The organism is Gluconobacter sp. OJA (genome assembly GCF_039638325.1).
Classification (GTDB): Bacteria; Pseudomonadota; Alphaproteobacteria; order Acetobacterales; family Acetobacteraceae; genus Gluconobacter; species Gluconobacter cerinus.
This window is the reverse complement of the sequence record NZ_JBDIWI010000003.1, coordinates 1-56,585: the sequence shown is the minus strand read 5'-3', so window position 1 is coordinate 56,585 and position 56,585 is coordinate 1. Positions and strand designations below refer to the sequence as shown.

General features: G+C 54.6%; 55 protein-coding genes and 2 pseudogenes (1 of these 57 running past the window's edge). 21 read left to right on the top strand and 36 right to left on the bottom strand.

All coding sequences use genetic code 11. From position 1 onward, the window contains the following. On the bottom strand, positions 1–202 hold the 5' portion of the coding sequence (locus ABDK75_RS14260; RefSeq protein ID WP_346006230.1) for a hypothetical protein. 62 nt of this gene lie to the left of the window's left edge; 202 of the gene's 264 nt are visible here — the first part of the coding sequence; the start codon lies at positions 200–202; its stop codon lies beyond the left edge, outside the window. Between the two features lie 362 nt (positions 203–564). On the opposite strand from ABDK75_RS14260, the gene ABDK75_RS14255 reads away from it, so the two are divergent. Then, a complete protein-coding gene (locus ABDK75_RS14255; RefSeq protein ID WP_346006229.1) occupies positions 565–1,077 on the top strand; it encodes a MucR family transcriptional regulator in 513 nt (170 codons plus the stop codon). A gap of 2 nt (positions 1,078–1,079) precedes the next feature. Here ABDK75_RS14255 and ABDK75_RS14250 read toward each other — a convergent pair whose 3' ends face one another. Both ABDK75_RS14250 and ABDK75_RS14245 read right to left on the bottom strand, forming a co-directional pair. After that, a complete protein-coding gene (locus tag ABDK75_RS14250) occupies positions 1,080–2,051 on the bottom strand; it encodes a phosphoadenosine phosphosulfate reductase family protein (protein WP_346006228.1) in 972 nt (323 codons plus the stop codon). Continuing rightward, the gene (locus ABDK75_RS14245) at positions 2,048–2,425 is read right to left on the bottom strand and encodes a hypothetical protein (RefSeq protein WP_346006227.1); all 378 of its coding nucleotides are present in this window, start codon (positions 2,423–2,425) and stop codon (positions 2,048–2,050) included. The genes ABDK75_RS14250 and ABDK75_RS14245 overlap by 4 nt, the downstream gene beginning before the upstream one ends. A 342-nt stretch (positions 2,426–2,767) precedes the next feature. Here ABDK75_RS14245 and repA point away from each other — a divergent pair, with 342 nt between their 5' ends. Next, positions 2,768–3,982 (top strand): plasmid partitioning protein RepA, encoded by a 1,215-nt coding sequence (gene repA, locus ABDK75_RS14240; RefSeq protein WP_153431516.1) that lies wholly within the window; start codon positions 2,768–2,770, stop codon positions 3,980–3,982. A 143-nt stretch (positions 3,983–4,125) separates the two neighbouring features. Continuing rightward, complete coding sequence (gene repB / locus ABDK75_RS14235) at positions 4,126–5,181, top strand: plasmid partitioning protein RepB (protein WP_211578692.1); 1,056 nt, start codon at positions 4,126–4,128, stop codon at positions 5,179–5,181. Here repB and ABDK75_RS14230 read toward each other — a convergent pair. Together ABDK75_RS14230 and ABDK75_RS14225 are read right to left on the bottom strand one after the other, a co-directional pair. Next, positions 5,178–6,203 (bottom strand): replication protein RepA, encoded by a 1,026-nt coding sequence (locus ABDK75_RS14230; RefSeq protein WP_211578694.1) that lies wholly within the window; start codon positions 6,201–6,203, stop codon positions 5,178–5,180. The genes repB and ABDK75_RS14230 overlap by 4 nt on opposite strands. 485 nt (positions 6,204–6,688) lie before the next feature. Beyond that, positions 6,689–8,137, bottom strand: a complete 1,449-nt coding sequence (locus ABDK75_RS14225) for a site-specific integrase (RefSeq protein ID WP_346006226.1) — start codon at positions 8,135–8,137, stop codon at positions 6,689–6,691. Between the two features lie 113 nt (positions 8,138–8,250). Here ABDK75_RS14225 and ABDK75_RS14220 point away from each other — a divergent pair, with 113 nt between their 5' ends. Then, a complete protein-coding gene (locus ABDK75_RS14220; RefSeq protein ID WP_346006225.1) occupies positions 8,251–8,697 on the top strand; it encodes a hypothetical protein in 447 nt (148 codons plus the stop codon). 41 nt (positions 8,698–8,738) lie between these two features. On the opposite strand, the gene ABDK75_RS14215 is transcribed toward ABDK75_RS14220, so the two are convergent. Then, positions 8,739–8,948 carry a hypothetical protein gene (locus ABDK75_RS14215; RefSeq protein WP_346006224.1) on the bottom strand — a complete coding sequence of 70 codons (210 nt, stop codon included), beginning with the start codon at positions 8,946–8,948 and terminating at the stop codon, positions 8,739–8,741. Between the two features lie 301 nt (positions 8,949–9,249). Between ABDK75_RS14215 and ABDK75_RS14210 the strand changes: the two genes are divergently transcribed. The 4 genes from ABDK75_RS14210 (at position 9,250) to ABDK75_RS14195 (ending at position 12,094) form a co-directional block, all read left to right on the top strand. After that, positions 9,250–10,173, top strand: coding sequence for a hypothetical protein (locus ABDK75_RS14210; protein WP_346006223.1), 924 nt, complete (start codon positions 9,250–9,252; stop codon positions 10,171–10,173). Positions 10,174–10,611: 438 nt separating this feature from the next. Beyond that, on the top strand, positions 10,612–10,953 hold the full coding sequence (locus ABDK75_RS14205; RefSeq protein WP_346006222.1) for a type II toxin-antitoxin system RelE/ParE family toxin: 342 nt from the start codon (positions 10,612–10,614) through the stop codon (positions 10,951–10,953). Then, positions 10,950–11,246 carry a DNA-binding transcriptional regulator gene (locus tag ABDK75_RS14200; protein WP_206035321.1) on the top strand — a complete coding sequence of 99 codons (297 nt, stop codon included), beginning with the start codon at positions 10,950–10,952 and terminating at the stop codon, positions 11,244–11,246. The genes ABDK75_RS14205 and ABDK75_RS14200 overlap by 4 nt, the downstream gene beginning before the upstream one ends. A 179-nt stretch (positions 11,247–11,425) precedes the next feature. Next, positions 11,426–12,094: a hypothetical protein gene (locus ABDK75_RS14195; RefSeq protein ID WP_346006221.1), complete on the top strand. Its 669-nt coding sequence runs from the start codon at positions 11,426–11,428 to the stop codon at positions 12,092–12,094. A gap of 169 nt (positions 12,095–12,263) precedes the next feature. Here the strand turns inward: ABDK75_RS14195 and ABDK75_RS14190 are convergent, their stop codons facing one another. The 7 genes from ABDK75_RS14190 to ABDK75_RS14160 all read right to left on the bottom strand — a co-directional run bounded on the left by ABDK75_RS14190 (position 12,264) and on the right by ABDK75_RS14160 (position 20,273). After that, the gene (locus ABDK75_RS14190) at positions 12,264–14,567 is read right to left on the bottom strand and encodes a DEAD/DEAH box helicase (RefSeq protein WP_346006220.1); all 2,304 of its coding nucleotides are present in this window, start codon (positions 14,565–14,567) and stop codon (positions 12,264–12,266) included. Continuing rightward, positions 14,564–15,964 (bottom strand): ATP-binding protein, encoded by a 1,401-nt coding sequence (locus ABDK75_RS14185; protein WP_346006219.1) that lies wholly within the window; start codon positions 15,962–15,964, stop codon positions 14,564–14,566. Before ABDK75_RS14185 ends, ABDK75_RS14190 begins: the two co-directional genes overlap by 4 nt. Further along, positions 15,961–18,045: a TerB N-terminal domain-containing protein gene (locus ABDK75_RS14180; RefSeq protein ID WP_346006218.1), complete on the bottom strand. Its 2,085-nt coding sequence runs from the start codon at positions 18,043–18,045 to the stop codon at positions 15,961–15,963. Before ABDK75_RS14180 ends, ABDK75_RS14185 begins: the two co-directional genes overlap by 4 nt. A 317-nt stretch (positions 18,046–18,362) precedes the next feature. Further along, the gene (locus ABDK75_RS14175) at positions 18,363–18,746 is read right to left on the bottom strand and encodes a type II toxin-antitoxin system VapC family toxin (protein WP_346006217.1); all 384 of its coding nucleotides are present in this window, start codon (positions 18,744–18,746) and stop codon (positions 18,363–18,365) included. Then, positions 18,743–19,081 (bottom strand): prevent-host-death protein, encoded by a 339-nt coding sequence (locus tag ABDK75_RS14170; RefSeq protein WP_346006216.1) that lies wholly within the window; start codon positions 19,079–19,081, stop codon positions 18,743–18,745. The genes ABDK75_RS14175 and ABDK75_RS14170 overlap by 4 nt, the downstream gene beginning before the upstream one ends. 8 nt (positions 19,082–19,089) lie before the next feature. After that, positions 19,090–19,728 (bottom strand): tyrosine-type recombinase/integrase, encoded by a 639-nt coding sequence (locus tag ABDK75_RS14165; RefSeq protein ID WP_346006215.1) that lies wholly within the window; start codon positions 19,726–19,728, stop codon positions 19,090–19,092. A gap of 311 nt (positions 19,729–20,039) precedes the next feature. Further along, on the bottom strand, positions 20,040–20,273 hold the full coding sequence (locus ABDK75_RS14160) for a hypothetical protein (RefSeq protein WP_346006214.1): 234 nt from the start codon (positions 20,271–20,273) through the stop codon (positions 20,040–20,042). 243 nt (positions 20,274–20,516) lie between these two features. Between ABDK75_RS14160 and ABDK75_RS14155 the strand changes: the two genes are divergently transcribed. Then, entirely contained in the window at positions 20,517–20,999 is a 483-nt protein-coding gene (locus ABDK75_RS14155) for an Hsp20 family protein (protein ID WP_194258034.1), read from the top strand. A 75-nt stretch (positions 21,000–21,074) separates the two neighbouring features. Further along, positions 21,075–21,416, top strand: a complete 342-nt coding sequence (locus ABDK75_RS14150) for a hypothetical protein (protein WP_346006213.1) — start codon at positions 21,075–21,077, stop codon at positions 21,414–21,416. A 49-nt stretch (positions 21,417–21,465) separates the two neighbouring features. Here the strand turns inward: ABDK75_RS14150 and ABDK75_RS14145 are convergent, their stop codons facing one another. The 8 genes from ABDK75_RS14145 to ABDK75_RS14110 all read right to left on the bottom strand — a co-directional run bounded on the left by ABDK75_RS14145 (position 21,466) and on the right by ABDK75_RS14110 (position 26,801). After that, positions 21,466–22,023 carry a phosphate-starvation-inducible PsiE family protein gene (locus ABDK75_RS14145; RefSeq protein WP_207855291.1) on the bottom strand — a complete coding sequence of 186 codons (558 nt, stop codon included), beginning with the start codon at positions 22,021–22,023 and terminating at the stop codon, positions 21,466–21,468. Positions 22,024–22,090: 67 nt separating this feature from the next. Then, positions 22,091–22,339 (bottom strand): hypothetical protein, encoded by a 249-nt coding sequence (locus tag ABDK75_RS14140; RefSeq protein ID WP_346006212.1) that lies wholly within the window; start codon positions 22,337–22,339, stop codon positions 22,091–22,093. 31 nt (positions 22,340–22,370) lie between these two features. Beyond that, positions 22,371–23,450 carry an ArsO family NAD(P)H-dependent flavin-containing monooxygenase gene (locus ABDK75_RS14135; protein ID WP_346006211.1) on the bottom strand — a complete coding sequence of 360 codons (1,080 nt, stop codon included), beginning with the start codon at positions 23,448–23,450 and terminating at the stop codon, positions 22,371–22,373. An 8-nt stretch (positions 23,451–23,458) separates the two neighbouring features. Next, on the bottom strand, positions 23,459–24,157 hold the full coding sequence (gene arsH, locus ABDK75_RS14130) for an arsenical resistance protein ArsH (RefSeq protein WP_346006210.1): 699 nt from the start codon (positions 24,155–24,157) through the stop codon (positions 23,459–23,461). Positions 24,158–24,179: 22 nt separating this feature from the next. Further along, positions 24,180–25,475, bottom strand: a complete 1,296-nt coding sequence (locus ABDK75_RS14125; protein ID WP_346006209.1) for an arsenic transporter — start codon at positions 25,473–25,475, stop codon at positions 24,180–24,182. Next, on the bottom strand, positions 25,475–25,897 hold the full coding sequence (gene arsC / locus ABDK75_RS14120; RefSeq protein ID WP_346006208.1) for an arsenate reductase (glutaredoxin): 423 nt from the start codon (positions 25,895–25,897) through the stop codon (positions 25,475–25,477). The genes ABDK75_RS14125 and arsC overlap by 1 nt, the downstream gene beginning before the upstream one ends. Next, positions 25,894–26,247, bottom strand: coding sequence for a metalloregulator ArsR/SmtB family transcription factor (locus ABDK75_RS14115; protein WP_346006207.1), 354 nt, complete (start codon positions 26,245–26,247; stop codon positions 25,894–25,896). Before ABDK75_RS14115 ends, arsC begins: the two co-directional genes overlap by 4 nt. Positions 26,248–26,399: 152 nt before the next feature. Then, positions 26,400–26,801: a helix-turn-helix domain-containing protein gene (locus ABDK75_RS14110; protein ID WP_346006206.1), complete on the bottom strand. Its 402-nt coding sequence runs from the start codon at positions 26,799–26,801 to the stop codon at positions 26,400–26,402. A gap of 100 nt (positions 26,802–26,901) precedes the next feature. Here ABDK75_RS14110 and ABDK75_RS14105 point away from each other — a divergent pair, with 100 nt between their 5' ends. From ABDK75_RS14105 to ABDK75_RS14085, 5 genes are all read left to right on the top strand, one after another. Next, positions 26,902–27,921: a zinc-binding alcohol dehydrogenase family protein gene (locus ABDK75_RS14105; protein ID WP_346006205.1), complete on the top strand. Its 1,020-nt coding sequence runs from the start codon at positions 26,902–26,904 to the stop codon at positions 27,919–27,921. A 12-nt stretch (positions 27,922–27,933) separates the two neighbouring features. Further along, on the top strand, positions 27,934–28,320 hold the full coding sequence (locus ABDK75_RS14100; RefSeq protein ID WP_346006204.1) for a nuclear transport factor 2 family protein: 387 nt from the start codon (positions 27,934–27,936) through the stop codon (positions 28,318–28,320). Further along, entirely contained in the window at positions 28,317–28,751 is a 435-nt protein-coding gene (locus ABDK75_RS14095) for a cupin domain-containing protein (protein ID WP_064273110.1), read from the top strand. Before ABDK75_RS14100 ends, ABDK75_RS14095 begins: the two co-directional genes overlap by 4 nt. Positions 28,752–28,764: 13 nt before the next feature. Next, positions 28,765–29,883, top strand: coding sequence for an L-dopachrome tautomerase-related protein (locus tag ABDK75_RS14090; RefSeq protein WP_346006203.1), 1,119 nt, complete (start codon positions 28,765–28,767; stop codon positions 29,881–29,883). Positions 29,884–30,049: 166 nt separating this feature from the next. Continuing rightward, complete coding sequence (locus ABDK75_RS14085) at positions 30,050–31,132, top strand: IS5 family transposase (RefSeq protein ID WP_346006202.1); 1,083 nt, start codon at positions 30,050–30,052, stop codon at positions 31,130–31,132. A 259-nt stretch (positions 31,133–31,391) separates the two neighbouring features. On the opposite strand, the gene ABDK75_RS14080 is transcribed toward ABDK75_RS14085, so the two are convergent. Genes ABDK75_RS14080 through ABDK75_RS14070 form a run of 3 tightly spaced genes read right to left on the bottom strand, consistent with a single transcriptional unit; the run spans position 31,392 to position 36,733 of the window. Then, entirely contained in the window at positions 31,392–32,789 is a 1,398-nt protein-coding gene (locus ABDK75_RS14080) for a HAMP domain-containing sensor histidine kinase (protein ID WP_346006201.1), read from the bottom strand. A 4-nt stretch (positions 32,790–32,793) separates the two neighbouring features. Then, entirely contained in the window at positions 32,794–33,495 is a 702-nt protein-coding gene (locus tag ABDK75_RS14075) for a response regulator transcription factor (RefSeq protein WP_228124472.1), read from the bottom strand. Between the two features lie 16 nt (positions 33,496–33,511). Further along, positions 33,512–36,733, bottom strand: a complete 3,222-nt coding sequence (locus tag ABDK75_RS14070) for an efflux RND transporter permease subunit (protein WP_346006200.1) — start codon at positions 36,731–36,733, stop codon at positions 33,512–33,514. Positions 36,734–37,051: 318 nt separating this feature from the next. On the opposite strand from ABDK75_RS14070, the gene ABDK75_RS14065 reads away from it, so the two are divergent. After that, entirely contained in the window at positions 37,052–38,062 is a 1,011-nt protein-coding gene (locus ABDK75_RS14065; RefSeq protein WP_062020752.1) for a sulfite exporter TauE/SafE family protein, read from the top strand. A 178-nt stretch (positions 38,063–38,240) separates the two neighbouring features. Here ABDK75_RS14065 and ABDK75_RS14060 read toward each other — a convergent pair. The 3 genes and pseudogenes from ABDK75_RS14060 to ABDK75_RS14050 form a co-directional block, all read right to left on the bottom strand. Continuing rightward, a pseudogene (locus tag ABDK75_RS14060) lies at positions 38,241–39,323 on the bottom strand (IS5 family transposase). A 32-nt stretch (positions 39,324–39,355) separates the two neighbouring features. After that, entirely contained in the window at positions 39,356–39,580 is a 225-nt protein-coding gene (locus ABDK75_RS14055) for a hypothetical protein (protein WP_169925651.1), read from the bottom strand. Between the two features lie 55 nt (positions 39,581–39,635). Further along, positions 39,636–40,331, bottom strand: a complete 696-nt coding sequence (locus ABDK75_RS14050) for a VIT family protein (RefSeq protein ID WP_062020882.1) — start codon at positions 40,329–40,331, stop codon at positions 39,636–39,638. A gap of 194 nt (positions 40,332–40,525) precedes the next feature. On the opposite strand from ABDK75_RS14050, the gene ABDK75_RS14045 reads away from it, so the two are divergent. The 3 genes from ABDK75_RS14045 (at position 40,526) to chrA (ending at position 42,901) form a co-directional block, all read left to right on the top strand. Next, positions 40,526–41,113, top strand: a complete 588-nt coding sequence (locus tag ABDK75_RS14045) for a cytochrome b (protein WP_062020879.1) — start codon at positions 40,526–40,528, stop codon at positions 41,111–41,113. A gap of 38 nt (positions 41,114–41,151) precedes the next feature. Next, the gene (locus tag ABDK75_RS14040) at positions 41,152–41,538 is read left to right on the top strand and encodes an RcnB family protein (protein ID WP_062020876.1); all 387 of its coding nucleotides are present in this window, start codon (positions 41,152–41,154) and stop codon (positions 41,536–41,538) included. A gap of 136 nt (positions 41,539–41,674) precedes the next feature. Continuing rightward, entirely contained in the window at positions 41,675–42,901 is a 1,227-nt protein-coding gene (gene chrA / locus ABDK75_RS14035) for a chromate efflux transporter (protein WP_062020873.1), read from the top strand. 126 nt (positions 42,902–43,027) lie between these two features. Here chrA and ABDK75_RS14030 read toward each other — a convergent pair whose 3' ends face one another. The 5 genes from ABDK75_RS14030 to ABDK75_RS14010 are packed head-to-tail and all read right to left on the bottom strand — an operon-like array spanning position 43,028 to position 50,495. Continuing rightward, positions 43,028–44,353, bottom strand: a complete 1,326-nt coding sequence (locus ABDK75_RS14030; protein WP_062020861.1) for a HAMP domain-containing sensor histidine kinase — start codon at positions 44,351–44,353, stop codon at positions 43,028–43,030. After that, positions 44,350–45,018, bottom strand: a complete 669-nt coding sequence (locus ABDK75_RS14025; RefSeq protein WP_062020857.1) for a response regulator transcription factor — start codon at positions 45,016–45,018, stop codon at positions 44,350–44,352. The genes ABDK75_RS14030 and ABDK75_RS14025 overlap by 4 nt, the downstream gene beginning before the upstream one ends. Further along, entirely contained in the window at positions 45,015–48,092 is a 3,078-nt protein-coding gene (locus ABDK75_RS14020) for an efflux RND transporter permease subunit (protein WP_062020854.1), read from the bottom strand. The genes ABDK75_RS14025 and ABDK75_RS14020 overlap by 4 nt, the downstream gene beginning before the upstream one ends. A gap of 7 nt (positions 48,093–48,099) precedes the next feature. After that, positions 48,100–49,296: an efflux RND transporter periplasmic adaptor subunit gene (locus ABDK75_RS14015; RefSeq protein WP_253783088.1), complete on the bottom strand. Its 1,197-nt coding sequence runs from the start codon at positions 49,294–49,296 to the stop codon at positions 48,100–48,102. After that, positions 49,293–50,495 (bottom strand): TolC family protein, encoded by a 1,203-nt coding sequence (locus ABDK75_RS14010; protein WP_346006199.1) that lies wholly within the window; start codon positions 50,493–50,495, stop codon positions 49,293–49,295. Before ABDK75_RS14010 ends, ABDK75_RS14015 begins: the two co-directional genes overlap by 4 nt. Positions 50,496–50,640: 145 nt before the next feature. Between ABDK75_RS14010 and ABDK75_RS14005 the strand changes: the two genes are divergently transcribed. Continuing rightward, entirely contained in the window at positions 50,641–50,829 is a 189-nt protein-coding gene (locus tag ABDK75_RS14005) for a hypothetical protein (protein WP_346006198.1), read from the top strand. A gap of 103 nt (positions 50,830–50,932) precedes the next feature. Here the strand turns inward: ABDK75_RS14005 and ABDK75_RS14000 are convergent, their stop codons facing one another. Continuing rightward, entirely contained in the window at positions 50,933–51,922 is a 990-nt protein-coding gene (locus ABDK75_RS14000) for an IS481 family transposase (protein ID WP_346006197.1), read from the bottom strand. Between the two features lie 102 nt (positions 51,923–52,024). Between ABDK75_RS14000 and ABDK75_RS13995 the strand changes: the two are divergent. Continuing rightward, positions 52,025–52,366, top strand: a pseudogene (locus ABDK75_RS13995) (transposase); the annotation flags it as partial. A gap of 222 nt (positions 52,367–52,588) precedes the next feature. Here the strand turns inward: ABDK75_RS13995 and ABDK75_RS13990 are convergent. The 3 genes from ABDK75_RS13990 to ABDK75_RS13980 all read right to left on the bottom strand — a co-directional run bounded on the left by ABDK75_RS13990 (position 52,589) and on the right by ABDK75_RS13980 (position 56,423). Then, positions 52,589–54,397 (bottom strand): FUSC family protein, encoded by a 1,809-nt coding sequence (locus ABDK75_RS13990; RefSeq protein ID WP_346006196.1) that lies wholly within the window; start codon positions 54,395–54,397, stop codon positions 52,589–52,591. A gap of 93 nt (positions 54,398–54,490) precedes the next feature. Continuing rightward, positions 54,491–55,387 (bottom strand): LysR family transcriptional regulator, encoded by an 897-nt coding sequence (locus ABDK75_RS13985; RefSeq protein ID WP_346006195.1) that lies wholly within the window; start codon positions 55,385–55,387, stop codon positions 54,491–54,493. A 76-nt stretch (positions 55,388–55,463) separates the two neighbouring features. Beyond that, positions 55,464–56,423, bottom strand: coding sequence for an IS110 family transposase (locus ABDK75_RS13980; RefSeq protein WP_346006194.1), 960 nt, complete (start codon positions 56,421–56,423; stop codon positions 55,464–55,466). Between the last annotated feature and the right edge of the window lie 162 nt (positions 56,424–56,585).

Below are 56,585 nucleotides of genomic sequence, written 5' to 3'. Positions count from 1 at the left end.
CCTCACGGTGATAAGGCGATCCCTGACGGGCCTGACGGGCGACCTGCCACCAGGCATTCTGGTCCGAGCAGGTCACGCCGCGCAGCTGGGTGTCGGCGTGCTCGGGGCCGCAGCCTTCGAGAATGGTCCAGCCCTCGCGATGGGCCTGAACCAGACTGAACGGCTGTGTGGGGGTTTGGCGTGTGAGGGCCATGACGGGCATCGTCTGCTGTCTCCTTTCTGACCCTTTCCGGCGAGCGCGGCGTCGTTCTGGGCGGCAAGGGCGACGCGTCAGCGTCGGGACCGCCCGGCCCGCAGCGGCCCGCGAGGACACGGACGGACCCACCCCTTGCGGCACAGGGCGATCCCGTGCTGCCTGCCCTTCTTTCCTTCCTTTTCTTTCTTCTTTTTCTTTTACGGTCCGCGTCTTCTGCGATGTGTGCTCTCACGATCAAAGAAACATGACCGTGTTTCGACGCGGCTCAGGGAACTGTTAATATCTGAGGCAGTAATAGTCGTAACGACTTGCAGTCATGACCTGAAGGAGCCATGTCCAGAGCTCTTCCAGAACCTTGAGGGACATTTATGACCGACCTGACCGAGACCACGGCACACCCTCATGCCGATCTTCTGCCACTCACCGCCGACATTGTGGCGGCCTATCTGTCGCAGAACGACCTGTCGGCAGAGCACCTGCCCGCACTGATCCGCAGCGTGCATGACGCCCTCGCGACGCCGTCCACGCCGGAGCCTGTCGCGGAAGAAGCCCCGACCCCCGCCGTGAACCCGAAGCGCTCCGTGTTTCCGGACTACATCATCTGCCTGGAAGACGGGAAAAAGCTGAAGATGCTCCGCCGTCATCTCAAAACGGCCTACAACATGACCCCGGAGGAGTACCGGGCCCGGTGGGGCCTGCCGAGCGAGTATCCCATGGTAGCACCCACCTATTCCGAGAAGCGCTCGTCCCTTGCCCGCGAGATTGGCCTGGGCTCTACGACCCGCGCCTCTTCACCGCAGGAGCCCTCCCCTGAGGAAGACACCCTTCCTCCGGTAAAGAAGCTTCCCGAGAAACGTCGCGGCCGTCCGGCTCGCGCCTGAGACTAGACCGGCCCTCCCCCGGTGCCGAAGGCTCCGGCCGGGAGGATCCAGTCCTCTGTCAGAACCGTCTGCAACGGACGGTCTGACAGGCAGGCGGCGACCAGGTCGGGCCGCGACCGGGCTTCCTGATAGACCGTCCCTTCGGACGACAGCTGTTCGAGCCCCCTGTCACGTTTGATCGTGCAGCCGAAGTCCTTTTCATATCTGACCAATCTCGCAAACCGGTTCGCATCCATCCATTTCAGGGTGGCGAACTGGTCTGCATTGCCGAAGATGCAGAAGGCGCAGGACAGGCGCGAAAATCCGGCCTGATAAGGATAGGCTGGCATGACGCGCCAGCGCCTGAGAATGTCCCAGACCTCCGCCTCGGACCAGGCGTGCACGGGCCTCCAGTGGTCGACATACCGACGACGACGCGTCCCGTTTCTCGTGTCGGTGCGGTGAGGCTCAAAAGCCGCATATCGAGCCCGTGCGGGACTCTCTTCAGCACGCTCGCCTGTGACCATGAGGGTACGTCGGTTCAGGAACCGCTCCTGTCCCCGCAAGGCACGATCGGCCACATCAACCTTGAGGCTCGCCGAACACCAGCGCACGGAAAGGCTGGCCGAGACCTGGGGAAAGCGCAGGCGGGTTCCGTTCTGGCCCAGCCCTCCGGCGACGACGCGCCCCTCCGGGGTCTCGAAGACCACGGGCGCGGTCGGCATATCGTGGCGCAGCATTTCGCGCTCGAAGCCGCCCTTGCGCCAGGAGCGGTAGAGCGGCAGGCTGAAATCCCGCGCCAGGGCTGCGACATACGGGCCTGTGGAGGGCCAGTCCATGAAGGACCGCCCTGCCCCATCCACCTCGTGATGCCAGAGCTCGATGCGGTCCACAGCAGCACCGGCTTCCAGCAGAGCGAGCAGACAGGCCGTGCCGTCCTTGCCTCCCGACACGGCGATAATGATGCGGTCATAGGATGCGAGATCCGGGCTCATGATGTCCACCGACTGACCGGGGCGCCTGTCCGCACCGAGCGGCACATTAGAGCGTGGGCGATCGGGCGTTCCCGCAGCAGCAGCGGCTTTTCGTGGCGACCGTCCCAGGTCAGGCCGTCGCACCGTTTGAGCAGCCCCATCTGGACGGCGGCTTCGTCGCGACAGGCGCACACGCGTTCATTGCCACCGGAGCTACGTCGGCAGGGTTCATCCGCAGGAGCGCCACAAGCCGCGCAGGCAATCGTCAGCGCTGGATCGCCCTCTTCCCAGTGCATGTTGCAGCGCCGACAGGTTGTGGGCTCCTGGGTATCCGTCCAGCGCATCGGAGGCCGGCCACGAGGTGTTGGGACATAGGGGAACTGGTAGCGTTGCATGATGCTCGATCCATCTCTGGTTCTTCAAACATCATCGCGACGGTCAGGCAGACGACCGGGGTGCAACAGTGCCGCGCAGCGGCAGGATCGGCGTCACCCGGACCCACGCACAGGCGGCGCAGCCGACGAGCATGGGGAGGACGGACGGCGACCCACCTGTTGCAGCACGGGCGGCTGACAGGCAGCGGCTCTCTCTTTTGGTCCTCCTTTTTCTATTCAGCAATTTCGCATCTCTTTAGTTGACAGCTGTCAACTGGCCTCGTTATATGCGGTCATATTACCTCCCGGCGCGCGATACCGCATCTGGCGCGACGTTCCGCACCCAAAAGAAAGCCGACGTGCATGTCCTCTCCAGCTAATATCAACCCAAACCTGGCCAGCGGCGTAGACGAATTACTCTCGCAGCAAGCACGAGCTCTCTCTGAGCGTCTGCAGGCGCACCGGCTCGAACTCTTTCCCCCCAATGCCTCAAAGACACTTCGGTCGTTCCAAATCGGGGAAGTCGCCAAACTGTTGGGCTTGGCGCCTGGATATTTGCGGAATTTAGCACTTGAGGGGAAGGGCCCCCTTCCTGCCATCGGCAACGGTGGTCGGCGTCACTACACAGCCGAGCAGATCTCCGACTTGCGTCGTTATCTCGATCAGAACTCACGCAGCCAGAAGCGATATGTTCCTTGCCGTAGCGGGAGCGAGGGCCTGCAGGTTATCTCGGTTGTTAACTTCAAAGGTGGAAGCGGAAAGACCACATCCGCAGCTCACTTAGCACAGGGTCTCGCGTTGGACGGCTTGAGAGTTTTGGCAATTGACCTTGACCCTCAGGCTAGCCTTTCGGCGCTACATGGCTTTCAGCCAGAGTTCGATGTCCATGCGAATGAGACATTATATGGAGCCATTCGCTACGATGACGAGCGGCGTCCACTGTCGGATCTCGTCCGCAATACGAACTTTCCGGGATTAGATATCGTACCAGGAAACATTGAGCTCATGGAGTTCGAGTATGAGACGCCTCGGCTGTTGGCGTCTTCTGACCAAGCTGGCGCAATCTTTTTCTCACGTGTCGACGAAGCCCTTCAGGACGTCGAGGAGAACTACGACGTAATAGTCATCGATTGCCCGCCTCAGCTTGGCTATCTCACCATGTCTGCTGTGTGCGCAGCAACAGGGCTTCTCGTAACTGTGCACCCTCAAATGCTAGATGTAATGTCGATGTGTCAGTTTCTGCTCATGATGGGCGACGTAATGACACATCTGCGCGACGCTGGTGCAAACGTGTCTTATGACTGGGTCCGGTATCTTCTTACGCGTTACGAACCTTCTGATGGCCCCCAAACGCAGATGTCCGGATTTATGCGGACGGTGTTTGGGGATCACGTTCTCACCAATCCGATGTTGAAAAGCACCGCTGTCTCTGACGCAGCAATCACCAAGCAGACGCTGTTCGAGATCGAGCGTAAGCAATTTACCGGCTCAACCTACGATCGTGCGCTTGAATCTGTAAACGCGGTTAATGGCGAGATTAGGGACCTGATTTTTAGGGCGTGGGGTCGCAAAAGCTGACCTCCGTGGCAGGGGGACGCCGAAGTTGACAGCTGTCAACTAATGGCTGGTCGCGTCAAAAGTTGGCAGCTGTCAACCAAAATGCACACCAATTCGGATTTCGCAGAACTTCTGCACGAAAATGCAAATAGGGAACGAGAACAATGGCAAGAAAGCATAATTTGGGTAGTCTGGTCTCCGCGCAATCGTCGGCTCCGAGCAAAACGCAAGCGCCCTCACCGACATCGCTATCAGGGTCCTATCGCAGTAGCGGAGCACTTGGGTCAGTAGCGAAGAGCCTTGGGTCTCTTCGACAAAAGGCAGACGAAGCCGCTGAGCTAGAAATTCTCCTAAAGACAGGAGCGACCATCATTGAGCTCTCGCCAGACCTCGTCGAGACGTCCTTTGTCTCAGATCGTATGCCTGGCAATGAGGAGGCATACCTTCAGCTACGAGACGCGATTAAGAGCACAGGACAGCTCTCTCCAATTCTGGTCCGCCCGCACCCCACTAAAGCGGGTCATTATCAAACCGCTTATGGCCACCGTCGTCTACGCGCTTGCCGTGAGCTGGGCTTGAGTGTCAAAGCCGCAGTGAAGGAGTTATCGGACCACGACCTCATTATCGCTCAGGGGCAGGAAAATAGCGCGAGGGCGGATCTCTCCTTCATTGAGAGAGCGACATTTGCCCACAGCCTCCTTAAACGAGGATATGAACGCTCTACAATTATGACTGCTCTTAGCACCGACAAAACAACGTTATCGCGTATGCTCTCGGTGTCCGAAGCTATCCCGCATATCTTAATTGAGTGGCTTGGACCTTGTCCGACTATTGGCCGCCCACGCTGGCAAGAGCTGGCCGAAAGTCTCAAGGCGTCGCCAAATCAGACATCGTGGGAAACGTTTATCGGGGCTTCCGGCAAAACGGAGGATGTAGATAAATTCGCCGAGCTACTTGATCAGGTACAGGATCGAGCAAGGCAAGCGCGCCAGTTGGAAAAGCAGAGCATTAGGCCGGTGAATAAAGCTGCTCCAACGGCGAGTTGGGTGTCGACCGACAAAGTCCTCACGATCGATCTGGAGGCAAAAAAGCGGGCCACAAATCTTGTATTCAAATCGGCTGACGCGTCAGAATTTGCAAGCTTTGTTATGACTGCAGTTCCTGATCTTTATGAGCGGTTTAAAGCACAGACGACCGAAAAGGATAAAGCCAAGAACTAGGAGGAAACGGGAGGCGGGGAGGGCGATAATACGAGCCCTCGCTCGGTCACAGCGACCTTTGCAGAACGATAAGCGGCGAGGGCAAGCCCCAAAGGTTCCTTGAACTCAGCCTTAAACGATTTGAGAGTTTTAAATTCGGTTCCGAACTGCTTCCACAGCGAACCCCAGCCTACAGGGGTATCCCCTTGCAGGGCGTGTAGTCGGAAAGCTAACCACAGATACGCATCGATAGCTCTTGGCGAGTTCTGTATGTCACGAATTGCCGCGCGGTCGATAAGAATGGGATGCCTTCGCAGCTCCCGATAGAAGGCCTCCGACAACACGACTGTTTCAATCATGCGAGTATTTCTTTTCGTTCTGGGGTCTACCTCCCCAACGTAACGAAACGACTCAACGAGACGCTCATTGACGACAACGCCTTCGCGGTCGTTTCCAAATTTAAAGTCAACGGTGCAGGTCGCCAGCCTTTCGATTTGCTCGACCAGTTTTTTGCTAATAGGACCTCCGCGACTAAGCCCCATCCTTTTGAGTAAAGATGCAGGAGATTTTGCTAGCGAGATTTCCCGTGACCCCGTTTCAAGAGCCTCGGATTGCCAGTCGATCAAGAGCAACCTAGCGATTGTCCCGCACGGAACTGACAGTTTTTCAGTTGAATCGTCATCTCGCAGTCGAACACCTGGTCGAACTAGCAACTGAGCAAAGTCCGTTTTTATTAGCCAGTCTTCACCTGGTTTTCGTTCTCGGTGGGGAAGACCGGCAAGACACCATGCGCTATAACTATAACCTATTGAACTGCCACCCTCGATTTCGCGAACCAAAGATGACGCGGCAGCGTCTACAATCTTACGCCCGGATCTGCCTGCAACGACTTCAAGTATCGGGTCAGTCAGAGCGGACGCTTCGCTGTCTTTTTCTAGCGAATGGCTCTGAGCGATTTTGATAGCGTCTTGAGGGCCATGTACTTCCACCAGCTCGTGGATTGATCTGAACAGATCGTGCTGTGACTTAGCGTTAGAGTGCATAATGCGATTTCCAGCAGATCCTCAATAAGCTCAGAAACACACATCATCAGGGCCTTGTCGATGTGTTCGTTGCTTTCCCTCCTAGATGTGTTCGGTGCCTACCTGCGTCACGTAGCGTGGTTGTGTTTCTTGCCGACTTAACAATAGAAAAATTATATTGTTATTATATTGTTTCGTCGGCAGAGAACACGTTGATAACTCCGTAACCCACTGAAAAAACGTCTTGTTTTTTTTCCTTAAATTAGCGTCGTAGGCAGAAAACACTTCACCGATCTTGGCTTTTAACGCGAACCGTCTGAAAAAACCCGTGCCGGTAGGCAACGAACACAGGGAAAACCCTGACGCCAGCGGAAAGCATCAAACACAACTTTTGGCGGTTTTTCATGGTCGGGAACGAACACATCGACAGCGGCGCACGATTCGATGGTAGGCAGTGAACACATCTAACGGTGTGAAACAGATAGGCGCCTTCAGGTAGCATGACGTCAAAACCGACTTCGTCCAGGATGTTTGGTCATAGCATCCTCGACCTCGATATATTTCTCCACCACGCCGAAGGTCTGGTGCCTGGAGAAACGCTTGAGCGAGACAAGATCCGTGCCGTCACGAGCGCCTGTGGTGATCGCTCCGCGTCGCAGGCTGTGTCCGCTGAAATCGCCTGTCACTCCCGCATCCAGGCACCGCTTCTGTATGATCCGGGCCACAGACCGGTCAGACAGCGCCTCTGAACCCATCGCGGGCGGGGCAGGAGGCTGACCGGCCTCGGCAGTAGGCGGGAGCCACACCCGCCGGAAAACCGGTCCCTTGGCGTCGGCCAGTTTCGCCTTCCGAAGCCACGCTTCATAGGCCCGGACCGGACACAGGGCAGTAATGCCGCGCGGGATGGCGACTTCGACACCCTGACTGGTCCGGTCCCCCTTGGACCGGTCCAGCCGGATCCGCATCCCGTCATCATCGAGCGCTACATTCTCCAGGCACAGCGCCGCCACTTCGGACCGTCGGAGGGCGCCGGCAAAGCCGAGCAGAAGAATGGCCCTGTCGCGGACGCCCACGAGCTCGGTGCTATCGATCTGCTCAATGACCTCGCTCAACAGATCCCAGGTCAGTCCCTTGACCTGACGGGACGCGCTTCCCGTCGACGTCCTGCGAATACCCGCAACCGTTTCGGACACAAGGGCATGGGAGGTCGGGACGGGGACCTGAGCGATATGATGCAGATAGCGCAGTGCGGCACGGTGCAGATCCACCGTCGCGGGTCGCTTCTTCTGCAGCGCAAGATCAGCCAGATAGGCGGCGACATCCTCGCTGCGGGCGGGCAGGGCAGGGAGCCCATGTCCTGCCGCCCATGCGCACCAGGAGCGCACGGCCGAGCGATAGGTCCGGCGTGTGTTCATTGCCTTCGCCGCCCGGGAATAGGTTTTCGAGGCACGCTCCGCCGTGACCAGCGTTCCATCATAGTCGGGCAGCGCCTCGTCGGTCAGGGCATCGAACCACAGCAGAACCGCCGCAGACTGTTGACCTAAAGGAGAGGCCAGAGGGGCCAGCGTAACTGCCTGCGATCCTGCCTTGCGCCGCTTGGTCGCCTTTGGCTTGAACCAGGCGACGAAGATGGGATCGGGTTCGAGGTCCAGAGCGATCGCCAGGTCGTGCCCGGAGGGCAGGGTGGTTACATGGGCACTGGCAATCGCCAGAGCGTCTTCAGCCGTTTCCACATTGGTGGCCAGGACCGTGTCCTCGGCAAATTCGTTATGCCGGTATTCGATGCCGCGAATGACCAGAGACAGGCGAGGGGAGAAGCGACCGGTGGACAGGAGCGCGACAGAGTTTTCCAGACTGCCGGCAGGAAGCTGCTGTCGGGTCTTCTGGTCCAGCCGGTCCATGAGGGCCTCACGGGCAGCCTTTGCCGAGCCTGCGATGTGAAGATGGCTGAGCATGGAAACCTCCGTGAAACCTGAACTCGGCTCCTGATAGCACGAAGCCCGGGGCAGCGCAGAGAGGAGAACAAACACTGTCCAACGCAGACCGGAAATGTGTTAACGAAGACTGAATGCCGATCCGACCGGAACTGAAAGCGCTTTACCCTCCCAACTGGCCCGAACTGAGCCGACAGGTGCGGTTCGAGCGGGCAGGGGGTGTCTGTCAGCGCTGCGGTCGACCGCATGGACATCACCTTCAGGTGCTGCCGGGTGGCCGATGGAAGCATCCGGAGACGGGGCATTGGTTCAATGGTCGGGGCAGGCGGGTCTCACCTCCGGACCTGATCGAGCTTCTGCAAATGCGACAGACGAAGGTGGTTCTGGCAGCGGCTCATCTGAATCATGATCCCACCAGCAACCGACTGCGCAATCTGCGCGCGTTGTGTCAGCGCTGCCATCTGCTGCACGACCGGATGTATCATCTGGCTCAACGACGCCTGACCTTGCGTCGGCGTCTGGCGCTCGGGGATCTGTTCGAAGGTCTGTATCGGGCCGGGATCACACGCCTGGGGCTATAGAAACCCTGATCGGCGTATGATCCGGCGTTCTGAGCGTCAGATCAGGCCGCGGCCTCGAACGTGACGTCTGCGCTCGCGAGGCGAGGGTAGCGGCGCATCACACCTTCCGGACTTTCTGCATGCACCAGGATCGTGTCGTGTCCTTCCTTGAGGAACGTCTCCAGAGACGCGTCGTCGCGAACACAGTGAACGAAACCCTGGTCTTCGGCACGGGCGAGGGCGCGGCTGTCACCATAAAGAACTCTGGTCATGTCTGCTTCTCCAGTCTGAGACCTTGATGATGCAGCGGAGGAAGGCCGCTGCCGGGCAACCGTATCGCGGGTGGTTGTGAGTGCAGTCAGAACGAGCAACATGAGGCAAATTCCTGAAACAAAATAAATCAACCGATGAAATTAAAAATGTTTTCCGAACACAAAATAAACTTATCGATGACCCTAGATTATCTATAATTGATAAGGTTACTATTTGCTTCCTCTGTAAGCCTAATCTTACGTCAATTCGCGTATTGAGTTTTCTTATATTTATAGATACATGATAGGAATTATAGATAAAATGGGTGGTATAAATAAGATGGCATCTACAGTACTAACCGGTGAAAAATTAGCTCGCGCCGTGGTACAAGACTTCGCGAGTTTTTTTTGCAATGGAAAAGAAATAAATATTCCTATCGTTATTGGTAAAGTAGATTACGCCTCTACAAGAGGATCCTCGAAAAACTCGTCTATAATTATATCCAAGGAAATGGCTGAAGAGGTAATAGATAATCCTAAAGACCTGTTTTTTCATCTACTCATTCTTGGTCATGAAATATGCCATGCAGTACTGCTGCATAACAGCGGAAATCATCAAGAAAATAACGAATTTCGTGCTTTGGAGATGTGGGCGGACTTCTATGGCACGAAAATTGCATTATGTTTGATTACATATGGTAAAAATCTAAAAAGCATATTTTTTGACTTTTTTACTGCGCCTGATTTTTTAGTGGTCGTCGAGGCAATGGGGGAAGCAGTCGGTCTTCTTATCAAATACGTCTACCGCGAGAATGATCATTATCCACATCCAATTGTACGAGTTGGTAGCGTGATGAATGGTACTATCTCCTTCTTTTGGAAGGAGTTAAAGAACCAGCATCCTATTTGGCCTTACAGCATTATTCGAAGAATGATGGCGTCACCAGAGGCTTACGAGCTTCGAATCTTATACGATCAGCGTCTCACAGAAGGCTTTGAACTGAACGGACCAGTCCGCCAGTGGCACATCAACATTCAAGGTAAGAACGAAGAGATCGTGCCTGGATTGAGGTTACCAATTAGGAAACACCTCTACTCTTCGTTTATACAAACACAAGAGGAGTGGGAGGCACGTGTTAAGCTTCGCGAAAAAGAGTTGATCGCAATGGGATTGTTGGAAGAAATGCCCTCCGGAGAGTTGACGACTGGTAGCTTCCCTCCTGATGAAGATTCAGAACCTTCATAAGCTGACCTCACCAAGAGATAGTCGGGCTGCGTTTTAGGTCTCATATACCTTAATCGGGATCTGGGTACCTTTCGCAATTCGGGGTTTGTAAGGCTATTCTCGGAATACTAGCCGGTGAATAGTCTTACTCTTCCGATTAGCGAAAGCTCAGCAAACTTTCTCGTTTACAGCCAGCTAAGCTAAGTCCATTTCGGATGAGAACTCGCATGAAGTCCATCACCATCGCTGCGAAATGACCCGAGTTTATGATTTAATGCAAAAAAAAACCTATGTCCGATAATAAGAAAAAATGGACATAGATTTTATGGCGGAAAACTGCAGATCTTTGGTATTTTTGAGGTTTTTGGACTGCTGTTTGTCTAAATGCCCATCACGCCCTTAATTTCTCCAAACTATACGTCATTGACGCATCCGCCAATGACGTATAGTTCATTGTGAATGTCCAAGCTGCAGACCGTTGTCGAACTGCCTGAATTCATAAAGCGGGCAAAAGCCCTGATGTCAGACGACGATCGTATGGCTCTGATTAACATGCTCGCTGCAATGCCAGATGCTGGCATTGCTTTAGGTGGCGGTCTGCGAAAGGTCCGCTTTTCCCGCGAGGGTGGTGGGAAGAGGGGAGGGTACAGAACTCTCTACGTTTTTGGCGGAAGACAGATGCCTCTGTTTCTCCTGACTGTTTTTGCCAAAAACGAGAAAGACAAGCTGACGCGATCTGAACAGGCCGCCCTGATAGAGTTGAGCAAGACGCTTGTTGCGAAATACGGAGAACCATCATGAGCGCTTATGACAGCATTCTGCAGGGACTGAACGAGGCTCTCGCCTATGCGGAAGCTCCGGCCGAGGACAGCGTGACCCACCAGGTGCGTGTTCCGTCGGTTGACGTGGCGGCCATCAGAACGCGGACCGGGCTTTCTCAGGCACAGTTTGCCAGAAGCATCGGGGTCGCCAAGGGGACCCTTCTGAACTGGGAACATGGCCGTCGTCAGCCAACCGGACCAGCCCAGGTTTTGCTGGCGATGTTGGATAAGCGGCCGTCCTTGGTGAGTGAGCTGCTCTCTGCGGCTCGCTGAGAAGACAGAGGTCCCGATACGCTCATTCAAATGATCAATATGGGGGGGAGACCGGACGGTCAGGTGTGGGATCAGCCGAGAATATATATCAACGATATATTGTGACATATAGAATATTTTCTAAGTTTCCTGCAGGTTGTAGCACTTTCTAAAATCCAACTTAATAATGAGAGAATAATATGAATGATATCGTTTTTAATCCTAAGGTAATATCGATCATCCGTGATGAATTTATTAAAATGGAGCCTCATTTCTCAGATATGCGACGCGCCGCTCAATCTTGGGGGGAGCATCCAGACTGGCCTTGGAATGGCTTCGTGCTTTCTTATGCAACATTAGGTGGCTCGCTTAATTGGGAAAAGCGTGTTGGTCCACAATACGACGAGTTATATGGTTGGAGTGTTCTGAATAGGCTAACCCTTGATGAGCGAAGAAAACGGTTAAAAAAAATTCCCAATCCTCGTTTTGCTGAGCGTGTTTCAGAGTGGATTTTCAGTAGCTACGAAAGGATCGCTAGAGAAGGTGGTCCGACGGCTGTGCGGGCGTCATATCTATCTCAAACGACCGCCAAAGCACGTATTGCCTATGTACAATCTTACCCGGGCTTTGGGGCGAAATATGGCCGAAATATTCCAATGGACTGTTACGATGAATTGGTAAGAGATCACTTTGCACTAGATCATAGATTGAAGACACTTCTCTCCGTCTGTGGATTCCCAAGCGTCTCCTATCGGCGGGGAGAAAACATTTTAAGATTTTTAGCATCGGTTCTCAATATTGATGCGTGGACACTCGATCGGTTACTCTATAGCCGCTTCGAAGTGATAAAAACAAAAATAGAATCTTAACTATAATGATCTAAAATCTCTTTTTTATAAATATTTAATTATTTAAGCATGTTGAGTGCGTCGGCTTTGAGAAGAGCCAATTGAGGTGTTCAACGTCCGGAACGTAGGCGAACGCCGCCTGTCTACTTTGTTCTGGAATCATCCATTATGCCAGCCTACCTCAAACATCTCATAGAGGCACTTTAGTTTCAAAAATTGTCGTTGCTTCTGCTGGCAATCTAGAGATTAGGTCAGCAGCAATGATCGGCACGCGTGCCGCGTCGATATGCTCGCTGGCGTAACAACGCGCCAGCAATTCGTCTCCTAAATAGGCGTCATACTTTGCTCTCTTCATATCGGGCACTCGTCGGGCTAGAACTTCCGCATTAGGCGCAGGCCTTTCGGCGAGAGTTTTCAGGGCGGCAATCAGTTTACCTCCGTCTTTAGCCGGAATTGTGACCGCGATACCCTCCGAATTGGCCTTTACGCCATGAGCGGCGAGAGCAAGCACCAAGGCCAGTTGCGCCCGATTGCCGACCCAGGGGAAAAGCAGGAGTTCGTCCTCATGCCGATGCAAACCTGCATGCCGCAACCCAAGATGGTCGAATGTCTCTCTGGCTTCAGTAAGACATTCAAGAGCTACCCTGTCGAGAAAGCGAGGAATGGCGATGCCCTCGTAAACACGACGCATTTCTGCCACGACTTCATCGGCTGGAGGTAAGCCTTCCCCACCAAAGCTGGGCGGCACGCCACCATACGCTCGTGTGACCAGAATTTCCTGGCGTTGATCGTCGATCTCCATCACCCGCCACCGACGTCCGGCGAAAATAATGAGTTGTTCCGGCATCACCGGGTTATCGACCGGCAGCGTGCCAAGGTTCCGGCCGCGATCTGTGATAACCTTGAATTCGTCTGGCGTCATGAATACGGCGTAAAACCCACGATCATTGATGACCCGTTCGCCTTCTTCGCCTGGCAAAAGCGTTCCGTCTGGTGCCTGCTCAATAAGCTGGACCTCTGGATGCTTCATGCGCCGCAGCACATCAATGTAAAGGGCCTGATCAATTTCAGGAAATACCCGACTCTCGATCAAGCGGTTCCAGCCCTGTTTGACTGTCAGTCCGCCATGTTGAGCGGTTAGTGCCAGAATTTGCTGTATCAGTGTGGAAAGATGCAGACACCCAATCTGAGGCGGTTCATTCCAGCGCCTCAGCATCAGATTGAGCATGGCTATGGTCTGCACCGTGCGCGGTCGCATGGCATCAATGGGATGGATGCGTTCGTCGATCGCCATCTCGGTAGTGTAGACCCGCATTACCGAGGACTGTCCCGCACGCCGACCGGAACGCCCCAGTCGCTGGCGCATACCTGAAACAGTGTGTCCAGGCCCAATCTGGCTCACAGCATCAATGTGGCCAACATCGATGCCCAGTTCGAGGGTCGTGGTTGCAACAATGGAACCTGGTCGATCATCCTCTTTCAACCTTCGTTCGGCTTCCTCACGGTGCTCACGCGATAAACTACCGTGATGAGCGAAAAATTCCTCCGGCACGCCCAATGTTTCACAAAGACCACGCAGTCTTGCAGTGTACAGTTCAACATTCCGGCGCGAGCCGGCAAAAATCAGACTCCGATGCCCTCGGAGCGTGTCGAAGATGTGTGTCGCGATCTCTATTTCTACTGTGCTCTCGGTAGCTTCGCCCTTGTCTGAATTCTCCTCACGTTGCTTCAGACGTGGCTGTATATAGCCGCGGACCTGAAGTTTCAGAGGTTGGCTACCCATTTTAGATTCCAGTATCTCCACGCCATCCGGATTCAGTGGCCGTAGAAAAGCAGCTGAGGTCCTCATGTCGGCCAAGGTGGCCGAAAGGCCCACTCGAACGACAGGATGCCCTGCGGCGATCTCGATACGATTGAGCAGAGATTGAAGCTGGCGTCCGCGCTCTGCATCCATAAAAGCATGCATCTCGTCGATCACCATGTAACTTAGCGCACCGAACAGACGCTTTGCTTCATTTCCTCGTCGGACAAGGATGGCTTCCAGACTCTCTGGAGTGGTCAGAAGTATCCCTTGGGGCCGCTTACGTGCTCTTTCCTTGACGCTGCTGGCCACATCCCCGTGCCACTTCCAGACAGGAATCTCCACTTCTTCGCAAAGTATCTCCATGCGACCGAACTGATCATTGATAAGTGCACGCAAAGGGCTGATGTAAATGGCCTCAAACCCGGCACCGGGCTTGCGTTCATCTGTAGCCAGTCGCGAAACAATCGGCAGGAAGGCTGCCTCGGTTTTTCCGCTTGCTGTTCCGGCCGTGATAATGAGATCTCGCTGTCCTTCCAGCAGAACCGGAATGGATCGTTCCTGGATATCCCGAAGCTCCGTCCAGCCCTGACGCCATATCCAGCGCCGGACTTTCTCCTGCAGCATATCGAAAGACGTCGATGCGCCGTCATTTGAGGCTTGCCCGAACGGGTCGGACGGCGCGTCGTTCAAAGCCTGAAGTCCGCCAGATCATCGTCGGGCGAGGTCTGAGTGGAGCCGGTCGTTGAGGGACCGGTCGCACTAGGCGTATCTTTATTGTCGTTATCGACAATATCTCCGCCCGCCAAGGGCGCATCCGGCGCGACCTCAGACTGGTCCACCAGTTCCTGCCACTGAGCCTGCGGGTTCTGTTCCAGGATCGCGAGCAGATCCAGAAAGGCCTTGATAGTGTTACGGGGCGTCCGGAAATAAGCCTCACCAATCTTCTGGTTGCAGTGAGTCATAAAGGCCTTGAAAACCTCATCCGGCACCAGGTAACGACTTTGGTCACCATAAGCGAAGACATGCCGCAATTTACCAAGCAGAATGTAGAGGTCTTCGGGGGTCAGGCTCTGAAGCCGAATGACCGGGCCGGAAAGATCGACCAGACCATTGCGGGCAAAGCTGTTTTCAGCCAAGCGGGACCGCAACGCTTCGTATGAATAGAGGCCCCGGCGGCTGTCCATCAGGAATTCGGGCGTACCACCGAAGTAGACGCCGAGAGATTCAGCCGAGCCCTGGAGCACATCATTCACGATACGGAGAATCTGCTCGTAGTTGGCGTTGCGTGATTGGGCGCTGACCAGCTTGAAAAGGTTTACGCATTCATCGAGCATGACCAGAAAGCCCGAATAGCCTGCCAGGGTCACAAAGCGACTCATAACCTTCAGGTAGTCGTAAACCGAGGCATCGTCGATGATGGAACGTACGCCAAGCGCCTCCCGAGCCTCAGTTTTGAGCGCGTACTCACCACGGAGCCAGCGAAGTGCCGCCGCCTTTCCGCTCTCGCTGCCTTCTTCGAAAGCTCGCCAGTAGCATTCGATGACGGTAGCAAAGTCATAGCCGGAAACGAGTTCCTGAATGGGGAGCAGCCGTTCCTGGATGATGTCTCCGATCTTGCGACCTGACGCCTTGGCTGAAGCCTGCGCCTCCATGATGAAACGTTCGACTACGCTTGCCAGAGCCCCCCCATCCTGCTTGGTGCGGGTGGCCATGTTACGCATGAGTTCTGCATAAAGGCTGCGGGCCTGGCCCCCGCTGGCCTGCAAGCGACGATCGGGGGATAAATCTGCGTGAGCCACCACCAGCTTGCTTTGCATGGCAATAGAGCGGGCCAGGTTAAGGAAGAAAGTTTTGCCTGCTCCATAGTCACCAATAATGAATCGAACCGCAGAACCTCCGTCCGCGATGCGTTTAACGTCCTGCACCACCTGATTGACTTCGCCTGCGCGACCGACCTGAACTAACTGGATGCCTGACCGTGGCACGACACCTGCGCGAAGCGCCTGAATGACGCCATCACGGTCCTTGGGCTTGATTTTCTCCGCAGTGCGCGTGCCGTCTGAAGCTGCGATACTGAGGTTGGTCATGATGATGCTCCCGGCGCGTCAGCAAGGAGCGCCATATTGATGATCAAAGGGTCACCGTCCACGATAAGTTCCTCATCGAACGTATCATAGGCCCATTCGTTGATGGCTTCGAGCGCGCCATCCGGCATCAACCCGAGTTCGCGTGCCTTGGCCTTAAACCCGGAGCGTGTCCATTCCGGTTGGTTGACCAGGGCCTCAAGCAGGCGGGCCTGCTCAGGGCCAAGTCCGACGAACTTCGTTTCCTGCTCCAAAGTGGGAGAAACGGCTCCCGAAATCGGAGTTTCAGAGGCTTCATCCTCATAGATTGGCGCGAGAATTGCATCGACTTCCTTAGTCTCTCGCAGGATGACGTCGACCTTGCTCATGTCAATGACGATACCATCCTGGGACTTCGCTTTCGAGGGAGGTGCTGGAATTCGGTGACCACGTCTCCGCGATTTACCATCCTCGACCACGATCGGCTCCGCAGCGCAGGATGCCGTAGCAGCAGTACTCTGGTGCAAGAAAGTGTAGAGTTCCTGTCGGCCGAGACCAAGGGCTTCGTAAAGCCGCTCCAAAGCCACCATCATGCCTTGATCTGTCTCGCCTATCGTTACGGCGACAGAAGCTGCCAGCGAAGCAATAGCGGTTCGTTGCTCGGGTTCTATACTCTCTACGATGGTTTTGAGGCGGCCAAGCGTTGGCAATCGTTCCGGAAGCAGCTGCAGACGGGCTGTCAGTCGTTTCGTTTCATGCGGGGTGAGCCGCAGGCGTGTGGTAAGATCTTCGACCAGCTTTGAGCTTAAAGTCAGAGCTTTGGCTGCCGGGCCGATGGCGGTCATGATCAGGGCGGCTGTACAGAAATCAGCACCGACCGGTGTTAGCTGGCCTTGAGTATCGCCAATGCGGAATAGAATTATATTCTCACCTGGTCTGGTCCCACCGTAGGTTGGATCCGGCTCCATGCCGTAACCTACTCGTGCCAGCATGGCGGACATGTCACAAGCTTGCCGAAGACCCGAGGCTGCTTTGCCAGAACCAAAGCACCGCAGACCGAGCTCTTCAAGTGGCACATCGGCAAGAGGTTGAGGCAAATCATCCAGCCAAGCTCTGAAAGAACGAACAGTTTCTCTTTCTCCGAGTTCCACAGGCAGCATTAAGGCAGCGGCCATGGTGTCGGCACGTTCACGCTCTTTGCCGACGACCTTGGCAAATGCAGTCAGATCCTCACGAGCCCCTTCGCAGAGCTTGATCATTTTGGTCCACGTCAATTGCGCTGGATCAGGGAAGCGATCGAAGCCATCAAACTTTATTGAAGCATGAAGATACTGACTCGCCGACCGGTAACTCAGATCAAGTTGGCTCTCTTTTTTATCTCTGATTCGGAAACCTTTTGGAAATTTCTGAGTAAAACGATGTCGCATGAGTTCAATGAACTCCGGACGCGCTCGTGTCGTCGCAATGCGCGGCCATAAGCCGGTTAAGTGAGGAGGCAACGATAGAATACCTGCTATGGCGAGGTCGACATCAAGCGGCATACCTCTCAATACATGTAGACCTAATTTAACCTGAAGCAATGGAGACATATGATCTCCCAGAGCTGCGAGATCTGGCTTCCATGCCTCCACTCTCGGTATATCCGTCACAGCATGCTTCATTTTGATGAAATTGAGTAGCTCAGTGCTGTAATTTACAAAAGAACCGTTGTTTCCGAATAGGCTTCGCAGGCGTTCTACTTCGGCTACCAATAACGCCTCTTCGTCAATCGGAGGGCTATCGGCGACCAAGCGACGTTCAAGCCCATAGAAGTAAAGAAAGGGATAGCCCATTGGGTAGCTCGTGTCGGATTTTCCGCTTGCCAGCCAATGCAGATAAGTCAATCGCTGATTGAGGGTGAGATCAGTGTAAGAGGGCCAATAGCCCAGATCCAGGTTCGTTTGTGGCGCTCCGGACGCGACCTTGAGTGATGGTCTGATAAGACAAGGCGCTGGAGTGTCGGTATTCCAGCCTCCGTCAGGCGCTGCCGTCAAAAAGTTGCCGACATAGACCATGCCATCAGCGATTTCGAAGCCATGGACCGTGACTTTTTCCCCGGGAAGCACCCACCGAGCATCGTCCTTCTTGTGGCTCCGTGATTGTCCATACCGTTCTAACTTCTCCTCATCATTGGGAAGTACATGTTGGGTATGAAAGGAGAGTTCGTATGTAGATGATGAGGCGATAGTCTCTTTCCTGAGCGCTTCATTAGTCGTGTCCGGAACTTTGGATCCACTGAAAATACGCTTTAGCCAAGAAAACATGTTCTACTCACGGAATGCTCGCCATTTTTTCAAATAGTAGACACCATTCTTACCCTGCAGCAACTATCTCGTGCGGCAAATGGAAATCAGAATAGATCACGGCTATTCTGTTCACACCATCAGGAACATCGGATTCTTTCAATAGAATACTGATCCATTTGTCCGTCTTCCGAAAGGAATGTGGCGTGTTCAGCTTGCGCCTGCGCCATAAGGAGATGGTCAAACGGATCACGATGATGCAGAGGCAAAGACATCAGGATCTGTAGGTGCTCGGTCTGTATTTGTAATAGAGAGAAACCTTCCTCAGGAATGGCTGCCAGAATATCATTCATATCCGCATCCAGTTTTCCGATACGGATTTTGATCGCAATCTCCCATAAGGACACAGTACTCACCAGAATATCGTGGGCCGGATCTGCGATGATCTCCCGTGCAGTCTCACCCAGCCGGCCGGAGTCCGAAAGCCACCAGAGCAGAGCATGCGTATCGAGCAGAACCTTCACAGGTCGCGTTCCATACTTTCAAGAACGTCGAGAGGTGTCTGATCAAAATCTTCGCTCATTCTGATCCGCCCACGAAGAGCTCCAGGCTGACGACGTGGTCGATAGGAAGGAGCGGGCGGCCGTAGTTCAGCGACAACCTGGTCGTGAGACGTCACGAGGATCGTGCTGCCTTGTCTGACCTGACGCAGATAAGCCGTCAGATTTCCCCGGAACTCTCGAACCCCGATTTTTTGTGGGGATGGTGCGTTATCTGAAAGATGCTCGCTCATGGTCTCCTCCTTGTGTGTCATCATAGCATGTACACACAAGGAGGAGGTAGAGAATTCCCGAGACATATTCGATTTCAGAGATCCGTAACTTCAGACAGTGACAGAGCGTCCTCGACATCGACCCCAAGGTATCGAACCGTACTATCCAGCTTTGTATGACCCAGCAGAATCTGAACGGCCCGGATATTGCCGGTTCGTTTATAAATCATGGCAACTTTTGTTCGACGAAGTGAATGAGTTCCGTATTCATCGGGGATCAGTCCTACCGCCTGAACCCATTGATCGAGAAGCCGGGCGTATTGCCTTGTGCTCAGGTGAGCTTTGGCGCTTAGGCGACTTGGAAAAACATACTCATTCAGGCCACCACCGCGATGTTCCAGCCACGCCCGCACGCTTTCCCGCGTTGTTTCTGTAATTTCGAATTGCACAGGTCGCCGGGTTTTCTGCTGGACGACCACGGCTCGGTGGCGCACCTGACCGTTGCTCACGATATCTCCGATCCGAAGGCTGACAAGATCGCAGCCTCTGAGTTTGCTATCCAGCGCAAGATCAAACAGAGCCTTGTCTCTGATGCGCTGTTCACTCCCAAGCCAGAACCGAATAGCCCAAACGTGCTTTTCTTTGAGCGCCCGCTTGGCGCCAACCATTTTTCCTGCATTCCAAGCCACGGACGCCTTCAGCGTCGGTGATGAAAAACGCGTTTTCTTCTCCATAATATATCCTCCTGATCCGCTGCACATGCGGCGATCAGAAGTCTGAACGAGGATATCGACGGATAACGAGGACTATTGCCGACCCTCCGCTTTCCGGAAGCTTGAACAGCTCAGCTTATGACCGACATGAGGCGTAAGCGGACCTGCTGCTTCCGCCTTCATCCCGGACATACAAGCCCCCATTCGCCAAGCTCCTAAGCGGACAGTCCGCAATCACCATGAGCTGATGGAGTTTCCTCCCACCCGAGTGCATTCTCCGCTCGGCTGCATAAAAGCAGCCCCTTCTGAGAACGTATCATAGAACAAGACAGTCAGATGGGGTGGAAGGCCTCCTTGCGGCATTGATGTGCCATACCGGCGGTTGATAAACCTTCTGAAGGAGAGCGCCCACCCCAACTGACAGCTAGCGGCGCGACCACGACTGGTGGTGGAACGACAATTGGTGGTCCAGCGTAAATCCACGGCCTGGCCTGTGCCGGAGCGGCACTCAGCATGGTCGCGGCGAAAGCCGCGGCCAGCAACCTCCATCTAACGCTATCAGGCATTGTCCTGGTCCACTCTAAACACGCGATGATGCTTTATAGCACGATGCTCGTGAAATGGGCATGGGTCCGTCTCACTCGCGAAGACGCGATAGAGGACGCCCTAACCTGCCTTTCTGCATTTTTGATGCCTCTTGACACCATGCACGGAGTTCCCAGATTGAATTTGCCGACCGCCGAAGGGGTCGGCAGACAAAACCAAGAGTTTTGATCTTATGTCCATGTTGCTCAAAGGAGGATATGGCTATGAGAGCCACCGTTGATTTTGCTCCCCTGTTCCGTTCGAGCGTGGGTTTTGACAGAATGCTCAACGCTCTCGATCTTGCCAGCCGGATCCCGACGGTCGATAACTGGCCGCCTTACGATATCGTCAAGACTGGTGAGGATGATTACCGCATCGACATGGCCGTTGCCGGACTTGCCGAGAACGACCTTACGATCACACAGGAGCGCAATACTCTTGTCGTGACAGGACGAAAGGCACCCGAGCCGCAAAGCGCCGCCGAATATCTCCATCGGGGTATTGCGGGCAGAGAATTCGAACGCCGCTTCGATCTGGCCGAGCATATGAAAGTCACCGATGCGCACTTCGAGAACGGACTTCTGTCCATTACCCTGAAACGTGAGATACCCGAAGCGATGAAGCCGCGTCGTATCGCGATTACGTCCTCTACAATACGTGCGGAGGAAGCCGTGCCCCAGATCGAGGCGCGGAAAGAGGCAGCCTGATGGCGTGACGAAACCTCTCCCCCGGCCATTCATCCGGCCGGGGGAGAGTCTCGAAAGGTCATGAGCATGAAGAGGATGAAAATATCTCTGTCGTGCGCTGCTCTGGGCTTGTCTCTACTGAGCCAGTCGGGCGCACATGCTGGTGATATTGTCCGTACGACTGCAACATCGTTCGATGCGAGGGCGACTGAGGGAACGTCCACAATCCCCAAAACCGGGGCTCGCACTCATTACGAAGACGGCACGGGTGATATGCTGGTCGACAGCTTGAACGCAAGCCAGTTGGATCAGAACTACAAGGGGCCGGTCTATTATCCCGGACAACCCATTCCGCCGTTCCGGCCCATCGACACAGATCATCTGGCACCGTCAGGGCCAGAGACGGCGAAGAAAACGTCTTCATCGCACGGGACGTAATAGGGCTTTGCGTAAAGGCGGCGTTGTAGGCCGCCTTTACCTCGATTCTTCAGGATGAAGACCGTTCAGGCGCGCAGCGGACCGCAGAATTATCTTCGAGAGGCGTCTGTTCCCTGGTATCGCGCGCGACGCGCGCATCCTGCTCGCGGACCAGCCAGTAGACGATGCCCAGAGCCAGAACAGCCGCCGAAAGAGCAAACAGTTCCACGGCAGTCACATCATGTAGATCCAGCAGGATGAATTTGCGGGCAATCGCCAGGAGGGCGATCAGGACGATGGTCCGCACCCGGATGACGTTTTCATGCTGGGCCAGAACGACCAGCAGGGAGTGTTTGAACTCAAGAGCGATGATGACGGTAAAGATCGCGCCAAAAATCGCCTGGAAGATCGTCTGGTTGATCGGATCGATTCCGACATCGACAACCAGATGCCATACCGCGCCGATCAGATGAATCGTCGCTATGGCGGTGACCAGCATGATGAGCGCAATCAGGGTCAGAATGATCGCCTGTTCAAAACGCTCGTAGAATGTCAGGCCCCTGAACAGCTTGATGAAGTGGGACCAGTCCCTGCTCTGCCAGGAACGTTTCATGGAGAGGTCTTCCATAGCCGTTTTCCCATCTATGAATTGAGTTATAGTTCCTACGTCGTGGCCCTTCCGGCGCACATCCGGTTCAAAGCCGCTGCCAGCGTGGCAGGCGACAGGACAATGTTCTGGCATGGTCTCGCACGCCTTTTGGCAAGGCTAATGTCAGCTGGTTTTCGAGGTCTCCCAACGACATACCCAGGGTCTTAGCCATGTGCGTGCGGTCAGCGACAGGCAGGAGTTTTCGGACCACGGCGACGGTCGTCACTTCCGGATAAGACGCGGTTCTCCAGCGAGAAATCCGATCATAAATCCGGTGGTCAGCCGCCCGACGCATGAGGACGTCATATCCCTGGTCTTTTTCCTGGTCAAGGTTTTGGTAAGCGGACACCCTGTGCCGGTGACGCAAGCCAGGCCGCCAGTTGCCGGACCATGGATCGCGCAACGCGGCCCGCCCCTAGGAGGGTTGCGGATGCGGGGCCGCACCAGGAGCCATAACCCAGCAGCCAGAGACGTGGCTCCCTGACGGCCTGCTGCCCGTTAACGCGGATCAGCCCGTCCGGCTCAATCACGTCGAGTGGCGCAAATGCGGAGAGCGCGGGTCGGAAGCCGGTACACCAGATGATCGCGTCGATGGCTTCTTCCCGCCCGTCGGGCCAGACGACGCCCGTTGCGGTCATACGTACAAACGGGCGCACCGCGTGGAGCACGCCTCGCTCCCTGGCGGCGCGCACAGGTGGTACCATGACGATATCGCCAAAACCGCCGGCAGGCATGGCCGACGGGCCGCCGAGAACGCGAGCGGTCGCCCGCTCGAACAGAACCCGTCCATCCACGTCATCGGGCAAGAAGACGGAGTCATGCAGCGTGACCCATGTTGCCTGGGCGACAAGCGACATCTCCGCCAGGATCTGCGCCCCGGAATTGCCGCCTCCCACCACAAGCACACGCCGGCCAGCAAAGGGCGCGGCATTCCGGTAATGGCTGGAATGGAGTTGCGTCCCGCCAAAGAGGTCATGCCCCGCGACATCAGGAATGAAAGGGGCTGACCACGTACCGGTCGCCCCGATAACCGCACGGCTGAGGAAATCACCTGTGTTCGTCCGGACATTCAGGAGTTTTCCTTCCGCGCGCTCCACGCGATCGACCGTTACGGGGCGGTGGATCGGCGGCGCATAGCGCGCCTCATACCGGTGCTGATAGTCCAGCACCTCGTCGCGGGTGGGGTAGCTGCCATCCGGCGTGTCGGGCATCGGCCAGCCGGGCAGCGAACTGTAGGACGCGGGCGAGAACAGATGCAGGGAATCCCAGCCATGCACCCATGCACCACCCGCCTGCGTCCCGTTATCAAGAATGACGTAGGTCAGCCCGGTCCGGCGCAGGAAATAGGACGCGGCGAGCGCTGCCTGACCGCCGCCCACGATCACGACATCGAACGGTTCCGCCATTGCCCGGCTCACAGACTTTCCGGGAGACGAAATTCCGCCTTGCGTTCGCTATAGCGGTCCACGAGGTAGTCGGCCCGGTCGCGCAGCAGCCATGTGAACTTCATCAGTTCCTCCATGACATCCACCATGCGGTCATAGAGGGGGGACGGCTTCATGCGGTCATCGTCACCGAACTGCGTATAGGCCACTGGCACGCTGGACTGGTTGGGGATGGTGAACATCCGCATCCACCGGCCCAGAACCCGCAGCGCATTGACGGAATTGAAGCTCTGCGATCCGCCTGAAACCTGCATGACCGCCAGCGGGCGGCCCTGCGTCGGGCGGATCGAGCCTTCGGTCAGGGGCAACCAGTCGATCTGGTTCTTGAACACGGCAGTGATGTTGCCGTGCCGTTCGGGGCTGCACCAGACCTGGCCTTCAGACCAGATCGAGAGTTCCCGCAGTTCCTGCACTTTCGGGTGGGTTGCGGGCACGGAATCCGCTACCGGCAGGCCGGTCGGGTCGAACACCCGTGTCTCGGCCCCCAGCACCTTCAGGATGCGTTCCGCCTCAAGCACCAGCAACCGGCTGAAAGATCGGGGGCGTAAAGAGCCGTAGAGCAGAAGGATACGCGGCGGATGATCCACACGCGGTTGCGGTTCCAGCCGCGCGAGATCGACCCGTTCGAGATACTCCGGATGCAAGGCTGGCAACTCAGGTTCAGTCATTGTGATATTGATCCCTTCGCACTTACGGGTGGCTGATCCAAGGCAGCCACAGAGCCAGCGCCGCGAGTGTGACCAGCAGGACGGGCGGCGTGATCGCCAGCCCGACTTTCACATACTGACCCCATGTGACCCGATGGTTCTTTGACGCCAGCACATGCAGCCACAGCAGTGTTGCGAGACTACCAATCGGCGTGAATTTTGGCCCGAGGTCGCAGCCGATGACGTTGGCATAGATCATCAGGTCGCGTGTCAGCGGCGTGATGTCGTGAGCCTGCTGGATCGCCAATGCTCCGATCAGCACACTGGGCATGTTGTTCATGACCGAGGACAGAAGAGCCGCGATAAAGCCGGTGCCGATCGTGGCGGTGAATGTCCCCTGATGGCCGAGCCAGACCAGTGCGGTTGCAAGGTAGTCGGTCAGGCCAGCATTGCGCAGGCCATAGACCACCAGATACATGCCCAGCGAGAAGATCACGATCTGCCATGGTGCGCCCATCAGCACCTTGCGAACAGGGATGACCCGTCCATATCCGGCGACGAGCAACAGGATTCCGGCCGCCAGGCAAGCCACGACACAGACAGGGATATGAAACGGCGCTGTCAGGAAATAGGCCGCCAGAACGAGGACCAGCAGCGGAAATGCCGCCCGGAATACATGGTGGTCACGAATTGCCGTAGCGGGTGCTGGCAGTTCGGCGACGGGATAGGTCGCAGGCACCTGCCGCCGGTACCACAGCCAAAGCACAGCCAGCGTCGCGCCCAGCGCCACCAGATCGATAGGGACCATGATCGCGGCATAGCGATCAAACGCAATGCCGAAGAAATTGGCGCTGACGATGTTCACCAGATTGGAGATGACTAGCGGCAGGCTTGTGGTGTCTGCGACGAAGCCGGTTGCAATGATGAAGGCCAGAGATGCGGTATGGCTCAGGCGGAGTTGAGTGAGGATAGCGATGACAATGGGCGTGAGCAGCAAGGCCGCGCCGTCATTGGCGAAAACCGCTGCAATGGCCGCTCCCAGCACCACGATCAGCGGGAATAGCGTCCGGCCCCGCCCTTTGCCCCAGCGCACGACGTGCAGAGCGGCCCAATGAAAGAAACCGGCCTCGTCCAGCAACAGCGAGATAACGATCAGCGCGATAAAGGTGAAGGTCGCGTCCCAGACGATGTGCCAGACGACAGGAATGTCGTACCAGTGGATCACCCCGACTGCCAAAGCCACGGCGGCACCTGTCATGGCGCTCCAGCCAATGCCCAGCCCCCGAGGTTGCCAGATGACAAAAACCAGTGTGGCAACGAAAATCAGAAGCGCCAGCATCAGGAGATCTGCTTGCCGGATTGAACGACGATCTTCTCGCCGTCCTCTTTGACGAAAGCGCCCTGCTGCGGGTTGGGAAGGATGTTCAGAACTGTCTCGGATGGACGGCAGAGCGCCGCACCCAGTGGGGTGACGACGATGGGCCGGTTGATCAGGATTGGATGCGCCATCATGGCGTCGATCAGGTCGTCATCGGTCAGGGCCGGATTATCGAGGCCGAGTTCGTGAAAGGGCGTGCCCTTTTCCCGCAGGAGCGAGCGCACCGGAACGCCCATACGAGCGATTAGATCGACCAATTCGGCCCGGCTCGGCGGTGTTTTCAGATATTCGATGACCCGAGGCTCCTCGCCGCTGTTGCGAATCAGTTCGAGCACATTGCGCGACGTACCACAGGCCGGGTTATGAAAGATTGTGATGGTCATGTGCAGGATTCCGGGCAAGGACAGCAGGAGGACAGGTTCGCAATCAGGGGCGCACAGAGTTCGGGGCTGCCTGCACAGCAGTCCCTCACGAGGAAGAGCATCAGGTCGCGCAGGCGAGGAAGACAGGCACGATAGACGATCAGGCGACTGTATCGCTGCGAAGTCAGCAGACCGGCCCGTGTCAGGGTGGCGAGATGGGCCGAGATCGTGTTTTGCGGGACATCGAGATGACGGGCGACATCTCCGGCGGGTAGTCCGTCCGGTTCGTGGCGCACCAGCAGGCGGAAGATCTCCAGTCGCGTGGACTGCGACAGGGCGCTCAGAGCAGCGAGGGCGGATTCTGTATCCATATATCCTTGTTTGTGGATATATTGTCGTAAGTCAAGCTATCCTATGTGAGGAAACGGAGATCACGACTGTCGGCTTCCTCAATTTTTCCGCTCAGACCAGACATTCCGCTTACCCCCCCATTCCCGCCATTAGCCAAATGACTTCTCAGCAATCATTCAATCCCATTTGCGGCAGGAGAGAGTATGCTGTCCTGATCTGCGCATATCTCAGGACCATGCCTGAACTCTGTGTGCTCATCGCCCCAGGCCTTAAGAGCCATGATGACAGGCTTGAGGGTCTGCCCACGCGGGGTGAGGCTGTATTCCACCTTTGGCGGAACTTCCGGATAAACCGTCCGTAACACGAACCCGTCACGCTCCAGCTCGCGAAGCTGGGTCGTCAGCATTCTCTGAGTGATATTGGGCAGGCGCTTGCGGATGGCGTTGAAGCGTAAAGTCCCCTGAAGCAGGTGATAGAGGATCACGCCTTTCCATTTTCCGTCGATGAGCTGAAGCGTTGCTTCGACAGCGCAGCCGGGACTGCAATCAAGCGACTTATGGCGGATGCGGGTCATAACGGTATCATTTCCGACACTATGGGTGTTAAAAGTGCGTTCTTGTCTGAAAACATCATAGTGTTCACTCTTCTCCTCATTCAATAGAGGAGCAGACATCATGCGAGCCATCGGTTATCAGACGCCGCTTCCCATCGAAAATCCGGCCTCTCTTCAGGACATCGATCTTCCAAAGCCTGTCCCCACGGGGCGGGATATTCTGGTGGAAATCAGGGCGGTGTCGGTCAATCCGGTTGATACGAAAGTCCGCAGCAGCGCAACACCGGACGCGGGTCAGTGGCGTGTTCTGGGCTGGGATGCCGCAGGCATTGTCGTCGGAACCGGACCGGACGTGACGAATTTCTCTGTTGGCGATGAGGTTTTTTATGCAGGTGCGATCAATCGCCCTGGGACCAACGCCCAGTTTCATCTGGTGGATGAACGGATTGTTGGTCGCAAACCCCGCTCCCTGAACTGGGCCGAAGCCGCAGCCTTACCACTGACAGCAATCACGGCCTGGGAGATGCTTTTCGATCGTCTGGATATTAGCCGACCTGTCCCAGGAGTGACCCCGTCCATTCTGATCATCGGGGGCGCTGGCGGAGTCAGTTCCATAGCGATCCAGCTAGCTAAAGTCCTGACCGACATCACAGTCATTGCCACAGCTTCGCGCCCCGAAACGCAGGAGTGGGTCATATCTCTCGGGGCAGATTACGTGATCGATCACAGCAAGCCTCTGGCCGCACAGGTTGCTACTCTTCCCACGGGTGCTCCCGGCTTTGTCTTTTCCACGACGCAGACGGATCAACATCTGTCAGAAATCATCGAACTTCTTGCGCCCCAGGGACATTTCGGTCTGATTGATGATCCGGCTGATCTCAATGCCGTCCCTCTCAAAAAGAAAAGCCTGTCCCTGCACTGGGAGCTGATGTTCACCCGTTCACTGTTCGGAACGGCAGACATCGGCGCGCAGGGGACGCTCCTGAACAATGTGTCGCGGCTCGTAGATGAAGGTCGTCTTCGCACGACGCTCGGCAAAAATCTCGGGCTCATCACCGCCGCCAATCTGCGGAAAGCTCATGCGCTGATCGAGGGCGGTCAGGCCAAAGGTAAGATCGTGCTTGGTGGTTTCCCTGTCTGAACGGAGAAGATCATGACTGAAGCAGCTAAAACGCTCGTGGAAACATGGTACAAAACTGGTGATACAACACTACTTTCTGACGGAATTGTCTGGAGTGTTCTTCCGACCTTTCCTGAAGGAGGGCAGTATATTGGACGAAAAGCTGTGGAAGAGCAGTTTTTTACCAGAATCATGAAACATTTTTCGGATTACGTGACACTTCCACACAGCGTCACAGCCGAAGGAAAAAGTGTCGCGACAACAGGTGTCTATCGCGTGCGAACAGCGCGTGGGCAGTCAGGCGATATTGCCTTCGCGCATCTCTGGACCGTGGAAAACGGAGAGATCACGGCACTGCATCAGGTCGCCGATACTGCCGCCATACAGAAACTTCTTGAAAGTGGAGAACAGGTGTTATGAATGACGAAGAGCATCTGATGACCCTGAACCGGACGGGAGGTCGCTTCGATCTCAATAAAATTGCGGCGGCGTTCCCGGAAACGGCAGACACAATGCTGCTGGACACCTATCTGACCGACAAGCCGGAAGCCAGTATCCGGGTTTTCCGGATCTATCGGGATGTGCCGCCGCATTATCATACCCAGTGCGATGAAGTGCTGCATGTCCTGTCCGGGACAGGCACATTCTGGATAGATGATCCCAAGGAGGAGGCGCCGTTTGCCCCCGGCCATCTTCTGGTGTTCCCCCGTCGGGCCGTGCATGCCGTACCCCGCATTCTGAGCCATCCAGTTGTTTTCCTTGCCATCGACACGCCGCGACGGGCGCCAGATGACGTGGTGTTCGTGGATCCTGCCGACGGTACGCCGTCCGGTTTTATCGCAGGGATCTGACGGCATGGGAGTCATGAAACAGAATCAGCCGCATGCTTTCACAAAAAGAGGCCTGCGCAGGATCGCCATTGCCGTTTTCACGGGTTTCGTTGGGGTATGCGGGTATCCTGATCCTGCCCGTGCTCAGACCATCAGGATTGAGGCGACTACTAACGCAATAGACTGGAACGCCGTAGCGCTTGCTGGCGGTCATGTGTTTGTCTCAGGCCCTCGCTGGACCGGGTTTTCCGGACCGGCCGTGGGTCTTCTGACGAAAAGCAAAGAGATAGAGCCGTTTCCGGATGCTGACTGGAATGGCTGGAAACCCGGACGGAATGCGACACATCGGTTTGTTAGCGTCAATGCCCTCCACGTTGCTCCTGACGGCACGCTCTGGGTTGTTGATACTGGAACTCCGTCTTTTGGAGGTGTCCCCGTATCTGGAGGAGCCAAACTGGTCCGCATTGATCCGGCAACAGGTCATGTGCTGCGGATCTATCCTCTGGGGCCAGAGATCGTGCAGGGAGGGAGCTATATCGACGATATCCGTTTCAACGGGATGCATGCCTATCTGACGGATGCGGGCAAGGCAGCGCTGATTGTTCTTGATATCAAAACAGGTCAGGCACGCCGCGTGCTGGACAATGACGCATCCACACGCGCACGAAGCGATCGACCGATTGTCATGGATGGGCACGTCGTGGAGAACGGTCCGCATCAGCCGCTTCTGGTGAATGTCGATCCGCTTGAAGTGAGTCCGGACGGGAAATGGTTGTATTTCGGGCCGCTTGAAGGGCCGTGGTCCCGCATCCCGACAGCACTGCTTGATGATCCTGATGTGTCATCAACTGATCTGTCTGCGGCTGTTCAGCCATGGGCAGATTTACCTCCAATTGGGGGCAGCGCCATGGATACTGCAGGAAACCTTTACTTCACCAATCTGAAGGATGACGGTGTCTATCGAAGGGACGTTTCCGGGCAGATCAAGAGACTGCTCTCTGATTCACGTCTGCACTGGGCGGATGCACCTTGCCTTGCTCCGGACGGTCGTCTCTGGCTGCCCGTCGCGCAACTGGATCGTCTTTCGATGTTACATCAGGGACAATTCCGCATCATACATCCGTTTTTGCTGGTATCTATCGATCTTCGATGACCATCAAACGCCATGATAATCGCCTGCGGGATGTTTTCTCTCGTGCAAAGGTACTCGCGAAGTCGCTGTGCTTTGGCGGACATCGTCACCTGGAGGGTTCGAAAAACCCTCTGGTTTTGAGACTCTCTGTGTGATTCCATCACTCCTGCATTGATTGACGGAATGGATGATGAAGCAGTCTGGTTTCTTTGATGTTGAAGAGCGGCTTGCTCGGCTGAGCGGGCTTGGTGATCAGCTCGAGGCATTTTCCCGGACTGTGGATTTTGAGGTGTTCCGTCCTGATCTGGAGAAGTCTCTGGCCTATTCAGATGGAAGCAAAGGCGGACGACCGCCGTTCGATCCGGTGTTGATGTTCAAGATCCTGGTGATCCAGACGTTGAACAACCTGTCTGATGAACGGACGGAATATCTGATCAACGACCGCCTCTCCTTTATGCGCTTTCTTGGTCTGGGACTTTCAGATCGGGTGCCTGATGCCAAAACAGTCTGGCTGTTCCGTGAACGCCTGACACAGGCGAGAGCCATTGAAAGACTGTTTGACCGGTTTGATGCAACTCTGCGAAACGCCGGTTATCTGCCGATGTCAGGCCAGATCCTGGATGCGACATTGGTAGCGGCTCCGAAGCAGCGCAATACCAACGCTGAGAAAGTGGATCTCCGGGCAGGACGTATTCCTGAAGACTGGCAGGACAAGCCATCCAAATTGTCCCACAAGGATCGCCATGCGCGCTGGACGCTGAAGTTCACGAAAGCGAAGCGGCAGGATGATGGAACCATGCCGTCGAGTGATCTCGCCATCCCGTTCTTTGGATACAAATCCCACATTTCCATCGACCGGAAGTTTCGGTTCATCCGGAAATGGAAGACGACGGATGCCGCCGCCAATGATGGCGCGCGATTGAGAGAAGGGCTGCTGGATAAAACCAATACGGCCTCAGGCGTCTGGGCGGATACCGCCTATCGCTCCAAAGCCAATGAAGACTTCATGGAAAAGCAGGGTTTTGTCTCAAAGGTTCACAGGAAGAAGCCGCATCTCAAACCTATGCCTCGGCATATCCAGAAATCGAATGCCGGAAAGTCCGTGATCCGATCCCGTGTTGAGCACGTCTTTGCCGATCAGAAATCGCAAATGGGTCTGTTCGTCCGAACTGTCGGTATCACCCGGGCCACCATGCGGATCGGCCTGGCCAATATCGTCTACAATATGCGCCGCTTCCTCCTCCTGGAGCGGATCAGCGCGAATGCATAGCAATCCAGCGTGGAGCAGTCCCCGATCTGCTCAAAACGCAGACCGAAAACGAACCCAAAAGTAGTCAATCAAATCGCCAAAAGCCTGAAATCATCAGCCAAGCGTATCAATTAACGGTTCTTCGATCCCTCCAAATTTATCTAAAACCTGTAGTTGTCCAAATTATAAGAGATTAGGATTCCCGATCCTTGCATGTATCTACTGAGGCCGGAAGGAATATTCTAAAAGACAAAATTTAGTATCTCTGAGAAATCTTACCTCATGGCGTAAATACACTCATCGACGTTTTCAGAAAAACGATCTCGCAGCGGAGGCCGGGCTTATTATCAACGAGACGGATTGAACCTCCATGCAGGTGCACGATTGCCCGGACCAGGCTGAGTCCTAATCCGGTACCGGGCACGGTTCGGCTGGTGTCGAGCCGGACCATCTTTTCGAAAACGCGCTCATGTTCTTCGGCTGGAATACCGGGACCATTATCTGAAACGGCCATGATGACCCTGTTGTTTTCCATGTGAGCTGACAGGGAAATAACCGTCCCCGATGAACAATGGTTGATGGCGTTTTCGATGAGATTAGACAGTGTCTGCGTTAAGAGGATGCGGTTGCCGTCAAGTGTCAGGTTTAGGGCGGGGCTAATAATTGTCAGCGTCTGCCCTTGTTCCTGTGCGACGGGCTGATAGAGGTCAGCGAGCGTGTTGAAAAGATCTGCAACGACCAATGTCTGACTATCGGGAATACGGTCTCCTGCTTCAAGTTGTGCAAGTCTTAAAAGAGACGAGAAAATTTCCAGTGCGTCCTGCAGATTGTCCTGCGCCTGTGTGAGCGCGGTGCTCTGGATGTCATGGGTCGTTGCGGTCTGGGCCTTGTCGAGATTCTGGCCCAGCCGTGCCAGAGGTCGTCGCATATCATGTGCGATGTCGTCACTGATCTGCCGGACACTGGCGATCAGTGTTTCGTTTCTGTCGAGCATGGCGTTGAGGCTATGGGCGAGATGATCGAATTCGTCTCCTGTTCCATTCAGGGCAAGCCGTTGGGAAATATCGCCTCGCATGATTTTGCGGGCCGTCATGCTGATGACTTCAATTCTGCCGAGCACAATCCGACTGAGGACAAATCCCCCGCCAAGTCCGATTACGAGGAACACTATCGCGCTCCAGGCGAGTGTCAGCCAGAGATCGCGGCGGAGGGACTGGATAGGCGTCGCGTCAATACCGACGAAGAGGTAACCGCCGTCATTGAGTGTGGTTCCGTAACCGATGACAGGATGATGGTCAGGGGGATGCGTCCGATGCGTCCATGAGAGCCATCTCCAGCCCGCGATGGGGCGTAGATGAAACATATTTCCGATGACGACCTGTTCCTGGGCATCCTGCAGCAGATAGTAAAATCCAGGTTCGTTCTGGACCATTTCCCTGAGCGTGGGTTGGAGATGGATGACAGTCTGGCCCTGTGCTTCGGACAGAGCTTCGTCGCGTTCATTTGCAACAATGCGCATGGTCTGCTGTGAGAGCAGGCGTTGGCTGTGATAACCGGAGAATGCCGTTACTGTCATGCCTGTAAGGAGAAAACACCCCGCGAACATGGCGATGATCCGAAAGGATGAGCTGCGCAAAACCGGGAGACGGAGCGGGGAGCTGTGATGAGAAGCTGACATGCCATTATGTGCTTTTCAACATATAGCCTTGTCCCTTGAGCGTTTGGATAAGTGGCGGAGCGTCGCGCCCCAATCGTTCCCGTAAGCGACTGACATGGGTATCTACCAGATTGGTATGAAGCGGGAAATCGATGTCCCAAACAGCCTGTAGCAACATTTTTCGTGACAATGTTACGTGCGGATGTCGCATGAAATATTCCAGAAGCTTGAGCTCCTGGGCCTGCATGTAAAGCTTTTCTCCGCCGCGCCGGACTTCACGTGTCAGAAGATCGATTTCAAGATCGGCAAAAACCAGACGGGTCTGATCGTAGGATTGTTGAGCTCTTCTGAGGAGATTTTCCACACGAGCAGAGAGTTCCTGGAGGGAAAAGGGTTTTACAAGATAATCGTCGGCGCCGCTTCTCAGTCCGGTAACGCGCTCATGAATTCCATCCATTGTGGTCAGGAACAAGACTGGCGTGGTAATGCCAATAGCACGCAGATCTCTCAGGATGGTAAGACCATCAAGGCTTGGGAGGCGTCGGTCGAGGATAATACAGTCCCACGTGCCTGATATGGCGGCGTTTCTTCCCTGTAAACCATCTGCAATGATATTAATTGCAGTGAAAGGTGCAGCCAACCCACTTTCAATGTACCTGGCTGTATCCAGATCATCTTCGACAAGGAGAATATTACTTTGGGAGTGTGAAAGAGGCTCGTTCATCATATCCTGCCTGATCGTTCTACAAACTTGAAATCTGGTGTTTTACGGTACGAGCCAACCGATCAAGGGCACAATATAAGACTGGCGTCGTATAAAGGGTCAGCGCCTGGCTGACGGCAAGGCCGCCGAGAATTGTAATGCCCAACGGAAGGCGGAGTTCGGCTCCATAACCGTGGCCAAACATTAAAGGCAGCGCACCGAATGCCGCGGCAAATGTTGTCATCATGATGGGACGAAAACGGAGCATGCACGCTTCTTGGATCGCGTCTGCAGGAATGTGGCCAGATTTCTGAGCAGAAATCGCGAAATCAATGAGCATGATGGCATTTTTTTTAACAATACCGACCAAAAGCAGAAGGCCGATCATTGCCATGAGCGAAAACTCTTCCCCGAATGCCCATAGCCCGACCATTGCACCCACGCCTGCTGAGGGGAGCGTTGACAAGACAGTTACTGGATGGATCATGCTTTCATAAAGTATTCCCAAAATAATATAGATTCCGAGAACGGCGCAGCCGATCAATAAAATATTGTTATGAGAAGAATTGCGCATTTGTGCAGCATTGCCTGCATACGCCCCCCTGAGAGAAGAGGGGAGGCGGGTTTGCGCGACGATACGGTCAACAGCGGTCATCGCCTGACTCAAAGAAATGCCTGGAGCTAGGTTAAACGAAATTGTCGCTGCAATAGATTGGCCTTCATGATTGACAGTGAGTGCTGTGGCATTTGGGTGACGGCTTGCAACGACAGAAAGGGGGATCATCGTTTCTTGGGATGTCGAGACAGCAGACCCCGACGATGCTGAGCTTCCCCCCGCAAGACTGTTTGCAAGCTGATTGGTAATACTCTGTGTGCTGGTATCGGTGCTCGTTGCCGCCGTATTCGCCTGTCTGGCCCGGATAAGATTTGATTGGGATGCCCCTTTGGCTGTCCCGCCAGCAATGCTGATCCAATCCTGATCGAGTGACTGCGGAGATTGCCAGAAACGCGGAGAGACCTCCATGACCACGCGATACTGGTTCAAGGCATTATAGATGACGGACGCTGCGCGCTGCCCGTACGCATCATAAAGGACATTACTAACTAACTGCGGGGTAGTCTGTACACGGGCGGCTGTGTCACGGTCTAAGTGAATGTCCATACTGTTTCCGCCTAACAGGACGTCTGATGAAACGTCCATCAAAGTTTTCTCTTGGCTGAGAAGGGTTACAAGGCGCTGTGTGTAACGATAGAGCTCCTGCGGATCACTGCCCTGTAAACTGTATTGATAAGCGGCATTGCTCGGGCGTGCCCCAATTCGTATGGCGCCGCGTTGCAACGCAAAGAACCGTGCATCTTTCAAACTGTGCGTCCGCTGGCTCAATCGACTGATTGTTGTGGCCAATGTATCTGGACGGGTGTTCTTATCAGTGAGGCGAATGAAAATATTTCCCTGATTGGACGATCCCCGGCCACCAAGGAAACCGGCGACGTCGGCTACGTCAGGATCCTGAAGGAGCTGCTTTTGAACTGTTGCCATGTCTCGCTCCATGGCCTGAAACGAGATGGTTTCGTCTCCCATGACGCGCCCTAAAAGCATCCCGGTATCTTCGTCCGGAAACAGACCCTTGGGAAGGTTTTGATAAAGCGTCCATGTGAGGCCGAGGGAAAGGGGAAGAGAGAGCAGAACGAGGGTCGGATAACGCATGGCGATTGTCAGACTACGTGCATAAACTCTCAATATATGGTCATGCCAAACGTCCACAAAATGTGTGAATGTGTTATTTGCGGTTTGTGTTCCAAGGCGTGCGCAAAGCATCGGGGTGAGGCTGAGAGACAGGGCCGCAGAGATACAAAGACTTAGAGTAACGGTAACGGCAAATTCGTGGAACAGCCGGCCAGTCAATCCACCCATGAGCAAGATAGGCAGGAACACGATGATCAGAGAGGCTGTAATTGAGACGATCGTAAATCGCACCTCGCGTGCGCCGCGCCGCGCGGCGTTTAGTGGTGAAAGGCCAGCCTCAGCATGACGGGTAATGTTTTCAAGCACGACGATTGCATCGTCCACGACGAAGCCGGTCGAGATCGTCAGGGCCATAAGGGACATGTTGTCAAGGCCGTATCCGAGAAGCCACAGAAAGCCGAGCGTTCCCAGGAGAGAAACAGGAATCACGATGGCAGGGATAACGACGATGCGTGGGGAGCCTAGGAAGATGAGAGCGATCAGGATAACGAGGCCTAAGGAGAGGCCGAGCGTCATTCGGGTATCGGCAAGCGACGCTCGAATGACACTTGAGCGATCCATCACCACCGCAAGGTGAGTTCCCGATGCCAGTGTGTTTTGAAGAGTGGGGTATTCACGGGTGAATTGATCAATTGCAGCAACCGAATTCGCGCCAGCCTGCATATAGACCTGCGCGACAATTGCAGGCTTGCCATTATAGTAACCAGCGTTACGCACATCCTCCACACTGTCGATTATTGTGGCAACATCGACCAGATGAATAGGGCGTCCGTTGCGCCAGGCGATGACGAGGTCCTGATAATCGGCAGCTTTGTGCACCTGATCGTTGGTCGCAATCTGGAGGCGCAGTTTGGATGTCTCTATGAAGCCTTTTGGGGTGTGAGCATTAGCGGAAGCGAGCGCCGCGCGCACGTCCTCGAAGCCAAGCCCATATTTGTATAACATCAAAGGATTAATTTCGACGCGTGTGGCCGGTAATGCGCTTCCGCTGATTTGTACAAGCCCGACGCCGTGAATCTGGGCCAGTCGTGGCAAAAGTTTGTTGGTGGCTTGATCGTAAAGATCAGGCATTGTGCGCCTGTCGGAAGTCAGTGCAAGGATCAGGGCAGGCGGGTCATTTGGATTTGCTTTAGAGTAGGTCGGATTCTGGCGCAGAGTTGTTGGAAGATCGACGCGAGCAGCCTGTATTGCGGCTGCAACATCCCGGGCTGCCCCATTGATATCACGGGAAAGTTCGAACTGAAGCGTAATACTCAGCATGCCGGCACTGGACTGAGAGGTCATTTCCTGAAGGCCGGCAATGGTGCCAAGATGACGTTCAAGAGGTTCCGCAATGGAGCTTGCGATCTGTTCAGGTGTCCCGCCCGGCTGAAATGCCTGCACCCGAATGACCGGAAAATCAATGTTAGGAAGATCAGATACTGGGAGAGAAATGTAGCCCATGAGGCCAAACAGACAAAGCGATACAGTCATCAAAACTGTTGCAACAGGTCTGGATATAAACCAATCCGTCATTTAAAAAGTATTTCAACTCTGCATAAAGAAATTCACGATGCGGAACTGCTGAACTCAATTTGTCGGAATTCAATTTAGTACGCAAGACAAGGTGTGTAAGATTGGGAATTGTTAATAGAATCAGATATTTTTTACGATAGGCGTTATAGTATAGTGCTGACCGAGAGCGGAATGATCCTTCCGTTCCAATGAGTGTCTGGGATGCGCGGTTTTGGAATGAAGCCTCAGGAAAAGACTGTCATACAAATCTGAGTACCGGACCTCAGGAACAATGGCGATGCCAAGTTATGTACGTTGAAGCAGTGGAGGCTTCGGGTAATGCTCGGATTTGTTGCGCTTTTTGTCGTGGCCAGTGCTGCATTCTCGCTGAGTGCGGTCTCTGGTGGCGGAGCCGGTTTGATCGTTATGCCTTTGCTTGGATTGCTTCTCCCTGCTGATCACGTTCCAGCAGCGCTATCAATTGGGACGGCTGTAAGTTCTGCTTCTCGTATGGCTCTTTTTTTTAAAGTAATCCGTTGGCAAGTTGTCTTTTTGTATGTCCCAATGGCCCTCCCTGCTGCATGGGCAGGCATTCTCCTGTTGAAGCAGTTTCAGCCTGCCTATCTTGACCTGCTGCTGGGTCTGTTTTTGTTAAGTAATCTCCCTCTTATGTTGCGGCCCCGCAAAAAATCTGGAATCTCTTCAAAAACCAGCAATTCAGTTTGGTTACCGCTTATTGGCGCGTTAGCAGGTTTTATTTCGGGTTTTACAGGAGCTGTTGGTTTAATTTTTAATGGTTTTTATTATCGATTGGGCCTGCGCAAAGAGGAGATAGTTGCAACGCGCGCAGCCAATGACATTCTTCTTCATATATTTAAAGTTGTTCTCTACGCGTTGTATGGACTGATTGATCAAGCGACAATAAAAACCGGAGTTGTCGTCGCTATTGCGGCGCTCGCATCGTCATGGGGAATGAGGCTATATTTGCATCATATCCCGGATTATCTTTTTCGACAGATTGGTCGTGGTGCTGCGGTGGTAGCTGGCGTTGCGATGGTTGCTCTGGCTGGGCGACAGATCCTTGTTCAAGATCGTATTGTTCTTTACTTCAATCATACAGAAAAGGCCGTCGAACTCGCTGCAAATTGGCGTCAGCACAAATTGTCTGTGGAGGTGGAAAACCTGACTGAAGTAGAACTACGCCATAGCGTTCTGTGTAGAGGTGTTACCTGCATAGAAAATCCTAAAATCCAGGACATGGATACGATACTCCATATTTCTCTGGATCGCGGAATTTATATAGCTAAACGCATTCCATCATTAGGTTCAGGACTCATAACCAGAACATGATGGTTGCGGCGAGGCAGACGGCTGAGAAGAAGACTGTCGGAGACCTGGAGGGATCGAAGAACTGTTTGTTGATGCGCTTGTCTGATGATTTTAGTTTTTTGGCGCTTTGATTGAGGGTTTCCGGGGTGACTTTCGCTCTGCGTTTTGAGCAGATCACGGTCCATCGCCAGTGGGAGGACTACGCGCTCGCGTTCAATCTTTCGAGGAAGAGGAAGCGGCGCATATTATAGACGATATTGGCAAGGCCGATCCTCATGGTGGCCCGGGTGATACCGACAGTTCGGACGAACAGACCCATTTGCGATTTCTGATCGGCAAAGACATGCTCGACACGAGATCGGACCACCGACTTTCCAGCATTCGATTTCTGGATATGCCGGGGCATAGGTTAGAGATGCGACTTTTTCCTGTGAACCTTCGAGACAAAGCCCTGCTTGTCCATGAAGTCCTCATTGGCTTTCGAGCGATACGCTGTATCAGCCCAGACGCTTGAGGCCGTATTGGTTTTATCCAGAAGGCCCTCGCGCAGTCTGGCACCATCACTGGCAGCAGCATCCGTTGTCTTCCATTTCCGGATGAACCGGAACTTCCGGTCGATGGAAACATGGGACTTGTAGCCAAAGAACGGAATGGCGAGGTCCGTGGCTGGGATCGTCCCGTCATCCTGCCGCTTCGCTTTGGTAAACTTCAGTGTCCAGCGCGCATGACGGTCCTTATGCGACAGCTTTGCGGGTTTGTCCTGCCAATCTTCAGGAATACGCCCTGCCCGGAGGTCAGCTTTCTCAGCGTTCGTATTGCGCTGCTTTGGGGCGGTTACCAATGTCGCATCCAGGATCTGGCCGGACATTGGCAGATAACCGGCGGTCCGCAGAGTGGCATCAAACCGGTCAAACAGTCTTTCAATAGCTCCCGCCTGGGCCAGACGCTCACGGAACAGCCAGACCGTTTTGGCATCAGGTACCCGGTCCGACAGTCCCAAACCGAGGAAACGCATGAAGGACAGGCGGTCGTTGATCAAATATTCCGTTCGCTCGTCGGACAGATTGTTCAGCGTCTGGATCACCAGAATCTTGAACATCAACACGGGATCAAACGGCGGTCGTCCACCTTCGCTCCCATCTGAATAGGCCAGAGCCTTCTCCAGATCAGGGCGGAACACCTCAAAATCCACTGTCCGGGAAAATGCCTCAAGCTGATCGCCAAGCCCGCTCAGCCGAGCAAGCCGCTCTTCAACATCAAAGAAACCAGACTGCTTCATCATCCATTCCGTCAATCAATGCAGGAGTGATGGAATCACACAGAGAGTCTCAAATCCAGAAGGTTTTTCGAACCCTCCAGATCGGGCTGGCCAATATCGTCTACAATATCCGCCGCTTCCTCTTCCTGGAACGGATCAGCGCGAGCACGTAGCCATCGCAAGTGGCGATACTCCCCGGTCTGTTCAAAGCGCAGATCAAAAGCGACCCAAAGAACCCTCAATCCAATCGCTAAAAGCCCAAAATCAAAACCAAGGAACATCAATTAACGGTTCTGCGATCCCTCCAACAGATTTCGCTCGACGCCTCTTTCTGCGTCACACGCCGAACAGATGTCCGATCCCGCCGGTGACGATCATCGCCACAATACCCCAGAATGTTACGCGCAGCGCCGGCCGCAAGGGAGTTGCGCCACCGGCGACTGCACCAACAATGCCCAGAATGACGAGAACCACGACGGACGTCAGCGAGACGCTCCAGGACACCCACGAAACGGGAGCCAGAACAGCCGCCAGAACGGGCAGCACCGCCCCTGAAGAAAAGGCAGAAGCCGAAGCAAATGCCGCCTGGATGGGCCTGGCCGCTGTGGCCTCTGAAAGTCCCAGTTCATCCCGGGCGTGAGCGCCAAGGGCATCATGCTGCATGAGGGCGACGGCCACCGTGTGGGAGAGATCTGCATCCAGCCCACGCTGCTGATAGATCCCCGCCAGCTCAGTCACTTCTCCGTCCCAGTCCGTAGCCAGTTCCTGTTTCTCACGGGCGATATCGGCCTGTTCTGAATCCCGCTGGGAACTGACCGAAACATACTCCCCGGCCGCCATGGAGAGGGCACCCGCCACCAGCGCGGATAATCCTGCGATGAGGATACTGCCGCGCGTCGCGTGAGAACTGGCGACACCAACAATCAGGCTTCCAGTGGAGAGTGTTCCATCATTGGCGCCGAGGACGGCGGCGCGCAGCCAGCCAAGTTTCTCGACAGCATGACGTTCAGCGAGAGGATGAAGTCGCGACATAAGATTATCCGTTGGAAATCTGAATGTTATCAGGAATAGTCTTTCAATTTCCGCATGACAACAAATAATTAATTATAATATTGCGAGTTATTTTCAATCGAATTTATTATTTATCATTCCTGTTTGTTCAGGTTCCCGTCAGGTTTGGTGTGATATAAACTACAGTTTCTTCACTGTTATCTGAGAGAAGGTGCATGCCTGACGCGATGCCGGATATCACGTATACCCAGCGCTATGACAGGCCGACGGTTGCCCTTCACTGGGCAACCGCCTTTCTGGTACTGTTTCAGTTCGTCCTTGGCGAAAGCTGGGGCTGGCCTGCAAAACCGGTTCATCATCTGATGGTCGTTGCGCATCTGACAGCGGGCATCCTGTTGACGGCCATCATGGGGTTCCGCATTGCCTGGCGCCTGACGAAAGGTCGTCAGTTGTCATACCTTCTGAGGCCGCTCGATCGTTTCTTTGCTATGGGCGTGGAATATACACTCTATGTGCTGCTTCTGGCTGAGATCGTACTTGGCTATCTCTGGCGATGGGGGGCGGGGCAGACCATGAGTTTTTTCGGCCTTCTGATGCCCTCACCTTTTACCCGTTTCTCCGCGCCTTTTCTTCATGGGATTCAAACCATCCATCACTGGAACGCATGGTTGATTGTCGCGATCGCCTCAGGCCATGGCATGGCGGCGATTTTCCATCAGGTCATTCTGAAAGACAGGGTTTTAGGCCGTATGATGCTGCGTGGAGATCAAGGCGCCAATCCTCTGTTCACTCAAAATCCGTAAGGGCGCGCTTTCTTCCTGAGCTTCATATGGAGGTGCCTATGACAAAACGATTCACGACAGCTCTCCTATCAGTCAGTCTGCTTATGACCTGTTCCGCTGCCTATGCAGACCCTCCTTGGGCACGCGGCGAGCATGATCATGGTGGTCATGATCACCATGGTGGGGGACATGGCTATGGCCACATGAAACACTGGCAGAGAGGCGACTATTATTCCGGTCCGCGTGAGCAGCGCTGGATGGTCAGTGACTGGCGGGGACGGCGGGGGCTCTGGGCTCCTCCTGCGGGTTACTACTGGATGCAGTCAGGCGGACAGTATCTTCTGATGGCTGCGGCAACCGGTCTTATCGCAGGGGCTGTCGCTGCTACTGTTGGTTCCGAAGCACCAGCCTACCCGACAGCACCGAATTATGCTTCGCCTTATTAGAGGAGAAATGATTACCATTCCTCGCAGACTTATGCAGACTTTTTGTGATTGAGGACGTCGATCTGTCGGCATGGCGCTCTTGAAATGTGCATGACGTCGGTCTCGCGCCTGTCCAGAAGAGAAAGGGCTCACCCTGATGACCACCGTGCCCTGCGATGCAGCGCCAGAACGTCAACGAACGGCCGCAGCATGGGAAGTTCTGTTCATTTTCCTCCGGCTGGGCATCACCTGCTTCGGCGGACCGATCGCGCATATCGGATATTTCCGCAATGAGTTTGTCGTTCGACGCCGGTGGCTTGATGAGCGCGCCTATGCGGATCTTGTGGGGCTCTGTCAGTTTCTGCCCGGTCCGGCAAGCAGCCAGGTGGGATTTTCTATTGGTCTGATACGAGCGGGCTATCTTGGCGGCGTCGCTGCGTGGATCGGCTTTACTCTGCCTTCGGCATTCGTCCTTGTTCTCTTCGCCTATAGCGCGAGTGCACTCGCGGGACCGATTGGCCTCGGGCTTTTGCATGGATTGAAACTCGTCGCCGTGGCCATCGTTGCACAGGCTATGTGGGGTATGGCACGAACGCTGTGTCCCGATCGGGTCCGCGGTTCCATCGCGGTAATAGCCGCACTCACCATTCTTCTCATTACCTCGCCTTTTGCCCAGATCGGCGCTATTGCCATCGGCGGCGTTATCGGCCTGTGGTTCTGTCGTGCTATTGCCCCATCGGACAGCGGACATGTCGCCACGCCTGTGTCGCGCCGTGTTGGGGCGGCCGCACTTCTGGTCTTTGTGGTGTTGCTCTCTGCTCCCCTTATTCTTGGACGCCATGGCGCACCTGGGGGATTTTCACTGTTCAATGCCTTCTACCAGTCTGGCGCGCTCGTGTTTGGCGGCGGTCATGTGGTGCTGCCATTATTACAAGAAGCTTTTGTGATACCAGGTTTTGTCAGTAATGACGCTTTTCTCGCCGGTTATGGCGCAGCACAGGCGGTTCCGGGCCCGCTCTTCACGTTTGCCGCCTATCTCGGTGTGATTATCAAACTCCCACCCCACGGTGTGGCAGGTGCCTTCCTTGCCTTGCTCGGTATCTTTCTGCCAGGGATCCTGATCCTCATCGGTGTATTGCCCTTCTGGGATTCCTTCCGTAGTCGTCCCGCGGCGCAGGCCGTCATGCGTGGCGTCAATGCAAGTGTTGTCGGTCTGCTGGGCGCCGCATTGTACACGCCAGTCTGGACGAGTGCCGTCAAGTCGTCAGACGATTTTGGACTTGCCCTTGTCGGCTTCGCTCTGCTGACACTCTGGCGAGCACCACCACTGGTCGTCGTTGTTCTCAGTGCCGTGGGAGGAATCGTTCTGGGACAAATAGCGTAGTGAAAAACTGGTCATGGAATTTGATCAACATGGAATGCAACGTCTCGGCGGACGCGAACTGTTTAGTCCCAGGATTTGATGGATAGAGCGTCAGAGTTCCTGGTCCGTTCAGACGTAATCTTTGATCTAACTGACCTGCAATCGAACTGTCACCAGGACGCCTCTGTCCGTTCCAGGTATAGGCGAACTCACCACCATGTCTGCATGCAGCTGCTGAGCTATCTGTCGCGCAATCGCCATGCCGAGGCCGCTGCCTTCTGCATCGGTCTCTCCTCTGACGAAAGGCTTTTCCATATCCCGCAAAACTTCAGATGGCAGCGTTTCGCAATCATTGCAGATCAGGACTTTATGATCTTGCGTGATGATCACACTGACGGCTTGCACAGATGAACCATGAAGAACGGCGTTTTCGAGAAGATTGCGAAACAGGATACCTGTTGCATCCATATCGCCCCGGATCATGAGATGAGATGCTCCAGAAAATTCAATCGTCTGGTTTTTTTCCCGCTCAAGTTCTTCTGCCAGAAATCGAATGACAGGCACCAGATCGAACATGCTTCCGGTGAGTGCGATCCCTGATGTCGCTCGTGAAAGCTGAAGCAGCTTTTCCATCATCCGGCCAATTCTGCGGGCCTGCTGCATGATGATCGTTGCACGCTCTTCATAGTCCGACCCTACAAGAAAATTCCTGAGAACCTGAACCTGTGCAAGAAGCGCTCCTACTGGATTACGCAACTCATGGGCCGCGTTGGCCGCAAAAGCGCGCTCTGTCGAAAGCGCCATTTTCAGACGTTCAAGCAGGAGATTGACGGCCGAGTGAATGGACACCAGTTCTTCGGGGAGATCCAATGGGGGAACGGGTGCCAGATTCGATCCTCCCCGGCTCCTGATTTCCTGCTGAAGGCTGGTCAGAGGACGCATGGCGCGACGGACACGCCAGCGGACCAAAATCCAGATCGCCGGGAAAAATATTACCATTGGCAGAACTGAAATCAGAATAGCCCGCCTGACAGCTTCATTTCTGTGAAAAGTCGGCTCACCCACCAGAATGTAATGGCGACCAGACGCTGATGGTACGACATACACTCTGAATAATGAGATGTTGTAAAATCCTGACTTCAGACGTGGTACGAATAGCGTCTCCGGCGCATTCTGTGACCTGACCTCAAGGCGACCGTCCGGTGTGGTGATCTGGTAGGCCAACGTTCGCCGGTTCACCCCGGGGAGTTGCGCGATCTGACCACCTGGGGTGGCAGAAGCCCTGTCGGTTCTGTCCAGTTCACTGATGACAAACTCCAGACGCTCGGCCACTTCCTGTAACGAGTTGTCAAGACGCTCCGTAACTTCATAGCGGGTAAAGGCCGCAACAAGAATACTGAGAAGCACCAGGGCACCAAGCACGATGATCAGTGTTCCGGACACGATACGGGACGCCAGACTCCAGCGCTTCATCGGGACGTGTTCTCCGCGAGACAATAGCCTCTCCCCCTGACCGTCATGATCAGACCCGGTCCGGTTTTCTTCCTTATCCTGCTGACGAAAACTTCAATGGCGTTGCTTTCCACATCGTCACTGAGACCATAAAGGGCGTCTTCAATCTGCTCACGACTGCAGACTGCTCCAGGCCGGCGCGCAAGAAGTTCGACAATGGCCCATTCACGCGCAGACAGATCGACTGTCTGTCCATCGCGTTCAAGCTGACGGCGCGCGAGGTCGATCCTGATAGTACCAATCATGACCACATTGTCTGGCAGGGCCGCATAACGTCTGGCAACAGCGTCAATACGGGCGACGAGTTCGTCGAGATCATAAGGTTTGACAATATAATCATCCGCGCCTTCTGACAGCCCCGCGATCCTGTCACTGACCTGATCCTGAGCTGTCGTGATCAGGATGGCCAGAGATGAACAGTCCCGCCGGATTTCCCGCAGCAGGGCCCGACCATTACCGTCTGGAAGACCAAGATCCAGAAGCAGGAAATCATAAGAAGAGGCGATCAGGGCTGCACGGGCATCGGTCAGGGTCTTGAACCAGTCGACGACGTGTCCGGCCTGGCGCACACGGTCTCTTACTGCCGAGCCCAGTGCAGGTTCGTCTTCGATAATCAGGATTTTCATGCAATGCGATTTTTCATGATACGCGCGTAGAGAGAGGGCAGCACAAGCAGGGTCAGGAGTGTCGAGGAGATCAGACCACCAATAACGACCGTAGCTAGAGGGCGTTCAACTTCGGCGCCGGCACTGGTTGAGACTGCCATGGGAATGAAACCAAGACTGGCGACCAGAGCTGTCGCCATGACCGGCCGGAAACGTTCTTCCGCGGCTTCATACGCGGCACGAGCAGCATTCAGGCCCGCCACGCGCAGCGAATTAATGGCGGTGATGAGTACCACGCCATTCAGAACCGCCACACCAAACAGCGCAATAAACCCGATCCCCGCGGAGACGCTGAATGGCAGGCCACGCAGAGCGAGGGCCAGGATGCCACCTGTCGTGGCAACTGGCAGATTGACGAAAACAAGTCCGGCCAGCCAGACGGAATTCAGCGCAATGACAAGCAGGGCAAAAATCAATACCAATGCGATCGGCACGACAACTCCCAGACGTGCCATGGCTGATTTCAGATTCTGGAACTGACCCGCCCACACGATGCGATAACCGGGAGGCATGGTGATTTTTCTGCTGACTGCCTTCTGTGCTTCGGTAACAAAGGAGCTGAGGTCTCGTCCACGAACATTGGCCTGTACGATCAGACGACGGCGGATATTATCCCGGCTGATACGGGGCGGACCGTCCTGTACCGTGACCTCCGCGATTTCTGAAAGCAGGACCGCTCCTCGGCCATCGGCACGGCGTACCCTTAGGCGGGCAATCTGGTCACGTGTGCCTGCCTGGGCTGGATCGAAACGGACCTGCGTGCTGATCAGGGCGTTACCAACTGTTACGGGCCGTCCAATATGACCACCGACCGCTTCGACCACGTTCAGAAGTTCCTGCTGGGAAATACCCAGCCGTGCCGCCTTTCGACGATTAATGTCGATATGGATGAAAGAAACGGTACCATCTCCCTGTGGAGCCACGTCGGCCGCACCGGGAATGGTTTTCATGATGCTTGCTACCCTGTCCCCCAGACGCGCCAGCGTAGCGAGATCATCCCCATAGATCGAAACGGCAATCTGGGTCCTGACACCGGACAGGAGGTCATCCATCCGCATCTGCACTGGCTGGCTCCATGACTGCTCCATTCCAGGCAGTTCAGTGCCCAGCACCTGACTCATTGCCGTAACGAGTCCCTCCTGTGTATGCGCTGTGGTCCACTGTGATGGTGGCTTCAGAAAAATGAAACTGTCTGTCTCGTTAACACCCATCGGATCAGTCGGAATGGCTGATGTTCCTGTATTGCTGACAACGCTGGTAACCTCGGGAAAGCGACGCAGAATACGCTCCTGAAGGCTAACCTCCTTCAGGGCCTCGGGCAGCGAAATGCTGGGCAGTCGTGTCGTAGTTACCGTCAGGGCCCCCTCATCGAGAGACGGAATGAATTCGCCACCCAGATGCAGAGCGGTCCAGACAGAAAAAGCAAAAATCGCGAAAGTTGTGCCAAACAAGGTCCGTGGTCGGTTTTCACACCAGTTTAGCATGGGACCATAACCACGACGAAGAAAAGCAACCAGACGGGTATCGTCATGATGGTTGGCAGACCTCATCGCCAAAGCCCCAATCACCGGTATCCCGACAATACAGTAAAACAGAGAGGCCAGCAGGGCCATGATGACCGTCTGCGCCATGGGGCGAAACATTTTTCCCTCGATATCCTGCAATGTCAGGATCGGCAGGTAGACCATCACAATAACAAGAATGCCGAAACTTACGGGACGGAGGACTTCGGTTGCCGCTGAGACTGCGAGGGAAGCCAGCGGCGTAGTCTGTCCACTGGCCCGGTCACGCGCACGATGGGTCATGAGATTTTCAACCACGACGAGCGAACTGTCGACGATCATGCCGAAGTCGATGGCGCCGAGGCTGAGCAGATTGGCGGAAATTCCGAACCAGCGCATTCCAGCCATGGCGCAGACGAGCGCAAACGGGATGACAGAGGCGATGACCAGGGAGGCCCGCCAGTCACCGATCACCACGATCAGAACACTGATGACCAGGAGTGCTCCAACGACAAGATTTTCCTTTACGGTCCTGATGGTACTGTCTGTCAGCGTCGAACGCACATAATAAGGCTCAAGCGTCACGCCTTTAGGGAGAGACTGACGAATACCGGGAAGTGCCTCTTCGATGGCGGCTAAGGTGGTGTCGGAACTCGCTCCCATGCGCATCATGATGACGCCAATGACAACCTCGCCCTGACCATCACGCGTGACGGCCCCCAGTCGTGTTCTCGGTCCCATGGAAATGTGCCCGACATCCCGCAGGAAAATGGCGGAACCGTTGGTGTTGGTCCGGACGGGAATGGACCCAAAGTCGTCAAGTGAACCGATCAGGCCGCGTCCGACAACGATTTGCTGTTCTTCACCATGCTCAATCCATCCACCTCCTGATGCGGAGTTATTGCCATCCACCGCTCGGAAAACGTCATCAACTGACACACCCAGTGCCATAAGGCGGGCCTGATCGAGAGCGACCTGAAATGTCTGTTCGGCACCGCCGTTCACGTTGACGTCCACGACGCCTGGAACCAGTTTCAACTGCGGCGCGACAGTCCATGTCATCAGACGGTTCAGATCCATCAGCGAATAACCGTCGCCTTTGATCTGCAACTGCATGATTTCACCAAGGCCTGTAGCGAGTGGCCCGATATTCACACTGACTCCCGGCACAGATATCGTGCCTCTGGCCTGCTGAATCCGTTCTTCCACACGGGCACGGTCAAGATTGATGTCCGTCTCATCCGCGAACTGGATGTAAACGACCGAGACTCCTGAACGGGAGACCGACCGGAGATCTGTCATCTCCGGGATGCCGGCCATACTGGCCTCGATCGGAAAGGTGATCAGCCGTTCGACTTCTTCCGTAGCGAGGCCCGGAGCAACAACAGAAACGAGCACCTGCCGGGGCGAAATGTCGGGCACGGCTTCCACGGGAAGGCCACGCACGATCATACACCCGGCGATGAACGTCAGGCAGATTACCCCAAGGACCAGCCAGCGTCGGGTCTGCAGGGCGGAGAGAACGCTACGCATGACGCTCTTAGTCTCCATCATTCATATCTGACACCAGCATCACCGCCTTCAGGGCAAATGCGCCTTGCGTTACGATCCGCTCACCTGCGGAGAGGCCAGAGGTAATGACTTTCTGTCCATTGCCCGTAACACCAACATGCACTTCCTGTGCTCGAAACCGGTTTGGACTCACCGACACAAACACAGTGCTTACGCCGTTGATTTCTGTGACAGCGTTCTCCGGCACAATGATGCCTGCCGTCTTTTCGCGTGTTGGCAGATGGGTATTGAGGAACATGCCTGGATGAAGACTGCCATCTGGATTGGGGGCCGTGCTTATGACGCGGACGAGGCCTGTGACCGGATCCGCCATACTCCCTACCGAAGTTATTTTCGATTTCAGTAATGTCGTCCCTGTGTCCGATGTAAGTTCGGTGGTCTGCTCGCCGCCCTGGATCACCTGAGCAGCATCCTGAGGCAGGATGTCAGAAACAATCCATACCGAGGACATGTCTGTCAGACCCATCAGTTCCGTCGCAGGGGAAATGTCGTCGGCCACACCAACGAACACGCTCTGTACTTCCGCTGTGGTCGGCGCAATGATTGACGATGTCTCATCCAGCGGACCGGTCTGGGCTTTATCTGATTCCGTAACGGAGTTGTATTCTTCTTCAAGTTGATGCTTCAGCGTATCGACATCAGCCTGTCGAGCTATAACGTCGTCTTTTGCTGCCTGGAATATGGCCAGGCGACGCCTGGTCTCTCCTGCTGCGACTGTTGTGCCTTCCAGTTCATACCCCCGGTGGTAGGCTGACGACGCATTCTGAGAGGCCGCATACGCTGTCGCCAGTGCCGCCTGCGCTCTTGTCATTTCAAGGCGGACCAGGTGTAATGAATGATCCTGATAGGTAAGAAGCGTCTCTCCTTTGTGCACATGCTGACCAGGTACCACAGCAACATTCAGAACTTTACCGGACCCTGCCGGGTGAATACGGACGACATGCCCCGCCTCGGCTGTGACGGTTCCCATTGCATCCAGATTTTTTGCGAGTGTACCACTCCTTGCGATCGAGATTACCAGAGCAGAGTTCTTCTGCGCTGCCTCTCCCATTACGACAGTCGGCGCACTGTCGGCGGCTCGTGCAGGCGACTCAGTAAAGCGAAAAATAATCATGACACAGAGTAAATATTTCCAGTCTTTCATGGAGGCAGATGAAATAGTCACTGGAATTCTCCTGCTGCGATCAATGTTCGTATGATGGCGGCGTGCCAGGCAACTTCTGCCTGATTACGGAGCTGCAAAGCCCTGCTGGCAGCGGATCTGGCTCGTAACAGTTCGACCAATGATGTCTCACCGACCTGCCATGATCGATTCATCTCATTTGCGCGACTGTTCATACTCTCAGCGGACAGAACAGAATTTCTGAACATGTCTTTCGTGGCCGTCAGATGAGAAAAAACCTGAGCAAGTTCCTGCCTGACATTGCGGCGGGCCTGCTGCTCCTGATTGATAGCCGCAGCCAACTTGTTGCGGGCGTCCGTTTCCATGGGGACGTTGCGGACATCGCTGGGAAGCGGGATGGAAACTGTTACCCCCACGCGGTCGTCCCACGGGCTGCCATACTGTTTTTCGTGAATTGCAGCTACGCCAACTTCAGGGTTCGGCATGAAGGAGGCTTTGGCGAGATGCACGCCAGCTTCCGCTGTACGCACGGCCTGACGGGCGGCTCTGACGCGAGGGTCATTATTTTCGAGAGCTTCGGCAGAGAAGAGTCCGTCATGCGCTAACGCCACATTGTCAAAAGAGAGGATATCGGGGACGGTCGGGCGACCCAGCAAGATACGAAGCGCTGAGGTCGCTGTCTCGACCTGCTCTTCGGACTGGGAATATTCATTGGCTGCATTCGCGATTTCAGAAGCGATGATCTGCTGATCGGCAAGCGTCATCTCTCCGATGTGCTTTCCACGGATTACAGAGGCCCGGATTTTTTCCAGTGTGTCTTTCTGGATGCGTGCGATTGCCAGTCGGCGCTGAGCCATAACGACGTTGGCTGATGTATCCAGAACTCTCATGGCCACCGCCATTCGTGCCACATGCAGCCGTTCCTGGATGGTAAGCGCTTCTGCTCTCGCAACTCCCACAGTTGCGCTACCTTGTCCCGGCAGCCAGAGCGGTACAGACACGCCTCCCTGATAGGTTGTGTATCCTTCATTGCTGCCAATGGCATGATCATCGAAATACTGGCCGGAGACAGTCGGGCCGCCGGCAAACCAGGAACCGGCTGCCTCGGCCCGTGCTGCTGCTGAGCGATAGTTTGTATTCAGTTCAGTCCGATCGGGATCGACAGCCCAGGCCACTTCAACGGCTTGGGAGAATGGGATACTTCCTGCTTTTGCAACTGAAAATGGAACAGAAGAAAGCAAGATAACCAATACATAATATATATATGGAGTTTCCATATAATGGATTATTTTATTTAATGCAGAACACAAATAAAGATAATAACCATCACGATACCGCATAAAATAATGCCACCCGTACGTATTATCATGCAAAAGAAACTGCGACATGATTGATATCATACCAGATGAAGCTGACAGCTCCCTGAACGACGGCTCTGAAATGAATACCGCAAAGAATACAAGTTATGAAAGAGCACCTGCAGACCTCACAACTTATCAGTTTTACCCGGATGTCAATAATGCGGCATTGGTTGGTGAAACTGGATGGAGGGTTCGAAAAACCCTCTGGTTTTGAGACTCTCTGTGTGATTCCATCACTCCTGCATTGATTGACGGAATGGATGATGAAGCAGCCGGGTTTCTTTGATGTTGCAGAGCGCTTTGCTCGATTGAGCGGGTTAGGTGTCAGGTTGTGAGACGTCATTGGCGTAAACCATGATACGGTCGACGTCGTTCATGATACTGACTTCTGTCATAGTTTTATAGCTTAGATTACGCAGACGTGGTCTCTGCCTGAGGCGCTCGGCGACTTTGGCGGTAGGCGAAAGGCCGCCCAGAACTCGCTGTCGGCGCAGGTTATAGGCGTGATTGAACCCATGCAGCAGGACTTCGAGATCCGTGTGGTGTGCGACGTTGATCGGCAGAACCTCGGTTGCGATGCGACCGTTGAACCGCTCGACCATCCCGTTCGTCTGAGGGGAATACGCTCTGGTTCGCCGACGATCGACATTCTGACAGGCTTTCTCGAAGGCGTCTGCAGTGAAGCACGAGCCTCGGTCGGTCAGGATATGCGTGATCCGGAAAGGAAAGGCGGTTTTGACGGTCTTTAGAAAATCGACGGCATTGGCAGCATTCTCGGCGTCGTAGACGGCCAGATGCACGAAACGTGAGCAGCGGTCGATCGCGACATACAGGAAGCGTTTACGGGCCTCGCCATCTTTGGTTTGCAGCTTCGGCAGATGCTTCACGTCGATATGGACATAGCCCAGGTCGTAGTCCCGGAATGTGCCGTCGCCGCGCACGGGACAAATTTTCTCCTTCGGCGGCCGTCGGTTGAGCCCTGCGTCCTTAAGAATACGCCAGACGCTATCTCTGTTGAGGTGAGGCAGGAAGTGCCGCAGCACGAACGTCAGGTCATCGAGCCCGAATTCGGTGGCGCGACGAAGATGGCAGACAATCGCGCGTTCTTCCTCGGTCGTTTTCCAGGCCAGTAACCGGGGCTTACTGCTTCGATCCGTGCATCCCTCGGCTCCACGCCTGCGCCATTTGCGCACCGTCTCGTCGCTGACGCCGAAGCGTCGCGCCAACACCCCGGTCCCTTCCATCGAGCGTGCGATTTCGGCCCGGACGACAGGTGTGGTGCGGGCTTGCGGATGGATCTGATGCATTAACAATCACTCCGGCGTTCAACGTCAAACCAGGGGGCGTAAGCGGCAATAGCCCACGATACGCTGTCCCAATGACGTCTCACAACCTGACAACTACGCGAGGGCTTGCTGGATAAAACCAATACCGCCTCAAGCGTCTGGGCCGATACCGCGTATCGCTCGAAAGCCAACGAAGACTTCATGGAAAAGCAGGGCTTTGTCTCAAAGGTCCACAGGAAAAAGCCGCATCTCAAGCCCATGCCCCGCCACATCCAGCGGTCCAACGCAGGGAAGTCGGTGATCCGGTCGCGTGTCGAGCATGTCTTTGCCGATCAGAAATCGCAGACGGGGCTCTTCATTCGGGTTGTCGGTATCACCCGGGCCACCATGAGGATCGGACTGGCCAATATTGTCTACAACATGCGCCGCTTCCTCTTCCTCGAGAGGTTGAACGCGAGCGCGTAGCTATTCAGCGGGTGCCAATCCTCAATCTGCTCAAAACGCAGATCAAAAGCTACCCCAAAAACCGTCAATCAAATCGCCAAAAACCAGAAATTACTCGCCAAGGCATATCAACAAACAGTTTTTCGATCCCTCCAGGTCGCTCATCTCCAGTCTCCTCGCAGAACCTGAATCAGATTTCCACAATTTAATCAATGGGGCCTGAGCCTAAGATAGTTGTCAGATTTACGGGTTCAATTTCCTTACAGGCGCCTTCGAGAGGCCACGCAAGGCAGTCAGTAGCTCCTCCGAGACCTGAGAGGTTCTTTCGAGGTTTCTTAAAACAAAAGCAGCCTTCGTGAGATCAGTGTCACCGGTACGAGACCATGATCGCAAGACAACGCGCAGCCGATTTCTGATAGGCTGTGGAGTCTGTTTCGTGGTCGCAATTGCCCATAATTCAGTAATCCACATACCCAGAACCATGATCTGCATGTGTCTGTCTATATAATCCAGTAATACCTTATGCGGCACATTTTGAGATGTCTCAATCAGGCGGACCATACTGTTCGCATTGGAAGCAAGCCATTGTTCCACAGATAAACGCGGTTTGGATATTCCCAGAGCACGCAAGCTTCGCTCCATTTGGAAAGTCCTACGTTTTAGCCGCTGATCGGCCCGAAATGGAAGCACTACGCCGAAAGTGATCCATACAAACAGAACGGCGCCCAAAAACGCGCTCGTCCCGTTCAGAAAGGAAATCTCGTCATAACGACCCGAATTAGAGGGACCAATCAAAACAGGCAAAAACATATTGAAGGAGAATGCATGATTCACAAGAAATGGGGTGCGCGCAGCTAATCCACCAATAATCATAGGAATCATAAGCAGGACCGTGAGATATTCGGGCGCCGTCACTGACGGAATGATCAGGAATACATACAATCCGGCGACCACAGTACACCAGACTGCGCCCTGAAAAAAACCGCTAGACGCAAGAACCGGTACGTCCCGCGTTGCAAGAAGGCCGTAAATCAGAGCCACAAAAGATACAAATGCAGGCCCGGAAGACCAAGCGGTGACTTCCCACAACAGCCATGCTCCAATAATCCCTATAGCAGCACGTATCCCGTTTTGAAGGGCTTCAGCTAAATGGCGTGGAGGTCTGGCTTTAAACGTAAAATGATCCTGCGTTCGAGGAACCTCTATAGCTTGAATATGCGATCTTATGACCTCGATATTCCGCTCTAGCTTTTTTTGTCCTTCGCCCCCTCGCGCACTTACCAGAACGGTTAGCAAGTGTGCGAGTACAGCCCGGGCATGATCTGGTGCCCGCCGTGCGGCAGGCCCCATTTCAAGAGCATCAAATTCTATTCGGGTATCAGATGCCACCACCTTCTGCAAAAAACGGGTTTCGTCCTCAAGATCGGTTTTATAAAAGCCTTCAGTCAATATGTAGGTCTCAATATCGTTCGTGAGACCAGAGAGTTTTTCCAGAAGTCGTACACGTGCTTTTTGGGAAATATTGTTCAGAAACAGAGCCGCCATAACGGCTTCGCACACATTACCCAACACAATGTAGGTGCCGCGTGATATCGCGACATCAAAAACATTATCGGGGTTTTCAATGGCACCCGTTGCAACAATTGCGGACGTAAACCCGACGACTAGCAGACCATAGCGCCGATACCCATTGAAGAATGTCGCACTTCCACAACAGAGTCCGATCCAGAAAGCCAGAGAAATGAAAAACAATCCTGACTGCTGAGGAAAGCAGGCCATAAGACCGACCCCCATGAAGCAGCCAATACCGGTTCCAATCAGTCGCCAGCGGGCTTTGGAAAGTGACTCTCCGCGTGATGCGGTAGCAACCACCCAGACGGTCAGAGGTGCCCATTGAGGACTGCCAAGCTGCAACCAGATTGCAATAAAGAGCGAAAGAATAGCAGCCACCGAGGTACGAACTGCAAAACCCAGATTAGCAAGAGACGGCGTCAGAAGCCACGTCAACTCGATCTTTCGGTTTATGGCCTGAGGACTTCCTCCTTTTTCCATAACGGTAATACTTTTCCTTTCATCTGGAAAAGCACAGAGACGTGGAGACGAAAAAGATCAAAGTCTTTGTTTTGATTTCATCATAAGTATTGCTTATGACTCAAGCGTGTCGCCCAGACATAAGTCACAAGCCAATTCCCAACTTTTTATCATAAGAGCCGTCTGGACCGGTTGCGCCAGACGTACAATCCCCACTCCCAATGCTGGACATTGTTTCATACGCATGATGTTCAGACGAGAACGATCGGTCGGTAGCGCACCAAGAGGCAGAATTCCCGCTGATCGACCAGAAAGAAGTTCAGCATAAAGGAGTTCCAAAGAGTTCGTTTCCAGAAAAACCGTTGGTTCGACACCAATGTTCTTGAAGCACTGATCCACAATCTGACGACTCCGCATCTCTTTCCCCAAGAGACAGAGCGGCTGTTTTCCGACGTCGGACCAGTCATAAGCATCTCGACGCGAAGCCTGAACCTTTTCAGACGTAATAAAAAAATGCTGTTCAGAATAGAGTTCATGCGTTTCAAACACGTCGGTCTGCGGCACCTGGTCAAGATATACCAACCCCATCTGGATGCGTCGCTCTTTGAGATCGTGAATAATTTTCGCGTTCGGTGCGACAGACACTTCAACGCGAAGTGAGGGGATAAACGCGCGCAGACGCTCAATCAACAATGGTGTAATCTGTAGTGCTGGTGGCATGACACTCACAGACAACGTGCCCCCCGCTACAGCTTGGGAGAATGACGCTTCCTGTCGCAGACCGTCCAAGGCTGCGACAGTTTGCCTGGCCCAGACAAGAACCCGTTGGCCTTCCTCCGTCAAACCAAAAACACGGCGATTACGCCGTACAATAGGGAGTCCAAGCTCGTCTTCAAGCTGGCGAATTGCCATGGACAAAGCAGGTTGGGAGACGCCACAATGTTCCGCTGCCCGTGAGTAGTGACGAAATTTGTCAAGCGCAATCAGATAGGTGAGTTGTCGAATGAACATTACATCCTGCGATGGAATAGTTTTCTTGATTCCGGCACTCTATCTCGCCCGGTAAGAAAAATCCTAGCAACTGTGTTTAAGCGGCGGAGCTAATGCGCCATGGCAGGCCTGTTTTGAGGACGGCGTTGGCGATTGTGATGAGACGCCGTGCGATAGCGACGATCACCAGTTTATGTGGCTTGCCCCGCTGTTTCATGCGTTTGGCGACAGCTTTCAGAACAGGATTATGGCAGGCAGCTGCCAATCCTGCTTGGAACAGGACGTGACGGAGAGATCTTCTTCCCCCTGAAATGACACGTTTCCCCCGCATCGCGCCACTATCGTGAGCCATTGGTGCAAGTCCGGCCATGGCAGCAGCTTCTGTCGCCGTCATACGGCCGAGTTCTGGCATTTCTGCGAGAAGCATGGAGACTGATACCGGGCCGATACCAGGAATGGAGCGGAGAAGTTCTGCTTTCGCGGAGAGTTCTTCTGCCTCTGCGATAACGCTTTCAATCCGTTGTTCGAGCTCGCTGATCTGGCTTTCGAGAAATGCTTTGAGACTGCTGTCCATGTCCTCCAGTTCAGCGCTCACACCCTGTTTGCGGCGCGCCGAAATCTGGGCAGAAAGCCGTTTACGTGCCTCCACCATCTGAGCTCTGCGCACCGTCAGTGCCCGCAGAAACTGGAGTTTTACATCCGGCAGTGTTCGTCCTGCTTCTGGACGAAAAGCCATAAAGCGCGCAATCAATTCCGCATCGATCTGATCGGTTTTCGCGCGTTTCCCCATGGAGAGTGCGAAAGCTTTGATCTGTGCAGGAGGCAACTGGACTGCATTGAGTCCCATACTGATGAGAAGACGCCAGAGTGCCCATTCCTGTCCACCGGTGGCTTCAAACCCAATTTTGAGACCGTCCGGCATACTCTGAAGAGTTTCCAGTAATCTGGCATGGCCATCAGGTGAATTCTGAAAACGAAATCTCTGCTTTTCTGGCAGGCGAAAGCCATCGAGCCAGTCTCGGGACACGTCTATTCCAATGACGGTTTGCGCAGACATATCACTCTCTCTTTCTTATGTTCGCGGTCCCGAAAGCGGGCCGCCGTCAACTGTTCGAGACGGTGAAGAGAGGCGAGATCAGCCTGCTAGAAAACGTGGTCAGGCTACCAGGTGTTAAGCGCTGTATCTCACCTCATGAACGCCCCTGGCCAGGGGCGTTCA

Coding starts and splice junctions, on each gene's coding strand:
- ABDK75_RS14000 (WP_346006197.1), bottom strand. CDS start 51,922: ATGCATCAGATCCATCCGCAAGCCCGCACCACACCTGTCGTCCGGGCC.
- ABDK75_RS14110 (WP_346006206.1), bottom strand. CDS start 26,801: ATGACCCGCATCCGCCATAAGTCGCTTGATTGCAGTCCCGGCTGCGCT.
- ABDK75_RS14185 (WP_346006219.1), bottom strand. CDS start 15,964: ATGACCAACCTCAGTATCGCAGCTTCAGACGGCACGCGCACTGCGGAG.
- ABDK75_RS14025 (WP_062020857.1), bottom strand. CDS start 45,018: ATGAAAATCCTGATTATCGAAGACGAACCTGCACTGGGCTCGGCAGTA.
- repA (WP_153431516.1), top strand. CDS start 2,768: ATGTCCTCTCCAGCTAATATCAACCCAAACCTGGCCAGCGGCGTAGAC.
- ABDK75_RS13985 (WP_346006195.1), bottom strand. CDS start 55,387: ATGTTCATTCGACAACTCACCTATCTGATTGCGCTTGACAAATTTCGT.
- ABDK75_RS14040 (WP_062020876.1), top strand. CDS start 41,152: ATGACAAAACGATTCACGACAGCTCTCCTATCAGTCAGTCTGCTTATG.
- ABDK75_RS14215 (WP_346006224.1), bottom strand. CDS start 8,948: ATGACCAGAGTTCTTTATGGTGACAGCCGCGCCCTCGCCCGTGCCGAA.
- ABDK75_RS13990 (WP_346006196.1), bottom strand. CDS start 54,397: ATGGAAAAAGGAGGAAGTCCTCAGGCCATAAACCGAAAGATCGAGTTG.
- ABDK75_RS13980 (WP_346006194.1), bottom strand. CDS start 56,423: ATGTCTGCGCAAACCGTCATTGGAATAGACGTGTCCCGAGACTGGCTC.
- chrA (WP_062020873.1), top strand. CDS start 41,675: ATGACCACCGTGCCCTGCGATGCAGCGCCAGAACGTCAACGAACGGCC.
- ABDK75_RS14210 (WP_346006223.1), top strand. CDS start 9,250: ATGGGTGGTATAAATAAGATGGCATCTACAGTACTAACCGGTGAAAAA.
- ABDK75_RS14020 (WP_062020854.1), bottom strand. CDS start 48,092: ATGCGTAGCGTTCTCTCCGCCCTGCAGACCCGACGCTGGCTGGTCCTT.
- ABDK75_RS14200 (WP_206035321.1), top strand. CDS start 10,950: ATGAGCGCTTATGACAGCATTCTGCAGGGACTGAACGAGGCTCTCGCC.
- ABDK75_RS14045 (WP_062020879.1), top strand. CDS start 40,526: ATGCCTGACGCGATGCCGGATATCACGTATACCCAGCGCTATGACAGG.
- ABDK75_RS14050 (WP_062020882.1), bottom strand. CDS start 40,331: ATGTCGCGACTTCATCCTCTCGCTGAACGTCATGCTGTCGAGAAACTT.
- ABDK75_RS14125 (WP_346006209.1), bottom strand. CDS start 25,475: ATGCTGGCGCTTCTGATTTTCGTTGCCACACTGGTTTTTGTCATCTGG.
- ABDK75_RS14085 (WP_346006202.1), top strand. CDS start 30,050: ATGATGAAGCAGTCTGGTTTCTTTGATGTTGAAGAGCGGCTTGCTCGG.
- ABDK75_RS14170 (WP_346006216.1), bottom strand. CDS start 19,081: ATGTCTCGGGAATTCTCTACCTCCTCCTTGTGTGTACATGCTATGATG.
- ABDK75_RS14255 (WP_346006229.1), top strand. CDS start 565: ATGACCGACCTGACCGAGACCACGGCACACCCTCATGCCGATCTTCTG.
- ABDK75_RS14140 (WP_346006212.1), bottom strand. CDS start 22,339: ATGCGTCGGGCGGCTGACCACCGGATTTATGATCGGATTTCTCGCTGG.
- ABDK75_RS14080 (WP_346006201.1), bottom strand. CDS start 32,789: ATGTCAGCTTCTCATCACAGCTCCCCGCTCCGTCTCCCGGTTTTGCGC.
- ABDK75_RS14165 (WP_346006215.1), bottom strand. CDS start 19,728: ATGGAGAAGAAAACGCGTTTTTCATCACCGACGCTGAAGGCGTCCGTG.
- ABDK75_RS14230 (WP_211578694.1), bottom strand. CDS start 6,203: ATGCACTCTAACGCTAAGTCACAGCACGATCTGTTCAGATCAATCCAC.
- ABDK75_RS14250 (WP_346006228.1), bottom strand. CDS start 2,051: ATGAGCCCGGATCTCGCATCCTATGACCGCATCATTATCGCCGTGTCG.
- ABDK75_RS14055 (WP_169925651.1), bottom strand. CDS start 39,580: ATGTTCCTTGGTTTTGATTTTGGGCTTTTAGCGATTGGATTGAGGGTT.
- ABDK75_RS14135 (WP_346006211.1), bottom strand. CDS start 23,450: ATGGCGGAACCGTTCGATGTCGTGATCGTGGGCGGCGGTCAGGCAGCG.
- ABDK75_RS14225 (WP_346006226.1), bottom strand. CDS start 8,137: ATGCTCAGCCATCTTCACATCGCAGGCTCGGCAAAGGCTGCCCGTGAG.
- ABDK75_RS14030 (WP_062020861.1), bottom strand. CDS start 44,353: ATGAAGCGCTGGAGTCTGGCGTCCCGTATCGTGTCCGGAACACTGATC.
- ABDK75_RS14220 (WP_346006225.1), top strand. CDS start 8,251: ATGCCGATCCGACCGGAACTGAAAGCGCTTTACCCTCCCAACTGGCCC.
- ABDK75_RS14150 (WP_346006213.1), top strand. CDS start 21,075: ATGAAAATATCTCTGTCGTGCGCTGCTCTGGGCTTGTCTCTACTGAGC.
- ABDK75_RS14205 (WP_346006222.1), top strand. CDS start 10,612: ATGTCCAAGCTGCAGACCGTTGTCGAACTGCCTGAATTCATAAAGCGG.
- ABDK75_RS14245 (WP_346006227.1), bottom strand. CDS start 2,425: ATGCAACGCTACCAGTTCCCCTATGTCCCAACACCTCGTGGCCGGCCT.
- ABDK75_RS14005 (WP_346006198.1), top strand. CDS start 50,641: ATGATTGATATCATACCAGATGAAGCTGACAGCTCCCTGAACGACGGC.
- ABDK75_RS14100 (WP_346006204.1), top strand. CDS start 27,934: ATGACTGAAGCAGCTAAAACGCTCGTGGAAACATGGTACAAAACTGGT.
- ABDK75_RS14115 (WP_346006207.1), bottom strand. CDS start 26,247: ATGGATACAGAATCCGCCCTCGCTGCTCTGAGCGCCCTGTCGCAGTCC.
- ABDK75_RS14145 (WP_207855291.1), bottom strand. CDS start 22,023: ATGGAAGACCTCTCCATGAAACGTTCCTGGCAGAGCAGGGACTGGTCC.
- ABDK75_RS14065 (WP_062020752.1), top strand. CDS start 37,052: ATGCTCGGATTTGTTGCGCTTTTTGTCGTGGCCAGTGCTGCATTCTCG.
- ABDK75_RS14155 (WP_194258034.1), top strand. CDS start 20,517: ATGAGAGCCACCGTTGATTTTGCTCCCCTGTTCCGTTCGAGCGTGGGT.
- arsC (WP_346006208.1), bottom strand. CDS start 25,897: ATGACCATCACAATCTTTCATAACCCGGCCTGTGGTACGTCGCGCAAT.
- ABDK75_RS14195 (WP_346006221.1), top strand. CDS start 11,426: ATGAATGATATCGTTTTTAATCCTAAGGTAATATCGATCATCCGTGAT.
- ABDK75_RS14160 (WP_346006214.1), bottom strand. CDS start 20,273: ATGCCTGATAGCGTTAGATGGAGGTTGCTGGCCGCGGCTTTCGCCGCG.
- ABDK75_RS14070 (WP_346006200.1), bottom strand. CDS start 36,733: ATGACGGATTGGTTTATATCCAGACCTGTTGCAACAGTTTTGATGACT.
- ABDK75_RS14105 (WP_346006205.1), top strand. CDS start 26,902: ATGCGAGCCATCGGTTATCAGACGCCGCTTCCCATCGAAAATCCGGCC.
- ABDK75_RS14095 (WP_064273110.1), top strand. CDS start 28,317: ATGAATGACGAAGAGCATCTGATGACCCTGAACCGGACGGGAGGTCGC.
- ABDK75_RS14075 (WP_228124472.1), bottom strand. CDS start 33,495: ATGATGAACGAGCCTCTTTCACACTCCCAAAGTAATATTCTCCTTGTC.
- arsH (WP_346006210.1), bottom strand. CDS start 24,157: ATGACTGAACCTGAGTTGCCAGCCTTGCATCCGGAGTATCTCGAACGG.
- repB (WP_211578692.1), top strand. CDS start 4,126: ATGGCAAGAAAGCATAATTTGGGTAGTCTGGTCTCCGCGCAATCGTCG.
- ABDK75_RS14090 (WP_346006203.1), top strand. CDS start 28,765: ATGAAACAGAATCAGCCGCATGCTTTCACAAAAAGAGGCCTGCGCAGG.